This is a genomic window from Rahnella sp. BIGb0603 (genome assembly GCF_024808755.1).
Classification (GTDB): Bacteria; Pseudomonadota; Gammaproteobacteria; order Enterobacterales; family Enterobacteriaceae; genus Rahnella; species Rahnella contaminans.
Map to the genome: position 1 here is coordinate 974,806 of NZ_JANUEX010000001.1, position 57,671 is coordinate 1,032,476.

Annotated in this window: 53 protein-coding genes (2 of these 53 only partly in view); 24 read left to right on the forward strand and 29 right to left on the reverse strand. The window is 51.9% G+C overall.

Annotated elements, in window-relative coordinates:
- On the reverse strand, positions 1-16 hold the 5' end (the start) of the coding sequence (locus M2403_RS04660) for an Lrp/AsnC family transcriptional regulator (protein WP_104923057.1). 440 nt of this gene lie to the left of the window's left edge; the window shows 16 of its 456 coding nt (coding positions 1-16); its start codon is at positions 14-16; its stop codon lies beyond the left edge, outside the window.
- A 120-nt stretch (positions 17-136) separates the two neighbouring features.
- Between M2403_RS04660 and M2403_RS04665 the strand changes: the two genes are divergently transcribed.
- Positions 137-1,180, forward strand: a complete 1,044-nt coding sequence (locus M2403_RS04665) for a PLP-dependent cysteine synthase family protein (RefSeq protein ID WP_152327881.1) — start codon at positions 137-139, stop codon at positions 1,178-1,180.
- Positions 1,181-1,263: 83 nt separating this feature from the next.
- Here the strand turns inward: M2403_RS04665 and cof are convergent, their stop codons facing one another.
- The gene (gene cof / locus M2403_RS04670; RefSeq protein WP_165059303.1) at positions 1,264-2,085 is read right to left on the reverse strand and encodes an HMP-PP phosphatase; all 822 of its coding nucleotides are present in this window, start codon (positions 2,083-2,085) and stop codon (positions 1,264-1,266) included.
- Between the two features lie 192 nt (positions 2,086-2,277).
- Here cof and M2403_RS04675 point away from each other — a divergent pair, with 192 nt between their 5' ends.
- Together M2403_RS04675 and queC are read left to right on the forward strand one after the other, a co-directional pair.
- Entirely contained in the window at positions 2,278-3,990 is a 1,713-nt protein-coding gene (locus M2403_RS04675; RefSeq protein ID WP_152327879.1) for an SgrR family transcriptional regulator, read from the forward strand.
- Between the two features lie 97 nt (positions 3,991-4,087).
- On the forward strand, positions 4,088-4,786 hold the full coding sequence (gene queC, locus M2403_RS04680) for a 7-cyano-7-deazaguanine synthase QueC (protein ID WP_165059300.1): 699 nt from the start codon (positions 4,088-4,090) through the stop codon (positions 4,784-4,786).
- 72 nt (positions 4,787-4,858) lie between these two features.
- On the opposite strand, the gene M2403_RS04685 is transcribed toward queC, so the two are convergent.
- The 9 genes from M2403_RS04685 to bolA all read right to left on the reverse strand — a co-directional run bounded on the left by M2403_RS04685 (position 4,859) and on the right by bolA (position 15,572).
- Positions 4,859-5,260, reverse strand: coding sequence for a YbgC/FadM family acyl-CoA thioesterase (locus M2403_RS04685; protein WP_112287511.1), 402 nt, complete (start codon positions 5,258-5,260; stop codon positions 4,859-4,861).
- Between the two features lie 118 nt (positions 5,261-5,378).
- Complete coding sequence (locus M2403_RS04690) at positions 5,379-5,762, reverse strand: helix-hairpin-helix domain-containing protein (RefSeq protein ID WP_152327877.1); 384 nt, start codon at positions 5,760-5,762, stop codon at positions 5,379-5,381.
- Between the two features lie 138 nt (positions 5,763-5,900).
- Positions 5,901-7,781, reverse strand: a complete 1,881-nt coding sequence (ppiD, locus tag M2403_RS04695) for a peptidylprolyl isomerase (protein WP_208949889.1) — start codon at positions 7,779-7,781, stop codon at positions 5,901-5,903.
- A gap of 165 nt (positions 7,782-7,946) precedes the next feature.
- Positions 7,947-8,222 carry a nucleoid-associated protein HU-beta gene (gene hupB / locus M2403_RS04700; protein WP_013576637.1) on the reverse strand — a complete coding sequence of 92 codons (276 nt, stop codon included), beginning with the start codon at positions 8,220-8,222 and terminating at the stop codon, positions 7,947-7,949.
- Positions 8,223-8,438: 216 nt separating this feature from the next.
- Positions 8,439-10,793, reverse strand: coding sequence for an endopeptidase La (lon, locus tag M2403_RS04705; protein ID WP_152327875.1), 2,355 nt, complete (start codon positions 10,791-10,793; stop codon positions 8,439-8,441).
- Positions 10,794-10,984: 191 nt separating this feature from the next.
- Positions 10,985-12,259 carry an ATP-dependent protease ATP-binding subunit ClpX gene (gene clpX / locus M2403_RS04710; protein WP_112287508.1) on the reverse strand — a complete coding sequence of 425 codons (1,275 nt, stop codon included), beginning with the start codon at positions 12,257-12,259 and terminating at the stop codon, positions 10,985-10,987.
- Positions 12,260-12,464: 205 nt separating this feature from the next.
- A complete protein-coding gene (gene clpP / locus M2403_RS04715) occupies positions 12,465-13,088 on the reverse strand; it encodes an ATP-dependent Clp endopeptidase proteolytic subunit ClpP (RefSeq protein ID WP_152327874.1) in 624 nt (207 codons plus the stop codon).
- Between the two features lie 417 nt (positions 13,089-13,505).
- Positions 13,506-14,810: a trigger factor gene (tig, locus tag M2403_RS04720; RefSeq protein ID WP_217152431.1), complete on the reverse strand. Its 1,305-nt coding sequence runs from the start codon at positions 14,808-14,810 to the stop codon at positions 13,506-13,508.
- Positions 14,811-15,257: 447 nt separating this feature from the next.
- Positions 15,258-15,572 carry a transcriptional regulator BolA gene (bolA, locus tag M2403_RS04725; protein WP_152327873.1) on the reverse strand — a complete coding sequence of 105 codons (315 nt, stop codon included), beginning with the start codon at positions 15,570-15,572 and terminating at the stop codon, positions 15,258-15,260.
- Positions 15,573-15,903: 331 nt separating this feature from the next.
- Here bolA and M2403_RS04730 point away from each other — a divergent pair, with 331 nt between their 5' ends.
- The 9 genes from M2403_RS04730 (at position 15,904) to M2403_RS04770 (ending at position 26,340) form a co-directional block, all read left to right on the forward strand.
- Positions 15,904-16,482, forward strand: a complete 579-nt coding sequence (locus M2403_RS04730; RefSeq protein ID WP_013576643.1) for a lipoprotein — start codon at positions 15,904-15,906, stop codon at positions 16,480-16,482.
- 146 nt (positions 16,483-16,628) lie between these two features.
- Entirely contained in the window at positions 16,629-18,107 is a 1,479-nt protein-coding gene (gene ampG, locus M2403_RS04735) for a muropeptide MFS transporter AmpG (protein ID WP_152327872.1), read from the forward strand.
- Positions 18,108-18,542: 435 nt separating this feature from the next.
- Entirely contained in the window at positions 18,543-19,502 is a 960-nt protein-coding gene (cyoA, locus tag M2403_RS04740; RefSeq protein ID WP_152327871.1) for a cytochrome o ubiquinol oxidase subunit II, read from the forward strand.
- Between the two features lie 3 nt (positions 19,503-19,505).
- Positions 19,506-21,497 (forward strand): cytochrome o ubiquinol oxidase subunit I, encoded by a 1,992-nt coding sequence (cyoB, locus tag M2403_RS04745; protein WP_152327870.1) that lies wholly within the window; start codon positions 19,506-19,508, stop codon positions 21,495-21,497.
- Positions 21,487-22,101, forward strand: coding sequence for a cytochrome o ubiquinol oxidase subunit III (locus tag M2403_RS04750; RefSeq protein ID WP_152327869.1), 615 nt, complete (start codon positions 21,487-21,489; stop codon positions 22,099-22,101). Before cyoB ends, M2403_RS04750 begins: the two co-directional genes overlap by 11 nt.
- Positions 22,101-22,433, forward strand: a complete 333-nt coding sequence (locus M2403_RS04755; protein WP_013576648.1) for a cytochrome o ubiquinol oxidase subunit IV — start codon at positions 22,101-22,103, stop codon at positions 22,431-22,433. Before M2403_RS04750 ends, M2403_RS04755 begins: the two co-directional genes overlap by 1 nt.
- Positions 22,434-22,451: 18 nt before the next feature.
- Complete coding sequence (gene cyoE, locus M2403_RS04760) at positions 22,452-23,336, forward strand: heme o synthase (protein ID WP_112287502.1); 885 nt, start codon at positions 22,452-22,454, stop codon at positions 23,334-23,336.
- Positions 23,337-23,508: 172 nt separating this feature from the next.
- Positions 23,509-24,873, forward strand: a complete 1,365-nt coding sequence (locus M2403_RS04765; RefSeq protein WP_217153978.1) for an MFS transporter — start codon at positions 23,509-23,511, stop codon at positions 24,871-24,873.
- A 168-nt stretch (positions 24,874-25,041) separates the two neighbouring features.
- Complete coding sequence (locus tag M2403_RS04770) at positions 25,042-26,340, forward strand: Gfo/Idh/MocA family protein (protein ID WP_259228616.1); 1,299 nt, start codon at positions 25,042-25,044, stop codon at positions 26,338-26,340.
- An 80-nt stretch (positions 26,341-26,420) separates the two neighbouring features.
- Here M2403_RS04770 and M2403_RS04775 read toward each other — a convergent pair whose 3' ends face one another.
- Positions 26,421-26,912, reverse strand: a complete 492-nt coding sequence (locus M2403_RS04775; protein WP_132965051.1) for a YajQ family cyclic di-GMP-binding protein — start codon at positions 26,910-26,912, stop codon at positions 26,421-26,423.
- 240 nt (positions 26,913-27,152) lie between these two features.
- Here M2403_RS04775 and panE point away from each other — a divergent pair, with 240 nt between their 5' ends.
- Complete coding sequence (panE, locus tag M2403_RS04780; protein WP_152327866.1) at positions 27,153-28,064, forward strand: 2-dehydropantoate 2-reductase; 912 nt, start codon at positions 27,153-27,155, stop codon at positions 28,062-28,064.
- Entirely contained in the window at positions 28,027-28,635 is a 609-nt protein-coding gene (gene yajL / locus M2403_RS04785; protein ID WP_165059296.1) for a protein deglycase YajL, read from the forward strand. The genes panE and yajL overlap by 38 nt, the downstream gene beginning before the upstream one ends.
- 68 nt (positions 28,636-28,703) lie before the next feature.
- On the opposite strand, the gene thiI is transcribed toward yajL, so the two are convergent.
- Positions 28,704-30,152, reverse strand: a complete 1,449-nt coding sequence (gene thiI, locus M2403_RS04790) for a tRNA uracil 4-sulfurtransferase ThiI (protein WP_152327864.1) — start codon at positions 30,150-30,152, stop codon at positions 28,704-28,706.
- 275 nt (positions 30,153-30,427) lie between these two features.
- Between thiI and xseB the strand changes: the two genes are divergently transcribed.
- From xseB to M2403_RS04810, 4 genes are all read left to right on the forward strand, one after another.
- Complete coding sequence (xseB, locus tag M2403_RS04795; protein WP_013576657.1) at positions 30,428-30,670, forward strand: exodeoxyribonuclease VII small subunit; 243 nt, start codon at positions 30,428-30,430, stop codon at positions 30,668-30,670.
- A gap of 6 nt (positions 30,671-30,676) precedes the next feature.
- On the forward strand, positions 30,677-31,606 hold the full coding sequence (gene ispA / locus M2403_RS04800; RefSeq protein WP_259228617.1) for a (2E,6E)-farnesyl diphosphate synthase: 930 nt from the start codon (positions 30,677-30,679) through the stop codon (positions 31,604-31,606).
- An 18-nt stretch (positions 31,607-31,624) separates the two neighbouring features.
- The gene (gene dxs, locus M2403_RS04805) at positions 31,625-33,487 is read left to right on the forward strand and encodes a 1-deoxy-D-xylulose-5-phosphate synthase (RefSeq protein ID WP_165059293.1); all 1,863 of its coding nucleotides are present in this window, start codon (positions 31,625-31,627) and stop codon (positions 33,485-33,487) included.
- A gap of 150 nt (positions 33,488-33,637) precedes the next feature.
- Complete coding sequence (locus M2403_RS04810) at positions 33,638-34,612, forward strand: aldo/keto reductase (protein WP_259228618.1); 975 nt, start codon at positions 33,638-33,640, stop codon at positions 34,610-34,612.
- Positions 34,613-34,698: 86 nt separating this feature from the next.
- On the opposite strand, the gene pgpA is transcribed toward M2403_RS04810, so the two are convergent.
- From pgpA to nrdR, 6 genes are all read right to left on the reverse strand, one after another.
- On the reverse strand, positions 34,699-35,187 hold the full coding sequence (gene pgpA / locus M2403_RS04815; protein ID WP_101075798.1) for a phosphatidylglycerophosphatase A: 489 nt from the start codon (positions 35,185-35,187) through the stop codon (positions 34,699-34,701).
- A 62-nt stretch (positions 35,188-35,249) separates the two neighbouring features.
- The gene (thiL, locus tag M2403_RS04820; RefSeq protein ID WP_259228619.1) at positions 35,250-36,236 is read right to left on the reverse strand and encodes a thiamine-phosphate kinase; all 987 of its coding nucleotides are present in this window, start codon (positions 36,234-36,236) and stop codon (positions 35,250-35,252) included.
- 166 nt (positions 36,237-36,402) lie between these two features.
- Positions 36,403-36,816: a transcription antitermination factor NusB gene (nusB, locus tag M2403_RS04825; protein ID WP_101075473.1), complete on the reverse strand. Its 414-nt coding sequence runs from the start codon at positions 36,814-36,816 to the stop codon at positions 36,403-36,405.
- 20 nt (positions 36,817-36,836) lie between these two features.
- Positions 36,837-37,307 carry a 6,7-dimethyl-8-ribityllumazine synthase gene (gene ribE / locus M2403_RS04830; protein WP_101075472.1) on the reverse strand — a complete coding sequence of 157 codons (471 nt, stop codon included), beginning with the start codon at positions 37,305-37,307 and terminating at the stop codon, positions 36,837-36,839.
- Between the two features lie 138 nt (positions 37,308-37,445).
- Entirely contained in the window at positions 37,446-38,594 is a 1,149-nt protein-coding gene (gene ribD, locus M2403_RS04835) for a bifunctional diaminohydroxyphosphoribosylaminopyrimidine deaminase/5-amino-6-(5-phosphoribosylamino)uracil reductase RibD (RefSeq protein WP_259228620.1), read from the reverse strand.
- Between the two features lie 9 nt (positions 38,595-38,603).
- The gene (nrdR, locus tag M2403_RS04840; RefSeq protein ID WP_104923087.1) at positions 38,604-39,053 is read right to left on the reverse strand and encodes a transcriptional regulator NrdR; all 450 of its coding nucleotides are present in this window, start codon (positions 39,051-39,053) and stop codon (positions 38,604-38,606) included.
- Between the two features lie 161 nt (positions 39,054-39,214).
- Between nrdR and M2403_RS04845 the strand changes: the two genes are divergently transcribed.
- On the forward strand, positions 39,215-39,790 hold the full coding sequence (locus M2403_RS04845) for a DUF3251 domain-containing protein (protein WP_165059288.1): 576 nt from the start codon (positions 39,215-39,217) through the stop codon (positions 39,788-39,790).
- A gap of 80 nt (positions 39,791-39,870) precedes the next feature.
- Here M2403_RS04845 and secF read toward each other — a convergent pair whose 3' ends face one another.
- The 5 genes from secF to queA form a co-directional block, all read right to left on the reverse strand.
- Positions 39,871-40,842, reverse strand: a complete 972-nt coding sequence (gene secF / locus M2403_RS04850; RefSeq protein WP_165059286.1) for a protein translocase subunit SecF — start codon at positions 40,840-40,842, stop codon at positions 39,871-39,873.
- A 10-nt stretch (positions 40,843-40,852) separates the two neighbouring features.
- Positions 40,853-42,700, reverse strand: a complete 1,848-nt coding sequence (gene secD / locus M2403_RS04855) for a protein translocase subunit SecD (protein WP_152327856.1) — start codon at positions 42,698-42,700, stop codon at positions 40,853-40,855.
- A 27-nt stretch (positions 42,701-42,727) separates the two neighbouring features.
- Complete coding sequence (gene yajC, locus M2403_RS04860) at positions 42,728-43,060, reverse strand: preprotein translocase subunit YajC (RefSeq protein WP_013576670.1); 333 nt, start codon at positions 43,058-43,060, stop codon at positions 42,728-42,730.
- Between the two features lie 163 nt (positions 43,061-43,223).
- Entirely contained in the window at positions 43,224-44,348 is a 1,125-nt protein-coding gene (tgt, locus tag M2403_RS04865; protein WP_152327855.1) for a tRNA guanosine(34) transglycosylase Tgt, read from the reverse strand.
- A gap of 114 nt (positions 44,349-44,462) precedes the next feature.
- Positions 44,463-45,533 (reverse strand): tRNA preQ1(34) S-adenosylmethionine ribosyltransferase-isomerase QueA, encoded by a 1,071-nt coding sequence (gene queA / locus M2403_RS04870; protein WP_152327854.1) that lies wholly within the window; start codon positions 45,531-45,533, stop codon positions 44,463-44,465.
- A 135-nt stretch (positions 45,534-45,668) separates the two neighbouring features.
- Between queA and M2403_RS04875 the strand changes: the two genes are divergently transcribed.
- The 3 genes from M2403_RS04875 (at position 45,669) to ggt (ending at position 49,093) form a co-directional block, all read left to right on the forward strand.
- Entirely contained in the window at positions 45,669-46,250 is a 582-nt protein-coding gene (locus tag M2403_RS04875) for an ACP phosphodiesterase (protein ID WP_152327853.1), read from the forward strand.
- 221 nt (positions 46,251-46,471) lie between these two features.
- The gene (locus tag M2403_RS04880; protein WP_013576674.1) at positions 46,472-47,074 is read left to right on the forward strand and encodes a peroxiredoxin C; all 603 of its coding nucleotides are present in this window, start codon (positions 46,472-46,474) and stop codon (positions 47,072-47,074) included.
- Between the two features lie 267 nt (positions 47,075-47,341).
- Positions 47,342-49,093 (forward strand): gamma-glutamyltransferase, encoded by a 1,752-nt coding sequence (gene ggt / locus M2403_RS04885; RefSeq protein WP_152327852.1) that lies wholly within the window; start codon positions 47,342-47,344, stop codon positions 49,091-49,093.
- A gap of 79 nt (positions 49,094-49,172) precedes the next feature.
- Here ggt and proY read toward each other — a convergent pair whose 3' ends face one another.
- The 5 genes from proY to phoB all read right to left on the reverse strand — a co-directional run bounded on the left by proY (position 49,173) and on the right by phoB (position 55,918).
- The gene (gene proY / locus M2403_RS04890; protein WP_165059282.1) at positions 49,173-50,603 is read right to left on the reverse strand and encodes a proline-specific permease ProY; all 1,431 of its coding nucleotides are present in this window, start codon (positions 50,601-50,603) and stop codon (positions 49,173-49,175) included.
- Positions 50,604-50,759: 156 nt separating this feature from the next.
- Positions 50,760-52,079, reverse strand: coding sequence for a branched-chain amino acid transport system II carrier protein (brnQ, locus tag M2403_RS04895; RefSeq protein ID WP_165059281.1), 1,320 nt, complete (start codon positions 52,077-52,079; stop codon positions 50,760-50,762).
- A gap of 446 nt (positions 52,080-52,525) precedes the next feature.
- Positions 52,526-53,629 carry a cobalamin-independent methionine synthase II family protein gene (locus M2403_RS04900; protein ID WP_152327849.1) on the reverse strand — a complete coding sequence of 368 codons (1,104 nt, stop codon included), beginning with the start codon at positions 53,627-53,629 and terminating at the stop codon, positions 52,526-52,528.
- 256 nt (positions 53,630-53,885) lie between these two features.
- Complete coding sequence (gene phoR / locus M2403_RS04905) at positions 53,886-55,205, reverse strand: phosphate regulon sensor histidine kinase PhoR (protein WP_152327848.1); 1,320 nt, start codon at positions 55,203-55,205, stop codon at positions 53,886-53,888.
- A gap of 23 nt (positions 55,206-55,228) precedes the next feature.
- On the reverse strand, positions 55,229-55,918 hold the full coding sequence (gene phoB, locus M2403_RS04910; protein WP_013576682.1) for a phosphate response regulator transcription factor PhoB: 690 nt from the start codon (positions 55,916-55,918) through the stop codon (positions 55,229-55,231).
- 227 nt (positions 55,919-56,145) lie between these two features.
- On the opposite strand from phoB, the gene sbcD reads away from it, so the two are divergent.
- Positions 56,146-57,384 (forward strand): exonuclease subunit SbcD, encoded by a 1,239-nt coding sequence (gene sbcD / locus M2403_RS04915; RefSeq protein WP_259228621.1) that lies wholly within the window; start codon positions 56,146-56,148, stop codon positions 57,382-57,384.
- Positions 57,381-57,671 carry the start of an exonuclease subunit SbcC gene (sbcC, locus tag M2403_RS04920; RefSeq protein ID WP_259228622.1) on the forward strand. 2,967 nt of this gene lie beyond the right edge of the window, so only the first 291 of its 3,258 coding nucleotides appear in the window; it begins with the start codon at positions 57,381-57,383; its stop codon lies off the right edge, out of view. The genes sbcD and sbcC overlap by 4 nt, the downstream gene beginning before the upstream one ends.

Below are 57,671 nucleotides of genomic sequence, written 5' to 3' on the forward strand. Positions count from 1 at the left end.
CAATTTTATCTACCATAACGCACTCCGGGAGAATATTTTTCTACAATACACGCAGTTCATGGGGTAAAGGGTAACTTATTTCTCTGCCGCTTGCGTTATTCTTAATCCTACAAAACTTCTTCTGCGAGCTCTCATTATGCAAAACGCCTGGGTTAATCACGCTATCAAAGAAATCGACGCGGATTTTCAGCGTTCAGCCGATACACATTTAATTCGTCTCGCCCTGAATGATTTCCCCGGAATTTCGCTGTATCTGAAAGATGAAAGCACGCATCCGTCCGGCAGCCTGAAACATCGTCTGGCGCGGTCCCTGTTTTTGTATGGTCTGTGCAACGGCTGGATACGTGAAAATACGCCGATCATCGAGGCGTCGTCGGGCAGTACGGCTATTTCTGAGGCCTATTTCGCGCGCCTGCTCGGCCTGCCTTTTATTGCCGTGATGCCTGCCTGTACCGCGCCTCGAAAAATTCAGCAAATTGAATTTTATGGCGGCCGCTGCCACTTTGTTGAAAACTCCGGTCAGATTTATGCCGCTTCCGAACAGCTTGCCCGTGAACTGAACGGGCATTACATGGATCAGTTTACCTTTGCTGAGCGCGCTACCGACTGGCGGGGAAACAATAACATCGCTGACAGTATTTTCCGCCAGATGTCCCGCGAGCCGCATCCGGTACCGCGATATCTGGTAATGAGCGCCGGAACAGGCGGCACCTCAGCCACACTGGGGCGTTATATTCGTTATCAGGGGCATAATACCGAACTGGTGGTGGTCGATCCGGAAAACTCAGTATTTTATGATTACTATCAGCAACGTGATGCCAGCGTAACAGCGCAATGCAGCAGCCGTATCGAAGGGATTGGCCGCCCGCGCGCCGAGCCTTCTTTTATTCCCAGCGTCATCGACCGCATGATGCAGGTGCCTGATGCGGCCAGCGTCGCGACGCTTCACTGGCTGGAAAAAGTGCTTGGCCGTAAAGTGGGCGGTTCAACCGGAACAAATGTCTGGGGCGCGCTGCAACTGGCTAAACAAATGCGAGAAAATGGAGAGACAGGTTCAATCGTCACGTTACTTTGCGACAGTGGCGAACGTTATCTGAATACCTATTTTGACGAGAACTGGATCGCGAAGAACATCGGGGATATTTCGGTGTACGCACAGCAGCTAGAAGGCCTTAACTGAGGTTTTAGGTTAGCCAACGCACCAGCAGCTTGAAGTATGAAGGAAAAAAGCCGGGACAGATAATCCCGGCTTGCTGCAAAACCTTAATATTCGGGGGAATAGGTGAGGTTTGGTGTGTGCAGCCAGTGTTGCAAAAAGTGAGACACCGCCTGATTCCGGCAGTGCCCGATAACTTGCAGATGCGGCGATTGTTCTTTCAGCACAGGCAATGCATTGCCCATGATCAGCCCCATTCCGACGCTTTCCAGCATTTCCCTGTCATTCATCGCATCGCCAAAGGCCATGCATTCAGACATTTTGATCTCAAGCCCCCCCGTCAGAAGTGCCAGCGCGCTGCCTTTGTTACAGCCCGCAGGCTGTACATCCAGGCAATCATGCGCCGAAAAACACAGGTCCAAACGATTGCCGAAATGCGCTTTCAGCTGGGGAACCAGTTTCAGCAGGGTTTCATGCGGTGCGCAGAAACACACTTTGCTGTTGCCTGCATCGGGCAATGTGCGCAGATCCTGCAAATGATAACGGAAACCGCTGAACTGATGCGGGATCAGCAAGTCGGGGTCGTCCAGAGCGGTAAACCAGCCGTCGTCACGAAAAACATGCTGACTCGCCGGGGTATCCCAGCCCGTGTGCAGCAATTCATGCGCACAATCTTCCGGTAAATCACTGGCGTGCAGTAAATGCCCGGACAAGTCATGAATACGTGTGCCATTGCCGGTAATCAGAAAACCTTCCATGCCTATATTGGCCAGAATATCTTTCATTTCAAGATAATGACGTCCGGTAGCAAAGGTAAGTCGCATGGGTTTTTCTGCCAACTGGCGCAGGGTTGCCAGCGTTTTCTCGCCCAGGGTATGGTCGGGTAAAAGAAGTGTGCCATCCATATCGAATGCAGCTAAACGGTACATATTTCCTCTCTGGGCGGGAATGATTTTCACGTTCAAAGTATGGACTGCGATTTGCGGAACTAATAGTGAACAGTTTATGAATACTCTTCCGGGTTTAGTTCACACTTTGGTTTTCGGCCCCGCGCCATCGGCAAAAGTCTGCGATATGCTGAAGTAAATCCTGTACCAGAAAAATAAGGTTCCGTATTTTCCATGCGATTGCAAAACCGGCTTAACCAGTATCAGCGCCTGTATGTGAAAACCGGGCAGGAACCCGTTTTACTGACTGTGACTGAACTGGCCGACATTTTCTGCTGCAGCGAACGCCACACGCGGACGTTGCTGAGCCATTTTAAAGATGCGGGGTGGATAAACTGGCACTCACAGTCCGGTCGCGGAAAACGCGCGTCGTTGTGCTGCCTTAAATCCCCCGAGGATTTACGCGGTGCTTATTTGCAGGAGTTGCTCAAAAACGGCGAGCATTCGGCAGCTTTGCAACTCAGTCAGCTGGACCCGACACATCTGAATACCCTGCTTGCGCCGCACCTTGGCGGACAATGGCAGGAAGATTCGCCCACGTTGCGGATCCCGTATTACCGCCCTCTCCAGTTTCTGGATCCCTTAACGCTGACCGGCCGCGCAGAACAACACCTGGCGCATACCATTCATGCAGGTCTGACGCACTTTGTCCCCGGAAACCCAACGCCACAGCCGGATCTGGCCCATCACTGGCAAATCAGCAATGACGGCAAAACCTGGCAGTTCTTTCTGCGCAGTCAGCTTTTCTGGCACAACGGAGAACCGCTGAAAACATCGCAACTGCTGACCCGCTTTGAGCAATTGCGCCATTCAGCACGGGGACAACACAATCTGGCATCTGTGATCCAAATATCTCAGCCACACGCACAGTGCCTGCAATTTGATCTCGATATTCCTGATTACTGGCTGGCGCACCGGTTTGCCGATCTTAATTGTCTGCTCTCACATCCTGAAAATCCGCACATCGGCGCGGGTCCTTTCCGGCTGACGCATTTTTCTCCCGAACTGGTCAGGCTGGAACAGCACACGCTTTATACCCTGCAACATCCTTATCTTGCGGCGATAGAATTTTGGATCACGCCGCAGTTATTCGCGCAAAAGAATAATGTGAGCTGTCAGCATCCGGTGAGGATCATTCTGGGAGAAGAGGAAGAATTGTCGCGCGTCAAACCAGTCAGGCGCAGCACCAGCTTGGGATTTTGTTATATCGCCACCAATCTGCGGCGGGGCGTTCTGAATGAAGCTCAGGCACGGAAAATTGTCCGGCTGATCCAGCGCAGTGGCATGCTGGATAATCTTCCGATTGATCATGACCTGGTGAAAGCCAGCAAAGAAATGCTGCCCGGCTGGCCCATTCCTTTGCATGACGATACCGACGTTCCTCTGCCGGAAAAGCTGAGGCTCCTGTTTCATCCGCCGGTGGAATTTGAATTGGTCGCTCAGGCTTTGCAGCAAAAACTGGCTGATGAGGGCTGCGCGCTGGAAGTCATTTATCACGAGGGGCGTTTGTGGGAAGACGGAGAACTGTTGAAATCCGCCGATCTGCTGCTCGGCGATCGTCTGATCGGTGAATCACCTGAAGCCACGCTGGAAAACTGGTTGCAGCAGGATCCGCTCTGGCTGGAAATTTTACGCGAAGATGATCTGCACAATCAGCAACAGCGCCTCCTCCATATTCAGCAAATTCCGCTCGAAAACCGTCGCGCCGATGAATTGCGCGAACATTTCTATCAATGGATGCAAACCGGGATCGTGACGCCTTTATTTAACTATCAGTATCAGGTCAGCGCGCCGCCGCGGATCAGCGGGGTTCAGCTCACGGCGTGGGGCTGGTTTGATTTTTGTCAGGCCTGGGTTCCGCCGCCTTTGTTATCCGAAAACGCGTGAACGAGCTGTTTCGCTACACTATGACGTTAAAGGAAAGTACCATTAACCCAATTTTACTGCGCCGGACGCAGTCGGTTTCGTAATACAGGTAAACAGAATGAAAAGAGCAGTGGTGGTTTTCAGCGGCGGACAAGACTCAACAACTTGTCTGATTCAGGCATTGAAGCAATATGACGAAGTTCACTGCGTCACGTTTGATTACGGCCAGCGCCATCGTGCTGAAATTGAGATTGCACAAAAGCTGTCCGTAGAATTAGGTGCCCGCGCACACAAAGTGCTGGATGTGAATTTGCTCAATGAACTGGCGGTCAGCAGCCTGACGCGCGATAACATCCCTGTACCTAACTTTGGCGATGAAAATGACGGCGGCCTGCCGAGCACTTTTGTTCCCGGCCGTAATATTTTGTTCCTGACACTGGCAGCAATTTATGCCTATCAAATTCAGGCAGAAGCCGTGATTACCGGCGTGTGTGAAACTGACTTCTCCGGCTATCCGGATTGCCGTGACGAGTTCGTGAAGGCGCTGAATACGGCTGTCTCTCTGGGTCTTGCGCGTGATATTCGTTTCGAGACGCCGCTGATGTGGCTGAACAAAGCGGAAACCTGGGCGCTGGCGGATTATTACCAGCAACTGGATCTGGTCCGCCACAAAACGCTGACCTGCTATAACGGCATTGCCGGAGATGGCTGCGGCGAATGTGCAGCCTGTCATCTGCGCGCCAACGGCCTGCAACAATATCAGTTGGATAAAAATGGCGTTACCGCCAGCCTTAAGAAGAAAACCGGTCTGCGTTAACGGTCAGACGGCAAAGTTTTATGACGGGCGGCCTGAAGCTGCCCGTTTTTGTTTTCACTGTGCAGCCGCGAATCAGTCGTTCTCCAGTTCCAGCTCACGTAATCTTTCCAGCAGCTCACCTTCCAGCGGTAACGCTTTTTGTGTCCGCAGATCGATACACACAAACGTCAGCGTGGCATCTGCCACCACTTCGCCTTCACAAGTTACCACCTGTTCCAGCACACCGCTTCGACCGTTTAACTGCTGCATACTGCTGTCAATGCGCAGCACATCGCCGAGTACGGCCGGTTTGCGATAATTGATGTTGATATTGACCACGATGAAAGCGATTTTGTTTTCGCTCATCCACTGGAAGCCGGACTGATTATCCAGCCATTCCCAGCGTGCCGTCTCCAGAAATTCAAGATAACGCGCGTTGTTAACGTGCTGGTAAACATCGATGTGAAAACCGCGAACTTTAATAAACGTATGCATAGTGGTTAAAAAACTCCTGATAATCGCCTGAGGCATACAACCAAACTGGTCAGATGTCTTTAGAGATTAGCAGAAGAAAACGGCGGCAACCGTTCAGGAATTGCCGCCGCGACATCCGTCACAGTTTCAGACGGTCCTTGTTACGTTCGAACAGTGCAGCACCGATCCCCGGTACTTCTCGCAGCTGTTCGATGTCGGTGAATTGCCCGAGTTCTTCACGGTAGCTGATAATGGCCTGCGCCTTTTTCATCCCTACGCCATTCATCACTTTGGCAAACTCTTCCGCTGTTGCGGTATTGATGTTGACGGTACTTTCATCTGTCACCGCCACCTGTTCCTTTTTCACCTGCGGGCCTGAGACTTTGCCCGCTGCTGTCACGGGCGCAGCCGTCGTGGTTGCCACGCTACTGGCGGCATTCGGTGCCGCCTGCAACATCACCGGTAAAGTAGAAAGCCCCAAAGCCAGAGCCAACGAAAGTGAAGTAATGCCTAATTTTTTCATGCTGTATCCTCCATGTGTTTGACAGCACGGAGAGAGTGCATCAGGGCGAAACAGCGAACAATGGGCAACTTTCAAATATGGAAAAGGCCGCGAAAGCGGCCTTTGTTTGTTGCAACGCGTTGCATAACTTTGCGGCGTTTACTGGTTTTGTGCGGCTGAACCGTATTTGATTTTTGCTTCCTGACGAAGATTTGTCAGCAGCGCATCAAAGGTCACGTTCGAGGAGGTCTGTTGCATCTCCTGCGTGAAACGTGCCACATCGGCTTCAGGCACAACGCCAGGTGTCACGCCGGTCAGCTTGACCAGAACGCTGTTACCTTTGTCATCCTGAGACAGGCCATAAACCGGCTGGTCTTTTTGCGGGTGCGGTAACGCGTAGACGTTTTCTTCGAACGCAGAAGGCTGCTGGCTGCGCTGTACTTTCTGTACTGCGCCAAAGCTCAGACCTGCGGCTTTCATCGCGTCATCGCCTTTACCGTCTTTCAGAGCGGTCAGCAGTTTCTCACCATCAACACGCGCCTGATCCTGTGCTTTTTGATGTTTAAGCATCGCCGTCACCTGATCTTTCACGTCAGCGAACGGTTTCACCCCTTCAGCTTTATGCGCATCGACACGTACCACGAAGGCGCGATCGCCGTCTACGGTGATGATGTCTGAGTTGCTGCCCGGTGAACCGTCCTGACCAATCAGACCGCCTTCAAAAATCGCCTGCACAACAGGTTTAAAATTAATACCTGCAGGGATTTGATTCTGAGTGAACCAGTCAGTATGAACCGCTTTGGTTCCTGCAACCTGCTCAGCAGAAGCTAAAGACTCGTTATCATTGGTCGCGGCTTCGCTGACTTTTTGTTGCAGCGCGTAGTAAGCATCCAGTGATTTTTCCTGCTTCAGCTTGTCGGTAATCGTGTTACGGACTTCAGCGAGAGGTTTCACCTTCTCAGGCGTCACATCTTCAAGGCGCAAGATGAAGAAACCGCTGTCAGATTTAATGACGCCAGACACCTGACCTTTCGTGGTCAGATTCGCGTTTTTAAATTCTGGCAGAGTTGTTTCAGGTTCCATCCAGCCCAGATCACCGCCTTGTTTTGCACTCAGTGCATCGGTCGATTTAGTTTTCGCCAGCTCTGCGAAATCAGTGCCTTTCGCCAGCTCTGCTGCCACAGCGTCGGCATCAGCCTGAGTTTTCAGGACGATAACGCTGTAACGACGACGTTCCGGCTGACCGAATTCGTTTTTGTGCTGATCGTAGTAAGCGCTGATATCCGCGTCAGTCACGTCAGTTTTGCCCTGCATCGCCGCAGCATCCATTTCGATGTAGCTGATCTTGACTTGCTCAGGGGAAATAAACTTGTTTTTGTTCTGGTCGTAGAAAGCCTGTAACTCTGCGTCAGTGACCTGCTGCTTGGCCGCCAGAGCGTTTGTGTCCAGCGTGGCCGTCTGTACATCGCGGCTTTGCAGGATCAGTTCACCCAGCGATTTGCTTTCTGCTGGCAGAACAAAATCGGACTGACCGAAGGCTTGTTCGAGCTGCTGGCTGATCAGCTGACGTTTCATCAGCTGTGCAAAGTTATCCGCGGTGTAACCCATGCTCTGGATGCTTTGCAGATATTTAGCGTTATCGAAACGGCCATCAGTCTGGAATTGTGGGGTCGCAAAAATCGCGTCTTTGATCTGCTGATCGCTGACGGCAATGCCTAATTTTTTGGAATACTGATCCAGCAAAGTGACGTCAATCAGATTGCTCAGGGATTCCTGACGCAACTGCTGCATATAACCTTCGCTGCCTGCCAGCGCAGAGAATTGATCACCGAGCTGCTGCTGCAGACGGCTCCGCTGATTCTGCACCGCCTGCTCTAACTGAGCACGCCCGATTTCCTGACCATTCACTTTCGCTGCATAGTCGCCTGAACCGCCGACCAGGTAGTTGCCCACCCCTGTCAAAATAAAGGACAGAATAATCAGGGCCAGAATGATTTTGAGCACGACGTTATTGGAAGCCGCGCGTAAATTGTCCATCATAGTGAGGCAACACTCCGCTGTAATAAAAAAAGCGCACCGTTTTCGATGCGCCTTATATCTTACCTTACCAGCCCGATGACGTCAGGTTATTGTTTAACAACCAGACCTGAATGAAAAAGCATCGGTAATGCCCCTCACACAGTTTCGACGTCAGTCAGCAGGTAATTAACCGTTAACGGCATCTTTCAGCGCTTTACCTGCACGGAAGCCAGGTACTTTAGCCGCTGCAATACTGATTTCTTTACCGGTCTGTGGGTTACGGCCGGTACGTGCTGAACGTTCACGCACTGAGAAAGTACCGAAACCAACCAGAGCGACTTCATCCCCAGCTTTCAGGGTGTCAGTGACAGATGCAAGAACAGCATCTAAAACACGTCCCGCTGCGGCTTTAGAAATATCAGCACCGGCAGCAATTTTGTCGATCAATTGTGACTTATTCACTCTTTTCATCCCCTCTTAAAATTCGATCATCACGGCGCATTTTCCCTACGGACGTGACCGCGCTGCTGTTATATCAATCTTGTCAGGGCTATGCAAGCGACTGAAAGCAGCCTGAAACCTTCTGACAGTTGACTAACTTAACGGCACAAAAAAAAGCTGGCAAGTGAGATTTCACCTGCCAGCCTGAGTTTTATTCAACTGTGTCTGTCGCGGTCACTATTTTGCTGCAACCGGTAATGCGCCATAAGCCGGATTTTGCAGTGCGATGTTCAGAACATCATCAATGCGTTTAACCGGGTGGATCTCAAGATCTGCCAGCACGTTCGCCGGAATTTCTTCCAGATCGCGTTTGTTGTCATCTGGGATCAGAACCACTTTGATGCCACCACGATGCGCTGCCAGCAGTTTTTCTTTCAAACCGCCGATTGGCAGAACCAAACCACGCAGAGTGATTTCACCGGTCATCGCCACATCCGCACGAACCGGGTTACCTGTCAGGCAAGACACCAGCGCGGTACACATTGCGATACCGGCACTCGGGCCATCTTTCGGCGTTGCCCCTTCTGGTACGTGAACGTGAATATCACGTTTTTCGTAGAAGTCAGGGTTGATACCCAGTTTGTCCGCACGCGAACGTACAACAGTCAGCGCAGCCTGAATAGATTCCTGCATAACTTCGCCCAGAGAACCGGTGTAAGTCAGCTTTCCTTTGCCCGGAACGCAGGCCGTTTCGATGGTTAGCAATTCGCCGCCCACTTCGGTCCACGCCAGACCGGTGACCTGGCCCACACGGTTTTCGGTGTCAGCACGGCCGTAATCGACCTTCTGCACGCCGAGGAAATCTTTCAGGTTGTCGCCGTTGATTTCAATGTGCTTGAGGTCTTTATCCATCAGCAATTGTTTAACCGCTTTTCGGCAAAGTTTAGACAACTCACGTTCTAAACTACGTACACCCGCTTCACGGGTATAGAAACGGATAATGCCGATAATCGCGCTGTCATCAACAGTCAGTTCATTCTTCTTGAGCGCATTACGTTCAAGCTGTTTTGGCAACAGGTGCTGTTTGGCGATGTTCAGTTTTTCGTCTTCGGTATAACCGGAAAGACGGATCACTTCCATACGATCCAGCAAAGGTGCCGGTATGTTCATCGAGTTCGAGGTCGCCACAAACATCACGTCTGACAGATCGTAATCGACTTCCAGATAGTGATCGTTGAACGCCACGTTCTGTTCAGGATCCAACACTTCCAGCAACGCTGAAGCCGGGTCACCGCGCATGTCAGATGACATCTTGTCGATTTCATCCAGCAGGAACAGCGGGTTTTTCACCCCAACTTTCGCCATTTTCTGAATCAGTTTGCCCGGCATAGAACCGATGTAGGTACGACGGTGACCGCGGATTTCCGCTTCATCACGTACACCACCCAGCGCCATACGCACATACTGACGCCCCGTCGCACGCGCGATGGACTGACCCAGTGAGGTTTTACCCACACCCGGAGGCCCAACCAGACACAGGATTGGTCCTTTGATTTTGCTGACGCGCGTCTGCACGGCAAGATACTCAAGGATACGGTCTTTGACACGTTCGAGGCCAAAGTGATCGGTATCCAGAACTTCCTGGGCTTTGCGCAGGTCTTTTTTCACTTTGCTGCGGGCGTTCCATGGCACCTGAAGCATCCAGTCGATATAACCACGAACAACTGTGGCTTCGGCGGACATTGGTGACATCATTTTCAGCTTTTGCAGCTCAGCTTCGGTTTTTTCACGCGCTTCTTTCGGCATTTTAGCCGCTTCGATTTTGCGTTTCAGCGCCTCATGCTCATCAGGCGTGTCATCCATTTCGCCAAGTTCTTTCTGAATCGCTTTCATTTGCTCATTCAGATAGTACTCGCGCTGGCTTTTCTCCATCTGTTTTTTGACACGATTACGAATGCGTTTCTCAACCTGCAACAGGTCGATTTCCGATTCCATCATCGCCATCAGATATTCCAGACGCTCGGTGATATCAAACATTTCCAGCACGGATTGTTTGTCAGCGAGTTTCAGCGGCATATGTGCAGCGATGGTGTCAGCCAGACGTGCGGCATCTTCAATGCTGTTAAGCGAAGTCAGCACTTCCGGCGGGATCTTTTTGTTCAGTTTGATATAACCTTCAAACTGATTAATCGCTGTGCGAACCAGAACTTCCTGCTCGCGTTCGTCCACGGCCGGAGATTCAAGGTATTCCGCCTGGGCAGCAAAATGCTCGCCACTGTCAGAAAGCGTCGTAATACGCGCGCGTTGTAACCCTTCCACCAGCACTTTTACAGTGCCGTCCGGGAGCTTCAGCATTTGTAATATTGAGGCTACCGTACCCACGGAGAAGAGATCGTTAACGCCCGGCTCATCGGTTGACGCTTCTTTCTGCGCCACCAGCATGATTTTTTTGTCGTGATCCATCGCGGCTTCGAGGCACCGAATCGATTTTTCCCTGCCAACAAACAACGGGATCACCATGTGCGGATAAACCACCACATCGCGCAGAGGCAATACGGGGATTTCTATGCGTTCAGAACGCTCAGGGTTCATAGAGCTCTCTCTTAGTTTAGCTTCCGCCAGGTTAAGGAAATCTCGTGAAACACGAGTCAGACGGGTTTCAGCAAGTCGTTAACTGAGTATATGGGGATGAATGTCCGACATTCAACGATAAGAATGTGCGAAAAAAAAATGGGGGACAAAATCCCCCATTTCGTGGCTAACTCTCTGGATAGATTGGCTAATTATTCGCCAGATGCTTGTTGTGCTTCTGGTTTGCCATAAATCATCAGAGGTTCTGACTGGCCCGCAATCACGGATTCATCAATAACCACTTTCTCGACATCTTCAAGAGATGGCAGATCATACATCGTATCCAGCAATGCGGCTTCAACGATTGAACGCAGACCACGGGCACCGGTTTTACGGACCATGGCTTTTTTCGCAATCGCGACCAGCGCTTCATCGCGGAATTCCAGTTCAACGCCTTCCAGATTGAACAATGCCTGATATTGCTTAGTCAGGGCATTTTTCGGCTCTTTCAGAATTTGAATCAGAGCTTCTTCATTCAGTTCGCTCAGTGTTGCAACGACAGGCAGACGACCAATGAACTCAGGGATCAGACCAAATTTGATCAAATCTTCTGGTTCAGCCTGCGCCAGCAACTGACCTTCTGTTGCCTTCTGCTCTTTGCCTTTCACTTCTGCACCAAAACCGATACCGGTGTTGGTATTGATACGCTGACCAATCACTTTATCCAGGCCGGCAAACGCGCCACCACAGATAAACAGGATTTTAGAAGTATCAACTTGCAGGAATTCCTGCTGAGGGTGTTTGCGTCCGCCTTGCGGAGGTACGGCAGCGACAGTCCCTTCAATCAGTTTCAAAAGCGCCTGCTGAACACCTTCACCGGACACGTCACGTGTGATCGATGGGTTGTCAGACTTGCGGGAAATCTTGTCGATTTCATCAATATAAACAATACCGCGTTGCGCTTTCTGAACGTCGTAATCACATTTCTGCAGTAGTTTCTGAATGATGTTTTCGACGTCTTCACCCACATAACCGGCTTCGGTCAACGTGGTGGCATCGGCCATCGTGAATGGCACATCCAGGAAACGCGCCAGGGTTTCAGCCAGAAGCGTTTTACCGCTACCTGTCGGCCCGATCAGCAAAATGTTGCTCTTGCCTAATTCGATACCGTTGCTGGTATCGCCATTACGCAGGCGCTTGTAGTGGTTGTAAACTGCCACTGCCAGCACTTTCTTCGCAGGCTCCTGACCGATAACATAATCGTCAAGATGCTGACGAATTTCATGCGGTGTCGGTAATGCGCTGCGTTCACGATGTGGCGCGACTTCTTTGATCTCTTCGCGAATAATGTCGTTACATAAGTCGACACACTCATCGCAGATATACACTGACGGCCCGGCAATCAGCTTACGAACTTCATGCTGGCTTTTGCCGCAAAAAGAGCAGTACAGCAGCTTTCCTGAACCGTCTTTGCGCTTATCTGTCATCAGTAAACCTCTTCTTTAATATCAGTCCCGCAGCGTAACAAACACCACGGCACGACCCTATTACACAACAGCCGCATGATTGGCTGATGTCTGTTCGTTCCCGTTATCACTCAAAGTGAGCAACGTTTGTTTAATTGGCAAACGCTGCCCCTGAGACATCCGTATGAGTATAACTATAGACCATCAGCCCGGCAGAACTAAGCCGTCAGGCGCGATGGGTAAATACGGAATCGACTAACCCGTACTCTACAGCCTCGTTCGCAGACAGGAAACGATCTCGTTCAGTGTCACGCTCTATTTCTTCAAGAGTTTTGCCCGTATGTTTCGCCATCAGCTCATTCATGCGGGATTTCACTTTCAGAATTTCTTTCGCGTGGATTTCGATATCTGTGGCCTGCCCCTGGAAACCACCCAACGGCTGGTGAATCATCACACGGGAGTTTGGCAGGCAGAAACGCTTGCCTTCAGCACCGGCAGTTAACAGGAACGCCCCCATTGAACACGCCTGGCCCATACAAATGGTGCTGACGTCCGGCTTGATAAATTGCATGGTGTCGTAAATCGACATCCCCGCAGTGATCACGCCACCCGGTGAGTTGATATAAAGGTAAATGTCTTTTTCCGGGCTTTCTGCTTCCAGGAACAGCATCTGGGCAACAATCAGGTTAGCCATATGGTCTTCAACCTGCCCCGTCAGGAAGATGATTCGTTCCTTAAGCAGACGGGAGAAGATGTCGTATGAACGCTCGCCCCGTGAAGTTTGCTCAACCACCATGGGTACCAACGCCATGTTTGGTGCAAATTGCTCTCTTTCACCACTGTATGACATAACCGTCTCCTAATAGATTCTGTTTGGCGCTATTTAAAACCGATTCTACTTGAGATAGGCACACATGACTATGCTCAAGCGGCCAAGTCGCCATTTACACGTCTGACGGTCGTTATCAGTCAGATTTTAACTGCAAATTTACCTGGGTTCGTCATTATTAATTGGGGGATTTACGCCCTTTTTTCAAGCCTGACGGAAAATTTCTTTTCTCTTTCACCCCGACCGGGTGGATGAAAGGCCATATTGGTGAAATGGAATGAACAGGTCTACGTGAGCTGTGCCTTATATTGATAAATATAGTGCAAAAACAACAGCCAAAAACAAAAATATCTCATTTTCAGGAAATAAAAAGCCCGCAGTAAAAACTGCGGGCTTCAGTGTCGAACCTGTAAACAGGCTCAGCAACATGCAATCAGATTATGCAGGTTGAGTCTGGTTCATCAGCTCAGTAAAGGTGGTGGCTTTTTCAGTCACTTTCGCTTTAGACAACAGAGTTTCGACCGCTTGTTCTTCCAGCGCGACGTTACGCATGTTGTTCATCAGCTCTTTATTTTTGCTGTAGAACTCAACCACTTCCTGTGGATCTTCATACGCAGAAGCCATTTCTTCGATCAACGCTTTAACGCGATCTTCGTCAGCTTTCAGTTCGTGCTGGCTGATCACTTCGCCCAACAGCAGACCGACAACAACGCGACGTTTAGCTTGCTCTTCGAACAACTCACGTGGCAGTTCCAGCGCTTGTTTTTCGTTGCCGCCGAAACGTTGTGCAGCCTGACGACGCAGAACGTCTACTTCGCCGTCGATCAGTGCAGCAGGCACGTCGATCTCGTTAGCGCTGACCAGACCGTCGATTGCCTGAGTTTTGATGCGGTTACGAACAGCACCTTTCAGTTCGCGTTCCATGTTTTTACGCACTTCTGCACGCAGACCTTCAACAGAACCATCAGCCACGCCGAAACGTTTGATGAATTCTGGCGTCAGTTCTGGCAGTTCACGTTCTTCAACTTTCTTCAGGGTAATCGCGAATTTAGCCGCTTTACCTTTCAGGTTTTCTGCGTGGTAATCTTCAGGGAAGTTTACGTCGATGGTGAATTCTTCACCGGCTTTGTGACCCACCAGACCGTCTTCGAAGCCTGGGATCATGCGGCCCTGGCCCATAGCCAGTACGAAATCAGAGGCTTTGCCGCCTTCGAATTCTTCACCGTCGATAGAACCGGAGAAATCAACGGTAACGCGGTCTTCAGCAGTGGCTGCAGCGTCAGTTTCTTTCCAGTCAGCTTGTTGCTTGCGCAGAGTTTCCAGCATGGTATCAACATCAGCATCGTTAACTTCAACAACAGGTTTTTCAACTTCGATGTTTTCCAGATCTTTCAGCTCAACTTCCGGGTACACTTCAAATTCTACGGAGAAATTGAAGTCTTCACCCTGCTTGTACTCACCCGGGATATAGTTAGGTGCGCCAGCTGGATTGATTTTTTCTTTGATGATCGCATCAACGAAGTTGCGTTGCATCAGATCACCCAGTACGTCCTGACGTACTGACGCGCCATAACGCTGTTCGATGATGTGGCTTGGTACTTTGCCTTTACGGAAGCCGTCAATACGTACTTTTTTAGAGACGTTGATCAGTTCACTGCTCACTGCTTTTTCAATGCTTTCAGCAGGAACAGTAATCGTTACGCGGCGCCCAAGGCCTTGAGTGGTTTCAACAGAAACTTGCATCTTGTTACCTCAAAAAAAAATCACAGTGCTCGGTCAACTCCAGAAGTCGTTCTCAAGATGAGAAGCACAATCGCGCGAACTTACCTTGAAAACGACTTCTAAGAACCGGGACAGTTCTGTTATCAGAACGTAGCCCTGTATTCGAGAGCGTCCGAAACCATTCCGGAAAAATTAGACGCGACATTATAGCGACGCATGCGCACTGAGTCGAGGACGGTATCTCTACGCGCGGGAGGGAAACTCACACGGGACTCGATCCTTCGAAAAATGCGGTCGATGCAAAGGCGTAAACCACCTTGTCGTCTGCCTGTCAGAGGAAAAACAAAAACGGCCCGCGGGCCGTTTCTTGAAATTCGCCTCTACTAATACCGCATCTGATAAGGAAAGTTCCAGTTTTACCGTATCAAATGCTGATATTTGTGCCTTTTGTGAATCAGATCCTCACTATCAGGCCATTGTTCCCGCACCGCGGCAAGGCGGTGATGCGGGAACGGTGTCCTGTAAGCCTTCCCACTCTTTTTGCGTGTAAGTATGGAGAGCCAGTGCGTGCACGCTGCCCGCCAGTTCTTCGGTTAAACGCCCGTAAATGGCACGATGACGTGCTAAAAAGCGTTCGCCGACGAATTTATCGGACACCATCACGACTTTGAAATGGCTTTCTGAGCCTGCCGGTACATTATGACGATAGCTTTCGTCAGTCACTTCCAGGAACGCAGGGTCGAATGCCTCAGCTAATTTTGCTTCTATTTGCTCACGAATCATAGCAATCTCCTCACACCGCATCTGCAGAGAACCGCGCCTGTCTGGTACACCTATCTACTTAAAACTCTCTACATTTAAATAATAGGCTGCTTTACAGCTCTACGTTAATCACATTAAAAAATTTATGCAGTTGATTGATAAAAATGGCGCTCAGTCTGTCAAAGAAATCGCGGCTTCGCTACGCCGGAGTCGGTGATACTGCATACTTGCTGAAAAAAAACGCTAAATATCCGTTTTTACAGATTGACGGGACTTCCACCCGCAAATGGCGATGTTATGATGTCGGCAAATTTTTGAGCATTACTCCTTTATTAATATTGAGAAAACACACATGTTAAAAAAAATCATTTTCCCTGTGCTGGCACTGTTCATGCTGGCCGGATGCGCAACCAGCACTAACACGCTGGATGTGTCCCCGAAAATTGTTCTGCCTTCACAAGACCCAACACTTCAGGGCATCACGATCAGCATCAACGGTGCTGACCAGCGCCAGGATCAGGCTCTGGCCAAAGTTAACCGTGACGGCCAGCTGATTTCCCTCACGCCTTCACGCGATCTGCGTTTCCTGTTGCAGGAATCTCTGGAAAAACAAATGACCGCACGCGGTTACATGGTCGGTGCTGACGGCGCAGTTGATCTCCAGATTGTCGTCAATAATCTGTATGCGGATGTTCAGGAAGGTAACCTGCGCTACAACATCACCACCAAAGCAGATATTTCTATCATCGCTACAGCGAAAAATGGCAGCAAGCAGGTGAAAAATTACCGCTCAACGTACAACGTTCAGGGTGCGCTTTCCGCCACCAACGCCAAAATCACCAACGCGGTTAACACCACGCTGGGTGATGTCATCAGCGACATGGCCTCCGACACCAGCATCAGCGACTTCATCAAGGCTAACGCCCGATAAGCTCCGGCTGAAATCTGTGTGACCTATTCTGCCCGGCCAGTCCGGGCAGAATGCTTTTCAGAACAAGCATTCCTTCCTTTATTCTCCCCGCTTCCTTTATTATGCCCCTGCGTCACTCTCTCACCGGTTCGCAGGAACACATTTTCATGATCAGTCAGTACTTTAAGATTTTCACGCAACGCAATACCGTCATTTTACTGCTTCTGGGCTTTGCTTCCGGTTTACCGCTGGCGCTCACGTCCGGCACATTGCAGGCGTGGATGACCGTCGAAAATGTCGATCTGAAAACTATTGGGATTTTCTCGCTGGTCGGCCAGGCTTACGTGTTCAAATTCCTGTGGTCGCCGATGATGGACCGCTATACCCCGTCATTTCTCGGACGCCGCCGCGGCTGGCTGATCCTGACGCAATTGCTGCTGGTCGCGGCGATTTTCGCCATGGGCTTTATGGATCCCGGTAAAGATTTGTTCTGGCTGGCTGCGCTGGCAGTGCTGATTGCTTTCGCATCGGCTTCGCAAGACATCGTATTCGATGCGTATAAAACGGATTTACTGCCACCTGAAGAACGCGGAAACGGTGCCGCAGTTTCCGTGCTGGGCTATCGTCTGGCAATGCTGGTTTCCGGCGGGCTGGCGTTATGGCTTGCAGACCGATATCTCGGCTGGCAGCACATGTACTGGCTGATGGCGGTGCTGATGCTGATGGGCGTTTTCGCCACACTGATATCGCCGGAACCGCAAAATTCTCAGCCTGCACCGCGCACGATTGAAATGGCCGTTGTGGCACCTCTGAAAGACTTCTTTGGCCGCAATAACGCCTGGCTGATTTTACTTCTCATCGTGATGTACAAAATGGGCGACGCGTTTGCGGGCAGCCTGAGCACGACATTCTTAATCCGTGGTGTCGGGTTTGACGCAGGGGAAGTCGGGCTGGTGAACAAAACGCTCGGTCTGATGGCCACGATTATTGGCGCGCTTTTTGGCGGGATGCTGATGCAGCGTCTGAGCCTGTTCCGCGCGCTGATGCTGTTTGGTATTTTACAGGCAGTTTCAAATGCGGGTTACTGGCTTCTCGCCATTACCGATAAAGATCTATATACCATGGGCGCGGCAATTTTCTTCGAAAACCTGTGCGGCGGGATGGGAACAGCGGCGTTTGTGGCCCTGCTGATGACGCTTTGCAACCGTTCGTTCTCCGCAACCCAGTTCGCCCTGCTCTCTGCACTTTCTGCGGTGGGCCGTGTCTATGTGGGTCCGATTGCCGGCTGGTTCGTGGAGGCTTACGGCTGGCCGTGGTTCTATCTTTTCTCGATTGTTGCCGGTGTTCCGGGGTTGCTGTTATTAGCGGTTTGCCGCCAGACGCTCGAATACACTCAAAAAACGGACACTTTCCTGCCGCGCATTCACTTCGCCAAACCTTACAGCTGGGCGTTACGCTGCATGCTGGGCGGGAGTTTGCTGCTGGTGGTGTGGCTGGTGACGCTGATTGTGAACAGTTTAGGCTGGGCGTCGTGGCACGGGTTTACCGGATTTTTGCTGGAGGCGGGCGTTTTCGTTTGTCTTATCGGTATTATTTTAGGCAGTTTGCTCGATTTTCTCTCACTGCGCAGGACTGCACGTTCCTGATTTACCGCCATTCATTATCAAAATGAATGGCGCGTTTCATTTAACAAATGATCTATAAATATCACCCAATAAATTAAATTCAGGAAAAATTATATTTGTTGGGATAATTTTTCTCCGGTTCTTTTTGTGTGTTTTATTTCACTTGGTTTCTACATTAATTTAACATTAATTAAACCTATTGCCGGGATTATGGACGGCCATAAATATTTGAAAATGTATCACCCCTTGTTTTTCATCACTATAGAAAAAAATCTATACGCAACATATTGTTGCCCACTGTAAATTGTCACGATCCGTGACATGTGTGACTGCGTTAACATAAAGTGTCAACAGCGCTTTGACACTTGTTTAAGCGTGTTTACAGTCCTGCAACCTTCCCGTAAAATGCCCGCACACCTGAAGCGACAATAGAGCCCTAGTTATTGAGGTCGTTAGATGAGACTTAAGAAATACAATAAAAGTATTGGGATGTTGTCCTTATTTGCCTCCGCGTTAATGTTGAGCGGTTGCAATACGGCATTGATGGATCCCAAGGGAGCAATTGGACTTGAGCAGAGAACGCTGATTTTAACAGCGATTGGTTTAATGCTGATCGTCGTTATACCAGTTATTATCATGGCGTTTGCCTTTGCGTGGAAGTATCGTGCTTCCAACACAAAAGCAAAATACAGTCCTGATTGGTCCCACTCCAACAAAATTGAAGCCGTCGTCTGGACAGTTCCAATTATAATCATTGCCATTCTGGCAACGATTACCTGGAAAACCACCCACTCGCTTGATCCGTTCAAGCCTATCGTGACTGACGAAAAACCGATGACGGTTGAAGTCGTTTCTCTGGACTGGAAATGGTTGTTCATTTATCCGGAACAGGGCATCGCTACCGTTAACGAGCTCGTCATTCCTAAAGATGTGCCGGTTCAGTTCAAAGTCACTTCTGACTCTGTGATGAACTCGTTCTTTATTCCTCAGTTAGGCGGGCAGATTTATGCGATGGCCGGTATGCAGACTCAGTTGCACTTGATTGCAAATGAGGCGGGTACCTATAAGGGCATCTCAGCAAGCTTCAGCGGCCGCGGCTTCTCTGGCATGAAGTTCAACACAATTGCGACTCCAACCCGTGCCGATTTCGACACCTGGGTAGCAAAAGTGAAAAGCGCACCGAACCAGCTGGCAACCACTGATGACTTCAACAAACTGGCTGCACAGAGTATCGACAACCCGGTCGAATACTTCTCTGTAGCAAAACCTGGTTTGTTCAAAGAAATCATTGGCAAATACTCCATGCATGACATGAAGGCAGCGCCAGAAGGTCATACCATGCCAATGCCAGCCGGCAGTGACATGAAAGGCATGGATATGGGTGGACAGTCTCACGCAGCCGGAGCCGAGGAATAAACGATGTTCGGAAAATTAACGCTTGATTCGGTTCCGTATCATGAACCGATTATCATGGTCACAGTTGCCGCGATTATCATTGGTGGCCTGGCAGTTCTTGCCGGCATCACCTATTTCGGTAAGTGGAAGTATCTGTGGACCGAGTGGCTGACGTCTGTCGACCACAAAAAATTAGGTATCATGTACATCATTCTGGCCTTCGTCATGCTGCTGCGTGGCTTTGCCGATGCGATCATGATGCGTAGCCAGCAGGTTCTTGCTTCTGCAGGTGAACCGGGCTTCCTGCCGCCTCATCACTATGACCAAATCTTTACCGCGCACGGCGTTATCATGATCTTCTTCATGGCGATGCCTTTCGTAATCGGTCTGATGAACGTGGTGGTTCCTTTGCAAATCGGTGCGCGCGACGTTGCGTTCCCGTTCCTGAACAACGTGAGCTTCTGGTTCACCGCCGCGGCTGTTGTGCTTATCAACATCTCTCTGGGTGTTGGCGAGTTCGCACAGACCGGCTGGCTGGCTTATCCGCCACTGTCAGGTAAGGAATACAGTCCGGGGGTCGGGGTAGATTACTGGATCTGGAGTCTCCAGATATCCGGTGTCGGGACCTTGCTGACCGGTGTTAACTTCTTTGCGACCATCCTGAAGATGCGCGCACCAGGCATGCCGCTGATGAAAATGCCGGTATTTACCTGGGCCGCACTGTGCACCAACGTGTTGATTATCGTGTCCTTCCCGATTCTGACCGTGACTGTTGCACTGCTGACATTAGACCGTTATCTGGGCACCCATTTCTTCACGAATGATATGGGCGGCAACATGATGATGTACATCAACCTGATTTGGGCCTGGGGCCATCCGGAAGTGTACATTTTGGTTCTGCCAGTATTTGGTGTGTTCTCGGAAGTTACTGCAACTTTCTCCAAAAAACGTCTGTTCGGTTACACCTCGCTGGTATGGGCAACCATCGCCATCACCGTGTTGTCGTTCATCGTTTGGCTGCACCACTTCTTTACCATGGGTTCAGGCGCCAACGTCAATGCCTTCTTCGGCATCATGACGATGATCATTTCTATCCCGACTGGGGTAAAAATCTTCAACTGGCTGTTCACCATGTATCAGGGCCGTATCACGCTTAACGCGGCGATGCTTTGGACCGTTGGCTTCATCATCACCTTCTCTGTTGGTGGTATGACTGGCGTTCTGCTGGCGGTTCCGGGTGCTGACTTCGTGCTGCACAACAGTCTGTTCCTGATTGCCCACTTCCATAACGTTATCATCGGTGGTGTGGTCTTCGGTTGCTTCGCTGGTCTGACTTACTGGTTCCCTAAATCCTTCGGCTTCACGCTGAACGAAAAATGGGGTGTGCGTTCATTCTGGTTCTGGATCATCGGTTTCTTCGTCGCGTTCATGCCTCTGTATGCACTGGGCTTCATGGGGATGACCCGTCGCGTCAGCCAGAATATCGATCCTGAGTTCCACCCGCTGCTGGTTGTTGCGGCATGTGGTGCTGCACTGATTGCTATCGGTATCCTCTGCCAGCTGATCATGATCTTCGTCTCTGTTCGCGACCGCGACCAGAACCGTGATCTGACCGGTGACCCGTGGGGCGCACGTACTCTGGAGTGGTCAACCTCTTCTCCTCCTCCGTTCTACAACTTCGCTATCGTGCCGCAAATTCACGACCGTGATGAGTTCTGGGACATGAAAGAGAAAGGTACCGCTTACAAGCAGCCTGCTAAATATGAACCGATTCATATGCCACGTAACAGCGGCGCCGGTTTCATCATCGCTATGCTGAGCCTGGTTTGTGGTTTCGCATTAATCTGGGATATCTGGTGGCTGGCAGCAGTGAGCTTCATTGCCCTGGCTGCGACCTGGATTGCGAAAAGCTTCGACGAAGATGTTGATTACTACGTGCCAGTTGAAGAAGTGGAACGTATTGAAAACCAGCATTTTGAACAAATCCGTAAAGCAGGTGTGAAACATGGCAACTGATACTCTGACTCACCACGATGAAGCCCATGCTGAGCATGGGCACCACGACGCAGGTGCAACCAAAGTCTTCGGCTTCTGGATCTACCTGATGAGTGACTGCATCTTGTTTGCGAGCCTGTTCGCAACGTATGCAGTACTGGTAAACGGGACCGCTGGCGGTCCCACTGGTAAAGACATTTTTGAACTGCCGTTCGTGCTGGTAGAAACCTTCTGCCTGCTGTTCAGTAGTATCACTTACGGCTTTGCAATGCTTGCCATGAACAAGGGTAACAAAGCAGGCGTTAACGGCTGGTTGTTCCTGACATTCCTGTTCGGTTTAGGCTTCATCGGGATGGAACTCTATGAATTCCATCACCTGATTGCTGAAGGCTATGGCCCGCAGCGCAGTGGTTTCTTGTCTGGCTTCTTTGCACTGGTCGCCACCCACGGTCTGCACGTGACCTGTGGCCTGATTTGGATCCTGACCATGATGGTTCAGGTTTCACGTCGCGGTCTGACTGAAGTTAACAAAACCCGTCTGATGTGTCTGAGCCTGTTCTGGCACTTCCTGGACGTAGTATGGATCTGCGTGTTTACCGTTGTTTATCTGATGGGAGCGATGTAATGAGTCATTCTGCTACTTCCCATGGTGGCGCAAGCCACGGCAGCCTGAAGTCATATGCGATTGGCTTCATCTTGTCGGTTATCCTGACGGTGATCCCGTTTGCCATGGTCATGACCGACACGGCATCACATTCACTGATCCTGGGTACCGTGGTTGCGTCCGCAATCATCCAGATCGTTGTCCATCTGGTGTTCTTCCTGCACATGAATACGTCGTCGGAAGAGCGCTGGAACCTGGTGGCACTTCTGTTCACCGCTGTGATTATCTTTATCGTCGTTGTGGGCTCATTGTGGATTATGTATAACCTCAACCTCAATATGATGGTCAGTTAAAGAGCCGAGCTGCACGTGATGATTAAGCAATACCTGCAAGTAACGAAACCAGGAATTATTTTCGGCAACTTAATTTCTGTCATCGGGGGATTCCTCCTTGCTGCCAAAGGCAGCATCGACTTCCCACTCTTTCTCGCCACTTTGGTGGGTGTTTCGCTGGTTGTCGCATCGGGTTGTGTATTTAACAACTTTATCGACCGCGACATCGACCGGATCATGGAAAGAACGAAGAACCGGGTCCTGGTGAAAGGGCTTATTCCGCCGAAAACAAGCCTGGTTTACGCGACCATTCTGGGTATTGCGGGCTTTGCGTTGTTGTATATCGGAGCAAATCCGCTGGCGATGTGGCTGGCAGTGATGGGCTTTGTGGTTTATGTCGGCGTTTACAGCCTGTACATGAAACGCAACTCGGTATACGGCACGTTGATCGGCAGCTTGTCTGGCGCAGCGCCACCGGTTATCGGTTACTGCGCCGTTTCAGGCCAGTTCGATACCGGTGCCCTGATCCTGCTTCTGATCTTCAGCCTGTGGCAGATGCCGCATTCGTACGCGATTGCCATCTTCCGCTTCAAAGATTATCAGGCAGCAGGCATCCCGGTACTGCCAGTGGTGAAAGGCATCTCTGTCGCCAAGCATCATATTATCGTCTACATTCTGGCGTTTATGATTGCGACGCTGATGCTGACCCTGAGCGGTTACGCAGGGTATAAATACCTGGTCGTTGCCGCCGCTGTCAGTATCTGGTGGCTGGGCATGGCACTGAAGGGTTACAAAACGGAAAACGACGTGGTGTGGGCGAGAAAACTGTTTGGTTTCTCCATCATCACTATCATGTCGCTGAGCTTCATGATGTCCGTGGATTTTAATTCTGCGCCAACATCGTTGCTGACCTACGTTTGGTAACACACAATTTCAGTGTAACGCTCTGAAATCATAGCGAAAGGCCAGTAGCAATACTGGCCTTTTCTTTTGCTTTGAGCATCAGGCAAATCCCGTAATATCTGCTAAAGATCCATCGTTTTACCCAGGCCGGCTTAATCATTAAAATGTCGGATTGTTATTTTGAGGTAGTAATGTGAACGATAACCAGATGACCCCGCAGGAAAGTCGGGCTACATGGGGACTAGGGACAGTATTTTCTTTGCGCATGCTTGGCATGTTCATGGTTCTGCCAGTACTGACCACTTATGGCATGAAACTCTCCGGCGCCAGCGAAGCACTGATCGGCATCGCCATAGGCATTTACGGACTGGCACAGGCCGTTTTCCAGATCCCGTTTGGACTGCTTTCTGACCGCGTGGGCCGCAAACCCCTGATCGTCTTTGGTCTGGTCATCTTCTGCATCGGCAGCATTGTGGCTGCTTCAACCGAATCTATCTGGGGCGTGATCATTGGTCGTGCCCTGCAAGGCTCCGGCGCGATTGCCGCCGCCGTCATGGCCCTGCTGTCTGACCTGACCCGCGAACAGAACCGCACCAAAGCAATGGCGTTTATCGGCATCAGCTTCGGCATTACCTTTGCAATTGCGATGGTCCTCGGCCCGATTATTACGCACGCCTGGGGCTTACACGCCCTGTTCTGGGCCATCGCAGTACTGACTATTCTCGGCATCATTATTACCGTTGCCGTGGTGCCCTCCCCTGCCACGCACATTCTTAATCGTGAATCGAGCATGGTGAAAGGCAGCTTCGGTAAAGTGCTGAGCAACGCCAAATTGCTGAAACTCAATTTCGGAATTTTGTGTCTGCATATCCTGCTGATGTCGAGTTTTGTGGTGTTACCGCAAGTGATGGAACACGCAGGTTTCCCGCCAAGCGAACACTGGCGCGTTTACCTGATCACCATGCTTACGTCTTTCGTTGCCGTCATTCCGGTCATTATCTACGCCGAGAAAAAACGCCACATGAAACAGGTATTCATGGGTTGTGTCGCAGTACTGTTGCTGGCGGAAATCGTGCTGTGGTCGGCGGGTCTGCATTTATGGGCCGTGATTGCCGGTATCCAGCTGTTCTTCCTGGCGTTTAACGTCATGGAAGCTATTCTGCCCTCGCTTATCAGCAAAGAATCTCCGGCAGGATACAAAGGCACCGCGATGGGCTTGTATTCCACCAGCCAGTTTATCGGCGTGGCGATCGGCGGCAGCTTAGGCGGTTACGTATACGGAAACTCAGGTGCTGGCGCAGTGTTCCTGGTTTGCGCAGCGATCGCCATTGTCTGGTTGCTGGTCAGTTCTACTATGACCGAACCGCCGTACGTCAGCAGCCTGCGCATTACGCTGTCTGAACTGGCGGTAAAAGATTCCGCCCTTCAGGCGCGCATTCTGGCCCAGCCGGGCGTGGCAGAAGCGGTAGTCGTACCGGAAGAATTCAGTGCTTACGTGAAGGTCGATACCAAACAGACCAACCGCCAGGCTCTCGAACAACTGGTCAGCGCTGCCTGACGCCCTCTGACGTTAATAAATGCTGTGCCTGCAAACTGGCACAGCGTTTCAATTTTATCCCCACCGCGTGACTCTCCTCACTTAAAAAAACCCAGTAATCATTATCCTCAAGAATTCCTTAACAAAATTTTGTCAGTGATGACGGCTTTCGGGCCTATTGAGGATCTCATGAAAACATATGCTCTCGTTGGCACCGGTGGTCGCTCAGGTTTGTACATTGAAGCGATCACCGGCAAATACCGCCACAACGCAAAATTTGTGGCCTTCTGCGATACAAACCAGACGCGAATGGATTATGCAAACCGCCAGCTTGAGCAGAGTGGCATCGCCCGTGTATCAACATGGAAAGCTGCCGATTTCTCTGCAATGCTCGACGAAACTAAACCGGACATCGTGATTGTCACCAGCATGGATCGCACCCACGACGACTACATCGTCCGCGCCCTGCACGCCGGTTGTGACGTCATCACTGAAAAGCCAATGACCATTGATGAACAGCGCGCGCTGCGCATTCTGGATGCTGTCGATGCCACGGGCTATCAGGTTCGCGTCGCGTTCAATTACCGCTACGCCCCGCATCACAGCAAAATACGTGAACTGCTGATGCAGGAAACCATCGGCGAAGTGCTTTCTGTGCACTTTGAATGGCTGCTCAATACCGAACACGGCGCAGATTATTTCCGTCGCTGGCACCGTGAAAAACGCAATTCCGGCGGCCTGCTGGTGCATAAATCCACCCACCACTTCGACCTGATGAACTTCTGGCTGAACAGCACACCGGAAAAAGTGTATGCCCAGGGTGATTTGCGTTTTTATGGAAAAGAGAATGCCGAGAAGCGCGGCGTGACTCAATTTTATCCGCGTGCACATGGCTATCCGCAGGCGCAGAACGATCCGTTTGCTCTGCACATGGAAGATAATGCGCAGCTCAAAGCGCTGTACCTGGATGCCGAGCATGAGGATAACTATTTCCGCGACCAGAGCGTATTCAGCGACGGCATTAATATTGAAGATACGCTATCGGTGCTGGTGAAATACCACAACAAAGTGCAGCTGACTTATTCGCTGAATGCGTATCTGCCGTGGGAAGGACTGAACGTGGTGTTCAACGGCACCAAAGGCCGCATTGAAATGAAAATCGTCGAAATGTCTTACGTGAATGCCGGTGGTAAACGTGAGAATGAAGGCAGTATCGAAACAGCAGAAATCACGGTTTACCCGTTATTTGCACAACCGTGGAAAGCCCAATTCCAGCTGGGAGAAGGCGGTCATGGCGGCGGCGATAATGCCATGCTGGAAGACCTGTTCGGCGAGCGCAAAGATGATCCGTTAAAACGCGCGGCCGATCATCGGGCCGGAGCGATGTCGATCCTGACCGGGGTCGCCGGAAATCTTTCAATGCAGCACGATAAACCGATCTACTTTAAAGACTTCGAACTGGTGAAAAGGCTACGCCAGCCGAAGTGACCACCATAAAAAAGGGACGCACAGCGCCCCTTTAATATTCCCGCCAGTCAACGCATCTGCAGCGCGAAGGTCGAAGGCTATTAGTCGCGGAAGTTTTTAAACTGGAAGGGCTGGCCTAAATCGCCGTTACGGATTAACGCCATCACGGCCTGCAAATCATCACGCGCTTTGCCGGTGACGCGAACTTCGTCGCCCTGTACCTGCGCCTGCACTTTGATTTTACTGTCTTTGATCAGCTTGACGATTTTCTTCGCCAGCGCGGATTCAATCCCAGAATGCAGTTTAGCTTCAACGCTGTACGTTTTACCGCTGTGATCCATCTGCTCAGGAATTTCCAGTGCCCCGCCTTCAATGCCGCGTTTAGCTAACTTCTCACGCAGAATATCAACCAGCTGATTGACCTGAAAATCAGATTCACTGGCCACTTTGATACTCTCGTTTTTCTCGTTGAGATCGAAGCTGGCCGGAATATTGCGGAAATCCCAGCGGGTTTGCAGTTCACGGCTGGCATTTTCCACGGCGTTGCGCACTTCCTGCATGTCGATTTCGGAAACAATGTCAAAAGACGGCATAATCGCTTCTCCCTGTAGTTTTTGTATTGCACGTTATATGGCGTGCATAATACCGCCTTCAACCGTCGATGCCAAACAACAGCAAACCACCGAACATAAAATGCTCCAATGGTCAAAAAGTACAGGTGGAAATGTGATGTACAGCACAAATGTCTATACTAATAAGATAACCGGACAGCAGAATATTCTTTCTACAACCGGCTTTAACGGCGGTTTTCGCCGCATTCCCGGGGAGGCACAATGAAAATAACAGTTCTTGGTTGTGGTGCGCTGGGGCAACTTTGGCTTTCAGCACTTTATCAGCAAGGCCACGACGTTCAGGGCTGGATACGTATTCCGCAGCCATTTTGTGCCGTCAACGTGATTTCCCCCGAAGGCATCGCCTTTAACCGTAACCTGCCCACCAACGATCCTGAGCATCTGGCGCAAAGCGAATTACTGCTCGTAACCCTCAAAGCCTGGCAGGTTTCCGGAGCCGTCAGTGCGCTGATGCCGATGCTGAACGATAATTGCGCGATATTACTGCTGCACAACGGCATGGGAACCGTCGATGAATTGCCGCCAAACCGGCTGGCGATTTTGCAGGGCGCAACCACGCACGCGGCGCGTCACGAAGGCAATGCCATTCTCCACGTTGCCACTGGTGCCACACATATCGGGCCAGTTTCGCCACGCGCTGCGGCGCTGAGTTCGCTGGCAGATGTGCTGCATCACGCACTGCCGGACGTCGCGTGGCACGACAACATCAAGCCGTCGCTGTGGAATAAACTGGCGGTGAACTGCGTGATTAATCCTCTGACCGCCACCTACGAATGTACCAACGGGGATTTGCTGGCGTATGCCGACCAGATTGAACAAATCTGTCAGGAAGTCGCGCAGGTCATGGCGATTGAAGGCGTGGAAATTCACAGTGAATCGCTGCTGAGCTTTATTTATCAGGTGATTGATTCCACCGCCGCCAATCACTCTTCCATGTTGCAGGATATCCGCAACCAGCGTCACACTGAGATTGATTACATTACTGGCTATCTGCTGCGTCGCGGACGCAAATACGGACTCAACCTGCCGGTTAATACCCGATTATTTGAACAAATTAAAAGAAAGGAAAACGACTATGAGCGCATCGGTACTGGTCTGCCTGGCACCTGGTAGCGAGGAAATTGAAGCCGTCACCGTGATTGATTTGCTGGTTCGCGCCGGTATTCACGTCACCACCGCCAGCGTCGCGGGGGATGGCAATCTTGAAATCCGCTGTTCACGCGGTGTGCGTATTCTGGCAGACGCCGCGCTGGTGGATGTCGCCGATGACGACCACGACGTCGTTGTTCTGCCCGGCGGCCTTGGCGGCGCGACCTGTTTTAGCGAAAGCCCGCTGTTGGTGGAGAAAGTCCGTCAGATGCACGTCAGCGGTAAAATCGTGGCGGCGATCTGCGCCGCACCCGCGCTGGTGCTGGAATATCACGATTTATTCCCTGTCGGTAACATGACCGGTTTTCCGGGCCTGAAAGACAAAATCGATCCGAACAAATGGTCCGATCGCCGGGTGATTTTCGATCCGCGCGTAAACCTGCTCACCAGCCAGGGGCCGGGAACGTCCATGGAGTTCGCACTTAAAATTATCGACCTGCTTCTGGGCAAAACCAAAGCCGCAGAAATTGCCGCACAACTGGTTCTGGCGCCAGGTATTTATAACTACACCGACGAAGGCGCACGCGAATCCTAATCCGGATGCTGCAAAGCAAAAGGGGCTCAGCATGGCTGAACCCCTTTATTTTGGCTAACGCTTAATGACTATGGGCGATAGACTTTTACATTATCAAAGCCCTGTTCTTTCAGATACAGCGCCTGCAAACGGCTCATTACGCCACGGTCACAATACAACAGATAGGTTTTGGTCTGGTCGAGATCGCCAAACTGAGTCGCAAGTTTGTAGAACGCCAGAGGTTTAACCTCAACGTTTTCCAGTGTCAGCGGCTGCGCGTCGGCTTCATCCGGCGCACGGACATCCAGCACGATATCGGTTGACGTAAATTCAGCGACCGTTTCAATTTCCGGCACGACCTCTGCGGCTTGCGCTGCAATTTCGCGGATATCGACATTTCGCGCTTCGCTGACGACTTTATCCAGCACGCTGAAATCGAACATCGCTTCTTCGGCTTCGATTTTCGCTTTCACGGCTTTCACGGTCGGGCTTTTGGAAATCACGCCACAATATTCAGGCATAGTTTTCGCAAAATCTTCCGTGCCGATTTCACGGGCAATCTTGATGATGTGTTCTTTATCGTGGGAAATCAGCGGACGCAGGATAAGCGTGTCAGACACGTTGTCGATCAGGCGTAAGTTGGTCAGTGTCTGGCTGGACACCTGACCGAGCGCTTCACCAGTGACCAGCGCCTGAACGCCGTAGCGCTCGGCAATGGAAGAGGCGGCACGAATCATCATACGTTTCAGGACAACGCCCATCTGACCGTCTTCGACTTTTTCGAGGATTTCACCCACCACCGGTTCGAAATCGACAGAGATGAAACGCACGCGGTGTGAGCTGCCAAAACGGTTCCACAGATAATGTGCTACCTGTTTCACGCCGATTTCATGCGCCGCGCCGCCCAGATTGAAGAAGCAATAATGCACACGACAGCCGCGACGCATCAGCATATAACTGGACACGCCGGAATCGAAACCGCCGGAAATCAGCGAAAGCACATCTTCCTGCGTGCCAATCGGGTAACCGCCCTGACCTTCGAGCCGGCTTTTCACCAACACCAGCTGATCGTCGTTGATTTCGAGTTTCACCGTCACTTGCGGATCTTTCAGGCTGACCTTCGCAGATTCGACGTGCTGATTCAGGCCGCCGCCGATGTAGCGTTCCGCTTCGGTTGAAGAAAAATCATGTTTACCGCGACGCTTAACGCGTACGCAGAACGTTTTTCCTTCTACTTCAGCACGATAGGCTTCCAGCGTTTGTTCGAAAATATGGTGAAGATCCGTGTAAGGACGGTCTTCCACTTCTTCAACATAACGGATACCTGGAATACGGCAGAGTAATTCCTGAATCAGATCGTGTTTGCTTTCGTCTTTGCTGCGAACTTCGATATGATCCCAATGGCGGACTACTGCCAGCGTCTCATCATGCGGCCGCACAACGTTGCGGATGCTGCTTGAGAGGATCTTAATGAAGCGCAAACGCACAGATTGGCTCTTGATGGTGATTTCAGGGAACAATTTAATGATAAACTTCATGGCAGTCTTTTGTTAGCGGGTGAAAAAACGGGGTAGTAAGTCGCTGAATAAGGATCTAGGATCCTATTATTGCTAAGCCAGATGTATGTTATGTGCCACATTGGGCTTAGCAATAATATCTGCGGCGCAGAGTATATCACTTAAAATGCGTACTCTGTGCACAAAACCCGACAGCAGATGTCATGCTGAACAGGAATGTCTCTCGAGGCTGAAAACCGGCTCTGCGGCTCAGACCTCTGATCATCAATTCTGATCAACGATATCAAAAGAGAATTATGCCAAAAAAATCTGCACCACCTGCCAATTTTGAAACGGCCCTGGCCGAACTGGAACAGATCGTTTCCCGCCTTGAGTCTGGCGAGCTGCCTCTGGAAGATGCGCTGAACGAATTTGAACAAGGCGTCCAGCTGGCACGTCAGGGGCAGCAAAAGCTGCAACAGGCAGAACAGCGTGTTCAGATCCTGCTCGACAGCGACAACGATGCTCCGCTGACTCCGTTCACCCCGGAAGCAGAGTAACTGGTCATGTCTGAAGCGATCTCCTTATCTTCTTCTGACAGCTTTACTGGCGAACTTCGTGCCATGCAAAAGCGTGTCGATGGCGTTCTGACGGCCTACGTCAGCGCACAACCTTTGGCGGATTTACCGCTGGTGGACGCGATGCGTTACGGTTCGCTGCTGGGCGGTAAACGCCTGCGCCCGTATCTGGTTTACGCCAGCGGACAACTGTTCAACCTTGATTTGAAGAATCTGGATGCGCCAGCCGCCGCCGTGGAATGTATTCACGCGTATTCGCTGATCCACGATGATTTACCTGCGATGGACGACGACGATTTGCGCCGTGGCCAGCCGACCTGCCACATTAAATTTGGCGAAGCCAATGCTGTTCTTGCCGGTGACGCACTACAGACACTGGCATTTTCGATTCTCGCCGATGGTGATATGCCGGACGTGGCCGTGAAAGACCGCCTGTCGATGATTTCCGAACTGGCCAGCGCCAGCGGAGCCAGCGGCATGTGTGGCGGTCAGGCACTGGATTTAGCCGCAGAAGGCCAGCAGGTGGGTCTTGAAGCGTTAGAAAAAATCCACCGCCATAAAACCGGTGCGCTGATCCGCGCCGCCGTGCGCATGGGTGCGCTGGCTGCCGGTGAAACCGGCCGTGCCGTTTTGCCTATACTGGATAACTACGCACAAGCTATCGGCTTAGCTTTTCAGGTTCAGGACGATATTCTGGATGTGATTGGCGACACCGCTACGCTCGGCAAACGTCAGGGCGCTGATCAGCAGCTCGGGAAGAGTACCTACCCGGCCCTGCTGGGGCTGGACGGCGCAAAAGCCAAAGCGATGGTTCTGTATCAGGAAGCCGTTTCCGCACTGGATCAGCTGGCTGCACTTTCTTACAACACAGCGCCACTTCTCGCGTTAGCCAGCTTTATCATTGAACGCGATAATTAAACTTACTATGAGCAACTGATGAGTCTTGAATTAGCCAAATACCCGACACTGGCGCTGGCGGAGAATCCCGAAGATCTCCGCTCACTCCCTAAAGAGAGTCTGCCCAAGCTCTGTGACGAACTGCGTCAATATTTATTGGCCAGCGTCAGCCAGTCCAGCGGACACTTTGCGTCCGGTCTGGGAACGGTAGAACTGACCGTTGCGATGCACTATGTCTACAACACGCCATTCGACCACGTTGTCTGGGATGTCGGCCATCAGGCCTATCCGCACAAGATTCTGACCGGCCGTCGCGAACGCATTTCCACCATCCGCCAGAAAGGCGGGCTGCATCCGTTCCCCTGGCGCGGCGAAAGCGAATATGACACGTTGTCCGTGGGCCACTCCTCGACATCTATCAGTGCGGGTCTCGGCATGGCCGTTGCCGCCGAGCGTGAAGGCAAAGGCCGGCGCACCGTTTGCGTGATTGGCGATGGCGCAATCACCGCCGGGATGGCTTTCGAGGCGATGAACCATGCGGGCGATATCAAACCCGACATGCTGGTTATCCTCAACGACAACGAAATGTCGATTTCCGAAAACGTCGGTGCGCTGAACAATCATCTGGCGCAACTTTTGTCCGGAAAACTTTACTCGCACCTGCGTGAAGGCGGTAAAAAAGTGTTGTCCGGTCTGCCACCGATTAGAGAACTGGTGCGCCGTACCGAAGAACATCTGAAAGGCATGATGGTGCCGGGTACCTTGTTTGAAGAGCTGGGCTTTAACTATATCGGGCCGGTTGACGGGCACGATGTCGTTGCGCTGGCGCAAACGCTGAAAAACATGCGCGAGCTGAAAGGCCCGCAATTGCTGCACATCATGACTAAAAAAGGCAAAGGTTACGCACCAGCGGAAAAGGATCCAATCAGTTTCCACGCAGTGCCGAAATTCGATCCGGCTTCCGGCACGCTGCCAAAAAGCAAAGAAGGTCTGCCAACTTACTCGAAAATTTTCGGTGACTGGTTGTGCGAGACCGCAGCCAAAGACAGCAAACTGATGGCGGTTACGCCTGCGATGCGTGAAGGCTCCGGCATGGTGCGCTTCTCGCGTGAATATCCGCAGCAGTATTTCGATGTGGCGATAGCCGAGCAGCACGCGGTGACGTTCGCCGCCGGTCTGGCTATTGGCGGCTACAAGCCGATTGTCGCGATTTACTCGACGTTCCTGCAACGCGCGTACGATCAGGTGATCCACGATGTGGCGATCCAGAATCTGCCCGTGCTGTTTGCCATTGACCGTGGCGGCATCGTCGGGGCAGATGGTCAGACGCATCAGGGGGCTTTCGACCTGTCTTTCCTGCGCTGCATTCCGAACATGACCATCATGACGCCAAGCGATGAAAACGAATGTCGCCAGATGCTGCATACCGGTTATCACCATAACAGCGGCCCGGTTGCCGTGCGTTATCCGCGCGGCAACGGCACGGGCGCAACCTGTGAACCGCTGGCGTCGCTGCCAATTGGCAAAGGCGTTGTGCGTCGTGAAGGCGAGAAAGTTGCCATCCTGAACTTCGGTACTTTACTGCCGGACGCGCTGGCAGCGGCTGAAAAACGTAATGCCACCGTCGTGGATATGCGTTTTGTGAAACCGCTGGATGAGGCTCTGATTCAGGAACTGGCGGCCAGCCATGAAGTGCTGGTGACGCTGGAAGAAAACGCCATTATGGGTGGTGCGGGCAGCGGCGTGAATGAGTTGCTGATGTCCAAACGCATTCTGGTGCCGGTGCTCAATATCGGCCTGGCGGACAACTTTGTTCCGCAAGGCACACAGGACGAAATCCGTCACGATCTGGGGCTGGACGCTGAAGGCATCGACCGTCAGATCACCGACTGGCTGGCCTAGCCTTTTCCCCTCTTTCAGCCTGAAAGAGGGGATTTTCCTTTCTAACTTTTTCCCCCGTCACCCAATCCTGGCGTTCAGTAAGCTACAGTTATAGCGTGCTAATCATTTTCACGACTTTCTGATTTCAATTCATCCTGACCAGGAGATGTCATGCAATACACTATTCTCGGAAAAACCGGCCTGAACGTCTCACGCCTGTGCCTTGGCTGTATGACGTTCGGTGAACCGGATCGCGGAACCCACGCATGGACACTGCCCGAAGAAAGCAGCCGCCCGATCATTAAACAGGCTCTTGAGGCGGGAATAAATTTCTTTGATACCGCCAACAGCTATTCCGACGGCAGCAGCGAAGAAATCGTCGGCCGCGCGCTGAAGGACTTTGCAAAGCGTGATGAGATTGTCGTGGCGACCAAGGTTTACAACGCCGTCACCGGTCTGAAGCCGGGGCTGTCACGCGCTTCGATTATGCAATCCATTGATGACAGCCTGCGCCGTCTCGGCATGGAGTATGTCGATCTGCTGCAAATCCACCGCTGGGATTACGAAACGCCCATTGAAGAAACGCTGGAAGCGCTGAATGACGTCGTCAAAGCCGGTAAGGCACGTTTTATCGGCGCATCTTCCATGCACGCCCATCAGTTTAAACAGGCGCTGGATGTCTCGGCACAAAACGGCTGGGCGAGCTTTGTATCGATGCAGGATCAATACAATCTTATCCAGCGTGAAGAAGAAAATGAAATGTATCCGCTGTGCCTGGAAAGGAATATTGCGGTGCTGCCATGGAGTCCGCTGGCACGCGGCAAACTGACCCGTCCGTGGGGAGAAACCACGGCGCGTTCTGTTTCCGATAATTTTGCCAAAACGCTATATGACGCCACCGATGAGGCCGACGGTAAAATTGCTGAACGCGTGGGTAAAATCGCTGAAGATCACGGGGTGGCGCGTGCGCAGATCGCGCTGGCGTGGATCCTGAGTAAGCGCGTCGTGACCGCACCGATTATCGGTGCATCCCGCCCTGCGCATCTGACGGATGCTATTGGCGCGCTAGACGTTACGTTGTCAGCAGAAGAAATTGCAGAGCTGGAAATGGCGTATGTACCGCACGAGGCCACTGGTTTTAAATAATCACAGCGGCTGATACGTGGTTGAAAGGTAAAAAGGCGCTGCGCGAAACCGGCAGCGCCTTTGACATCACGTCACAGCAAATCAGTTCAGAACAACGGCCAGTGATGTCCCACCAGATAGATAATTGCGGCAGCCAGAACACCGGCGACCACATCATCGATCATGATCCCCATCCCGCCCTGAACGTTGCGATCAAACCAGCGGATCGGCCACGGTTTCCAGATATCCAGCACGCGGAAAACGATAAATCCGATCAGCACCCAGCGCCAGTCGTTTACCGGGATCGCCATCAGCGTGATCCACATGCCAACAAACTCATCCCACACGATACTGCCGTGGTCATGAACCCGCATGTCACGCGCAGTCTGGCGACACAAATATACGCCGATACAGATACTGAACATGACGATCATGGAATATACCTGCCACGGCAGATATGTCATGACAATCCAGAATGGGATCGCGGCGATGGAGCCTGCGGTGCCCGGTCCGACAGGGAATAATCCGCTGCCAAAACCGGTTGCCAGTAAGTGCCACGGATTACGCAGGTTCAGACGCTTTTTCGCGGCCGCCATGTCCTGCACCGGATCACCGGTTTTTCCTTTGTACCCTGCCGGGCGTTTTTTACGGCTTATATTCACAACAACTCCCTACCGGCAAAATGATCGAACCCCTGCCATTCAAGTTCAACGGCAGCCCCGGAACGCATAAATTTGAGGCCTTCGGAATGCGGAGCAATTTGCCCGACACAGGTAAAATCAACGCCCAGATGGCTGAGCGCAACATCCAGCGCGCCACGGTTGATTTCCGGTACGGTAAAGCACAGCTCGTAATCTTCGCCGCCCGTCAGCGCCCATTTCAGCGCCTGTTCATGGTCAGCAACCGACTTCATGGCATCGGAGAACGGGATCGCATCGAGATCCAGACGCGCGCCACATTCGCTGGCATTCAGTATATGTTTAAGATCAGAAATCAGCCCGTCGGACAGGTCGATCGCTGAGGTCGCTAAATCGCGCAATCCCTGCCCGTGCAAAACGCGGGGTGACGGACGCAGATGGCGTTTCAGCAGGAAATCGCGGGTTGGAATATCAGTGACATTCAGCTCCTGGAGAAGGATTGCCAGACCCGCCGCGCTGTCGCCCAGCGTGCCGGTGACGAAAATCCAGTCTCCGACACCAGCGCCACCGCGTGTTAATGCGCGACCAGCGGGCACTAACCCCTGAATAGTCAGGGTCATGCTCAGCGGACCGCGGGTGGTATCACCGCCAATCAGCTGCATACCGTAATAATTGAGCTGGTCGAAGAGGCTGTCACTGAATGCCTGCAACCAGTCAGGGTTCACTTCAGGAAGCGTCAGCGCCAGAGAAACCCAGGCAGGATCGGCGCCCATAGCAGCCAGATCGCTGAGGTTAACGGCCAGCGCTTTGTAGCCAAGATCAGCCGGTGAAATCGTTTTGAGAAAATGGATGCCTTCGACCAGAGTATCGGTACTGACTGCTAAAAGTTGCTTCTCGCCCACCGTCAGCAAGGCACAATCATCACCAATGCCTAACTGAACATCCTGTCGGGCGGTTCTGAACCTGTTGAAGTAGCGAGTGATTACATCAAATTCGCCGCATGCCATAGTACAATTCCAAATCGTTAGAATGACTTAAGGCCGGAAGCCCGGCCTTAAAAAGGGGTGTCACACAGAGGATAAGCGAGGTGACATCACCAGATTATCAACAGACTCAGTATTGCACCGAAAATGACTGTCGCCATTTATGAATGCCACTGACCCTGGCTGACGATCATTTTTTACGAATGTGCGGGCCCGCTTTATCCAGCACACCATTGACAAACTTATGACTGTCTTCAGCACCGAAGGTTTTAGCCAGTTCGATAGCTTCGTTGATCGCCACTTTGTAAGGGACGTCCTGGCGTTTGCTCAGCTCAAACAGAGCCAGACGCAAAATCGCTCTTTCCACCTGGCCCAATTCGTCCAACTGGCGGGACAGGTATGGCGCCATCAATGCATCGAGTTTCTCTGCACTGTTTGCCACACCAGACAGCAGTTCGCGGAAATAGGCAATGTCTACGTCTTTGACATCCTGCTCGGTCAGGAATTCTAATTCAACATCGGCGATGTCATTTTTCGACAACTGCCAGGAGTAAAGCGCCTGGACGGCACATTCACGGGCGCGGCGACGAGCAGCAGGTTTCACGGATTTCCCCTTAACTAGATTCAGGCCTTAATAGCCTTGATAACATTAATCATTTCAAGCGCGGTCAGTGCAGCTTCTGCACCTTTGTTACCGGCTTTTGTCCCTGCGCGTTCGATGGCTTGTTCGATGCTTTCTGTCGTCAACACACCAAAGGCAACCGGGATTTCGCTGTTCATTGCAACGCTGGACAGGCCAGAGCTGCATTCGCCCGCTACGAATTCAAAATGGGCAGTGCCCCCGCGGATCACAGTTCCGAGCGCAACAACGGCGTCGTACTTACCGCTTTCAGCCAGTGCACGGGTTGCCAGAGGCAATTCGTATGCGCCAGGGACCCAGACTACGGTGATGTTGTCATCGCTGACCTGACCGATACGTTTCAACGCATCAACAGCACCTGACAGCAGGCTGTCGTTGATGAAATTATTAAAACGAGCAATCGCGATCGCTACGCGCGCGTTCGGCGTGGCTACAGCACCTTCGATAACGTTCATAGTTTTCCTTAAAGTGGGTTCAGGAGTTTCTAACCCCCGCCGCAGGGGGGCGGATTCTATCATAAAATTACCCTGTCTGGACATGCGCTTTTCAAACCCATTCAGACAGAGAGGCGTAAAATTCTCAGTACGTGTTGTTTAGTACACTGGTTTCAGGCGCAAACGTAAATCCGGGCCAATTTGCCTGACATCGCTGAAAGCAAATTCAGGGGCATCGGCCAGGTACGTTAAGCCGGGCAGTTCACACAGCGCCAGGCCATTATTACCTAATAGTTTCGGTGCCATATAAACGATTAATTCATCCACCAGACCTGCCTGTAATAAGGCACCCGCCAGTTGCGGCCCCGCTTCTACCCAGATGGAATTTATCTGGCGTTTTGCCAGTTGCATCATCAGCAGAACCAGATCTATACGATTATCGCGTCCGGCCACACGCCATTGTTCGACGGATTCAGGCCAGATTTGCGTATCAGTGTCCAGACGCGCCAGCAACACGTCGCCGGGTAAATTCACCAGCTGATGCTCTAGCGTGACGCGGTTCTGACTGTCGAGAATAATGCGCAGCGGCTGACGCAGATTTTCCTGCGGATAAACCGCCTGCACATCGCTGCCCAGTTCGCTCCAGCGAACATTCAGCGAAGGATTATCGGCCAGGACGGTGGCACTGGTGCTCAGAATCGCCGAGCTTTCAGCACGAAAACGCTGAACATCCGCACGGGCTGCCGGGGAAGTTATCCACTGACTTTCTCCGGAGGCCATCGCGGTTCTGCCATCCACCGACGCGCCCATTTTGAGCTGCACGTAAGGAAAACCGGTACGCATACGTTTGAGGAAACCGAGATTCACGGCTTCCGCCTGGGAATGCATCAGCCCGTGGCTGACGTCAATGCCGTTCTGTTTGAGGCGATACAAACCGCGCCCGGCAACTTCCGGATTGGGATCCTGCATCGCGGCGACTACGCGGGTCACACCGGCAGCCAGCAGGGCATCGGCACAAGGCGGCGTACGCCCGTGATGGCTGCACGGCTCGAGCGTGACATACGCGGTCGCGCCCCGGGCTTTCTCACCGGCCATGCGTAATGCATGAACTTCCGCATGCGGTTCACCGGCACGCAAATGATAGCCTTCACCGACGATTTCGCCATTAAGGACGATCACGCAGCCGACGTTCGGATTGGGTGTGGTGGTGAAACGTCCGCGACGCGCCAGCTCAAAAGCACGCGCCATAAAGCGTTCATCACGGTGTAATTCGTCAGACGATGTTCCGGCAGGCTGTTCGGGGAGCATTAACGTTCCTTAGTCCTGAAGACGGGCAATCTCTTCGCCAAATTCACGGATATCTTCAAAGCTGCGATAAACCGATGCGAAGCGGATGTAGGCGACTTTATCCAGCCCTTTCAGGGCATCCATCACCAGATTACCAATCATTTTGGCAGGAATTTCACGTTCACCGGTAGCCCGTAACTGCGATTTAATGTGGCTGATGGCCGTTTCGACGTCGTCGGAGCTGACTGGTCTTTTTTCCAGCGCTTTCAGAAAGCCGCTGCGAAGCTTGTCTTCGTTGAAAGGTTCGCGAACTTCATTGCTTTTAATGACGCGCGGCATCACCAGTTCCGCCACTTCAAAAGTCGTGAAGCGTTCATGGCAGTCCAGACACTGGCGGCGTCGGCGGACCTGAGATCCATCACCTACCAGGCGGGAATCGATGACTTTAGTATCAACAGCGGCACAAAATGGGCAATGCATAGCACTTCCTGACAGCGAGCATAATTGGACACCAGTTTACCCCGAAGTGTGCCGACAACAAAGGCTGTCGCTACTTTCATAGACATCAGGTTAAACTTACTCATCTTATATTGGTGCCCGGAACGAATGTTTCAACGGGCAGATGAAAGGAAGTCTCTGATATGACAAAACCTCCCCGCCTCTTACTGGCCTTTGCCGCATTGTTCAGCCTTGCGGGCTGCGCACAGCAAGATCCCAAGTTACCGGAACTGAAAGCCGAAGTAGGCCAACTGAACCAAAAACTCTCCCGCCTGACCGATCTGGCGACAGCGCTGGAACAGCAAACTACGCTGAACCGCCAGTCCACTAACGGGGTCTATTTGCTTCCTGCGGCGAAAAGCGCTGCACTGGTGAAGAGTGAAATTGGCGAACTGAGCCTTGCACTGACCCGCGTTGCCCCGGATGCCAGCGGTGTTCAGGCCGTATTAGAGATTAAAAATAATGCCGGCCAGCCGCTGCCTGCATTTACCGCCACACTGAACTGGGGCCAGTTGGATCCAGTGACAGGCAAGCCGCTGACTGTAGATATGCAAACGCAGACCATCACGGTTGAACCGGATTTATTACCGGGTCCGGTGAAAACGATAGAGGTGAAATTCGATCAGGTGACCGTTGAAACGCTGGGCTTTGTTCATCTGCATAATATTGTCGCCACGCAGAAACCCGCTCAGGCCGCAGAACCGGTTCCGGCGAAGTAAAAATTGGGCTTTCAGTTTTAGGAATCAGACATAAAAAAACCCCGCATTGCGGGGTTTTTACTTTCTACGCTACCGGCAGATTACGGCAGAATCGAAGGCTGATCTGCACCTTCTTTTTCCACTTTCTGCTGCAACATATGTTCACGCTTCATGCCCAGTTTCAGAGCCAGCGCGGACGCAACGTAGATTGATGAAGCCGTACCGATTGAAACACCAATCAACATGGTCAGTGAGAAACCACTGAGCAATGCACCGCCAAACAGATACAACATCAGGATCACGACTAACGTGGTACCGGATGTGATTAATGTACGGTGCAGCGTCTGGGTCAGCGACACGTTAAAGATTTCGTAAGGTGTCCCGCGACGGATCTTGCGGAAGTTCTCACGAATACGGTCCGATACCACGATGCTGTCGTTAAGTGAGTAACCAATAACCGACATCAGTGAAGCGACGATGGTCAAGTCAACTTCGATATGGAACAACGAGAGTACACCCATGGTGATCACAACGTCGTGAGCAAGCGCGATAACAACACCTGCGGCAAGACGCCACTCGAAGCGGAAACCGACGTAAATCAGGATAGCGATCAGCGCCACTAACAGCGCCATAGCACCATTCTGCGCCAGATCGGCCCCTACGCTCGGCCCGACGAACTCGATACGTTTCACCTGAGCATTCTGGCTGGTCGTTTCGTTAATCACGCTAAGAACTTTGGTACCCAGAACCTGGCCGCCGGTTTCACCCTGAGTCGGTGGCATGCGTACCATGATGTCACGGCTGCTACCAAAGTTCTGTACCAGCGGATCGGCAAAGCCTGATTTCTCAAGCGCTGCGCGCATCACGTCCAAATCCGCAGGTTTCTCCAGCGAGATTTCAATGACCGTACCGCCGGTGAAATCCAGACCCCAGTTGAAACCTTTCACACCGATAATGGCGATAGAAAGGATCAAAAGGAAACCAGAGATACCGAAAGCCCAGTAATCCCATCGCATAAAGTCATAGACTTTACGACCATGGTTTAATTGTTCAACAGTATATTCCTGTGCCACAACGCACTCCTCAGATAGACAGCTTTTTGATGCGCTTGCCGCCGTACAACAGGTTTACGATGGCACGGGTACCGATGATTGCGGTAAACATTGACGTCGCTACACCAATACCGGTTGTAATCGCAAAGCCTTTAATTGCCCCGGTGCCGACGGCATACAGGATGATAACCTTGATGAGCGTCGTAACGTTGGCATCAAAGATGGAGCTGAACGCGCCTTTGTAACCTTCTTCGATAGCCTGCTGTACTGAACGTCCGTTACTAAGCTCTTCCTTAATACGTTCGTTAATCAGTACGTTGGCATCAACCGCTACGGCAAGGGTTAATACGATACCCGCAATCCCCGGCATGGTCAGTGTTGCACCCGGTATCAGGGACATGATCCCCACAATAAGCACCAGGTTAGCAATCAGCGCAGTGGTCGCAATCAGGCCAAACTTCTTATAGAAGAACAGCATGAAGATAATTGAAACCACAAGTCCTGCCAGACAGGCTTCCAGACCTTGCTTGATATTTTCCATACCCAGGGTCGGGCCGATGGTACGTTCTTCAACGATCTGAATTGGCGCAATCAACGCACCGGCGCGCAGCAGCAGAGAAAGCTGGCGGGCTTCATTCGGATCGTTCACACCGGTAATACGGAAGCTGTTACCCAGACGTGACTGAATCGTCGCGACGTTAATCACTTCTTCCTGTTTCGCCAGAATCGAACGGCCATTGGCATCTTTCTTACCGCTGTCTTTGTACTCCACGAACAAGGTTGCCATCGGTTTGCCAATGTTATCCTTGGTGAAGTTAGACATGGCGTTACCGCCAGCGCTGTCGAGAGAAATGTTAACCTGTGGCTGATTGTATTCATCCATGCTGGATGTGGAGTCAGTGATATGGTCACCGGTCAGAATCACACGTTTGTACAGGACAACCGGGCGACCATCACGGGTATTTTTCACTTCGCTGTCACCCGGAACACGGCCTGTTGCCGCTGCAGAGGCGTCCACATTGGTGTTAACCAGACGGAATTCCAGCGTTGCCGTTGCGCCTAAGATTTCTTTAGCGCGGGCAGTATCCTGAATACCTGGCAACTCAACCACAATACGGTCTGCGCCCTGACGCTGTACCAGCGGCTCGGCCACACCCAATTGGTTTACACGGTTACGCAGGATAGTGATGTTTTGCTGAACCGCATACTCGCGCGCCTCATTCAGACGGGCATCCGTCATCACCACATTAACAGCAGTATCGCCGCTGTTGGTGATGACTAAATCGCGGTGACGTGGGGTCAGATAGCTGACGGCCGCATCGCGGGTCGCAGCATCACGGAAACGCACCTCAACGCCATAGTTGTCGAGCTTACGCACCGTGGCATAAGGGATATTCTTGTCGCGCAAATCGCTGCGCATGTTGTCCATCGTTTGTTCTTGCAGCTTGCTTAACGCGGTATCCATATCCACTTCCATCAGGAAGTGAACACCACCACGCAAGTCGAGGCCCAGCTTCATCGGCTCAGCACCCAGCATGCTCAACCAGCGCGGCGTTGCCGGAGCCAGGTTAAGTGCAATCACAAATTTGTCGCCCAGAACGCCGTTCAGCACTTCACGAGCGCGAAGCTGAACATCCGTATCTTTAAAACGGGCAAGAATAGCGCCATTCTCCAGAGCAATAGATTTGCTCTGAATGTTATTTTGATCTAAAGCGTTACGGACTTGGTCCAGCGTTACTGCACTGGCGTCGGAACCCCGAGCACCAGTGATTTGAACAGCCGGATCCTCACCATAAAGGTTGGGAAGTGCATAAAGCAGCCCGACGATGATCACAACGACCAGCATCAGATACTTCCACGCAGGATAACGGTTTAACACGGCAGTTCCCTTCGGGAAAATCGAAAATTAGATAGACTTCATCGTGCCTTTTGGCAGAACTGCTGCCACGAAGTCACGCTTGATCATCACTTCGTTAGTGTCGTTCAGTGCGATAACCACATAGCCAGTTTCGGCTACTTTCGTTACGCGACCGATCAAACCACCCGTGGTCATGACTTCGTCACCTTTACCGATGGAATCCATCAGTTTTTTGTGTTCTTTAGAACGCTTTTGCTGCGGGCGCAGGATCATGAAATAGAAAATCAGACCAAATACCACCAGCATAATAACCAGAGAGTAAGGACTTCCCTGTGATGGTGCGCCAGTCGCTGCGACAGCATCGGAAATGAAAAGACTCATTTAAATTCCCTCATTGTTGTTGTGAAGCAAAATTGTTTTAGAAAATAACAGTGATCCAAGCCGGAGTCTGGCGATGAAACGTCTCGCACAATACCCCATAATGCCGGTTCAACAAATGATAAAATCGGCACCACCTTGTGGAGATGCCGACACGGCAAAGAAATCAGAAGTTTAAAGGCGGAACTGGCTTGCCTTTGCGCTCGTAGAAGTCTGTCACAAACTGCTCTAATTTACCTTCTTCGATAGCCTGGCGTAAACCGGCCATCAGACGCTGGTAATAGCGCAGGTTATGGATGGTATTCAACCGCGCACCGAGAATTTCGTTGCAACGGTCGAGATGATGCAAGTAGGCGCGGCTATAATTGCGACATGTGTAACAATCACAGTGTTCGTCGAGCGTCGAGGTGTCATCTTTATGCTTGGCGTTACGGATTTTTACGATACCGTCGGTGACAAACAGGTGGCCGTTACGCGCATTACGCGTTGGCATGACGCAGTCAAACATATCGATACCGCGACGTACGCCTTCAACCAAATCTTCCGGTTTACCCACGCCCATCAGATAACGTGGTTTGTCTTCCGGGATTTGCGGGCAAACGTGCTCAAGGATACGGTGCATGTCTTCTTTCGGCTCGCCTACTGCCAAACCGCCCACAGCGTAACCATCAAAGCCGATATCTACCAGCCCTTTTAATGATACATCTCGTAAATCTTCGTAAACGCTTCCCTGAATAATCCCGAACAAAGCATTCTTATTATTCAACTCGTTGAAGCGATCGCGGCTACGTTTTGCCCAGCGTAAAGACATTTCCATCGAACGTTTTGCGTAATCCCAGTCAGCAGGATATGGCGTACATTCATCGAAGATCATCACAATGTCAGAACCCAGATCGTTTTGGATCTCCATGGATTTTTCCGGGCTCAGGAACACCGGATCACCGTTGATCGGATTGCGGAAATGCACACCTTCTTCTTTAATCTTACGCATCGCGCCCAGGCTGAAAACCTGGAAGCCGCCGGAGTCGGTGAGGATCGGGCCATGCCAGTTCATGAAATCATGCAGATCGCCGTGCAGTTTCATGATCTCCTGCCCCGGACGCAGCCACAGGTGGAACGTGTTGCCCAGTAAAATCTGTGCGCCGGTTTCTTTGACTTCTTCCGGAGTCATGCCTTTTACGGTGCCGTAAGTGCCCACAGGCATAAATGCCGGAGTTTCAACCACGCCACGTTCAAAGACCAGACGTCCGCGACGCGCACGGCCATCGGTAGTGCTTAATTCGTATTTCACATTGCCTCCAGCATCAGAGAAACAGTCTGATGAGGTTAAGTCCGTGGCATGACGCCCGGAAAAGAAAGCCTGAATACACCGAGTGCGTCCAGGCCGTTAACTGCTGATTCAGGTTTACTGACCCACCACTTCCTGCGGCGCCAGTGGGTTACGGTTGATGAACATCGCATCGCCATAACTGAAGAAACGGTACTGCTCTGCCACCGCCTGGTGGTAGGCATTCATGGTATTTTTGTATCCGGCAAACGCCGACACCAGCATGATCAGCGTGGATTCAGGCAGATGGAAATTGGTAATCAGGCAATCAATCACCTGATAATGGTATCCCGGATAAATGAAGATTTTAGTATCGCCGAAGAATGGCGCGATCAGCGCGCTTTCACTGGCTTTCGCCGCGCTTTCCAGAGAACGAACTGACGTAGTGCCCACAGCCACCACTTTATTGCCGCGCGCTTTACACGCCAGAACCGCATCGACTACTTCCTGAGGCACTTCGGCGTACTCAGCGTGCATGATGTGGTCTTCAATGGTGTCAACGCGCACCGGCTGGAAAGTCCCCGCGCCGACGTGCAGCGTGACAAACGCCAGCTCAACGCCTTTTTCTTTCAGCGCATCCAGCAGCGGCTGGTCAAAGTGCAGACCGGCGGTCGGTGCGGCAACGGCGCCCGGGCGTTCGCTGTAAACCGTCTGATACAGCTCGCGGTCAGCATCTTCATCCGGACGATCAATATAAGGCGGCAACGGCATATGGCCGATTTCATTGAGCAGCGTAAAGACATCGCGGTCTTCATTAAATTGCAGCTCAAACAGGGTGTCGTGACGCGCCACCATCGTGGCTTTAATATCTTCGTTATCACCCAGCAGCAGTTCAGCGCCCGGCTTTGGCGATTTCGACGCGCGAACGTGCGCCAGAACGCGGTGCGAATCGAGCACGCGCTCAACCAGCACTTCAATTTTACCACCGCTGACTTTACGGCCAAAAACGCGGGCCGGGATCACGCGGGTATTATTGAAGACCAGCAGATCGCCGGGCAGGATTTTATCGAGAATATCGGTGAACACGCCGTGCGTTAACTCACCGCTCGGCCCGTCAAGAGACAACAAACGACAGCCGCTGCGCTGGGTCTGCGGATAGCGGGCAATCAGGGATTCCGGGAGTTCAAAAGAAAAATCGGCAACACGCATGGCTTTTCACTTCACTTTAACGACAAAAACAGGCGGCTTAGTCTAGTGGGACGGGGCATCCCCTGCAAGCTTATGAACGAAGAAAGGCACCCGCTGCCCTGTCAGGGATCAACTTTCCTGCGTTATACTCGCCCGATGAATTTTTTAGCGCACCTCCATCTGGCCTCTCTGGCCGACAGTTCCCTGCTGGGCAATCTGCTGGCGGATTTTGTTCGGGGTAATCCTGACGGGCAATACAGCCCGGAAATTGTCAGTGGGATCCGCATGCATCGTCGCGTCGATGTCATGACGGATTCCCTGCCCGAAGTGAAAATTGCCCGCAGCTATTTTCGGGATGATTTCCGCCGCGTCTCGCCGATTACGCTCGACGTGGTGTGGGATCACTTCCTGTCGCGCCACTGGAATTCCCTGCATCCGCAACAGCCGCTGGAAGATTTTATCGCCGCCTGTCAGCAGGAAATCGAGCCGCAGCTTCCGGGCATGCCGGAACGTTTTCAGAACCTGAATAACTTTATCTGGCCACAGCGCTGGCTGGAGCGTTATGCCGTTCTGCCGTTCATCGGCGAAGTCTTGCAGGGCATGGCGAACCGCCGCCCAAAACTCAGCGCACTGAGCGGCTCTTTCCACGATATAGAGCTCAATTACGACGCACTTGAGCAACTCTTCTGGCAATTTTATCCGGTCATGATGCAGCAGGCGAAAGACCGCGAACTCTGAATAACTCCATAAAGTTGTGAGTGACGGCACGATCCCCTGCAAAACAGCGGGTTGTTGTTAAAGAAGATTGAGACTTACGTCAAAGACTGATAGCCGAGTGCTATCTGATTGATTGGTCTGAAGGGGTTTATTCACCTGAGGGTTGCCCCTATACTGGCAGTCGTTTTGTTCACCCTTTCCACTCACCTACGACACCCTCAAGGGTCTTAAAGGAGTAATTTATGGTTCTGGTAACTCGCCCAGCCCCTGACTTTACCGCAGCAGCAGTACTTGGTAGCGGCGAAGTAGTTGAAAACTTCAACTTCAAAAAACACACAGCAGGCAAACCAACTGTTATCTTCTTCTGGCCAATGGACTTCACTTTTGTGTGTCCTTCTGAGCTGATCGCTTTCGATCACCGTTACGAAGAATTCCAGAATCGTGGCGTAGAAGTTGTTGGTGTTTCCTTCGACTCCGAGTTCGTTCACAACGCATGGCGTAACACGCCGGTTGAGAAAGGCGGTATCGGTCCTGTTAAATACGCAATGGTTGCTGATATCAAACGCGAAATTCAGAAAGCCTACGGTATCGAACATCCGGACGCTGGCGTTGCACTGCGCGGCTCTTTCCTGATTGACAAAGAAGGCGTTGTTCGTCACCAGGTAGTGAACGATCTGCCACTGGGCCGTAACATCGACGAAATGCTGCGTATGGTTGACGCACTGCAATTCCACGAAGAGCACGGCGAAGTGTGCCCGGCTCAGTGGGAAAAAGGCAAAAAAGGCATGGGCGCATCTCCGGATGGCGTGGCTAAATACCTGTCTGAAAACGCTTCAAACCTGTAATCCCTTCACGGATTTAACGGTTATCAACGGTCAGCTTAGCTGGCCGTTTTTTTTTGGCTGCCGTCCGGCACGATCACAATTTCCTCTTCCTGCTCCCCGTTATTCCTGTTTTGCGTCTACGCTGAAAACGTCCCGGTCGCGTCATTATGGCGTGCAGTTTGCATAGTTATTTGTCGAAATACTGCCGGATTAAAAAACAAAAAAGCGTTATCACACAATAACCTGAAGGTTATGACTCATAAGACAGGGTAATAAACAGGAGCCCCTATGTTACGGAAATCACTCATCGCGCTGGCTTTACTGACCAGCTTCCCGTTGTACGCCGCATCCGGTCCTGCGGTTGAAGCCAAAAATGGCATGGTTGTCACCTCGCAACATCTGGCGTCGCAGGTTGGCGTCGATATTCTCAAAATGGGCGGTAATGCCATTGATGCCGCCGTAGCAGTCGGTTATGCGCAGGCCGTCGTCAACCCGTGTTGTGGCAATATCGGCGGCGGTGGCTTCATGACGGTGCATCTTGCCAATGGTAAAGACACCTTTATTAACTTTCGCGAAACGGCACCAGCTGCCGCCAGCGCCAATATGTATCTCGACGCCGACGGTAACGTAAAAAAAGGCGCCAGCCTCTACGGCTATCTTGCCGCCGGTGTACCGGGTACGGTTTTAGGATTAGATACGGTGCAGAAGGAATACGGCAAACTGACCCGCCAGCAAGTCATGGCGCCGGCGATTAAACTGGCGCGCGAAGGTTTTGTGCTCACCCGTGGCGATACCGATATTCTCGATACCAAGGTCGACCGCTTCAAAGAAGATCCTGAAGCGGCGCGTATCTTCCTGCATAAAGACGGCAGCGCATTCCAGCCCGGCGATACACTGGTGCAAACCGATTTAGCCAATACGCTGGAATCTATATCAAAAAACGGGCCGGATGCTTTCTATAAAGGCAAAATCCCGGCAGCTGTCGAAGCGGCATCAAAAAAAGGGGGCGGCATCCTGACAGCGGCGGATTTCGCAAACTATAAAGTCACTGAAGACGCGCCGATCACTTGCAGCTATCGCGGCTATAAATTTGTGTCCGCCCCTCCTCCGAGTTCCGGCGGTGTGACGATGTGTGAAATTCTCAACATCGTCGAAGGTTATGACCTGAAAAGTATGGGCTTCAACTCGGCGGCTTCAATTCACGTCCTCACCGAAGCCATGCGCCATGCCTACATGGACCGCAATACCTATCTCGGCGATCCGGAATTTGTAAAAAACCCGATCGATCGTCTGGTCAGCAAAAGTTACGCGGAGGAAATCCGTAAGAAAATAGAAGCGGATAAAGCCACGCCTTCTACACAGGTTCAGCCCGGTATGGAACCCCACGAGAAACCGGAAACCACCCATTATTCTATCGTCGATAAAATGGGTAATGCGGTCTCCACCACTTACACTATCAATGGTCTGTTTGGTTCTGTGGTCATTGCACCGGGCACCGGTTTCTTCCTTAACGACGAAATGGATGATTTCACCACCAAAATTGGTGAGAAAAATCTGTTCGGTCTGGTGCAGGGGCCGAAAAATTCAATCGCCCCCGGTAAGCGCCCACTATCGTCAATGAGCCCGAGCCTGGTGACTAAGGACGGTAAAACCTTCATGGTTCTGGGTTCACCGGGCGGTTCACGCATCATCACCATTACCCTGCAGACGGCGCTGAATGTAATCGATCACGGAATGCCACCGCAGGAAGCCGTGAATGCGCCGCGTATTCACCATCAGTGGTTGCCGGATGAAGTCTATTACGAGCAGCGTGGCGTTTCTCAGGACAGCCTGAACATCCTGCAAAAGATGGGCTATAAAATGGTTGAACAAACACCGTGGGGCGCAGCAGAACTGATTATGGTGGGATTGCCGGGTGCTGCTGGCGTGACACCGGCCACTTCAGGTAACGACTCTGCAGTATCGGGTAAAGTGCGCGAAGGCTATCTGTACGGCGCGAATGATGTGCGCCGGCCGGCAGGTGCAGCAATAGGTTATTAATCTTCCTGCGTAGAAAAAAAACGCCCCCGCTATCTCGATGATATCGGGGGCGTTTCTTTACCGGAAGGTAAGTGCTTGCTTACGCTTTGTTGCTGAGCGCCAGTGCTGCTTTCTTACGGTCGTTACGCAATTTGAAGCGGTAACCGACCAGCAGCGCCACAACCCAAACCAGACCGACATACAGCGACACGCGGGTATCCGGGAAGTAACCAATCAGCCCGATAATAAACACCAGGAAAATGATCCCGAAGACCGAGGTATAAACGCCGCCGCGTAGCGGGAATTCCAGCTCTTTAATCTGCTGTTTGCTGAGCTTGCGACGGAAACCGATCTGGGAGAACAGGATCATAATCCACACCCAAACGGTCGCGAATGTCGCCAGAGACGCAATCACCAGGAATACGCTGGACGGCATGATGTAGTTCAGATAAACCGCCACCAGCAGCGCCGCCATCATCACCAGAACTGTGACCCACGGCGTGCCAAGACGCGAAACTTTGCTGAACATTTTAGGCGCCTGCCCCTGCTCTGCCATACCGTGCAGCATACGGCCCACGCCGAACACGTCACTGTTAATCGCAGAAAGAGACGCGGTGATCACCACGAAGTTCAGAATGGTTGCCGCCGCCGCAATCCCCATGTGCTGGAACGTCAGCACGAACGGGCTGCCCTGCGTCCCCACCTGATTCCATGGGAAAATCGACATAATCACAAACAGCGTACCCACGTAGAACACCAGAATACGCAGTGGAACGGAGTTGATGGCTTTCGGAATAGATTTCTTCGGGTCTTCCGCTTCACCGGCGGTAATACCGATGATCTCGATACCGCCATAGGCAAACATCACCAGTTGCAACGACAGGATCGTGCCCATGATGCCCTGGCTGAAGAAGCCGCCGTTCGTCCACAGATTGTGGATACCGGTCGCCTGCCCACCGTTGCCAATGCCCCAGAAGATAATACCGAAACCGGCAATGATCATGATGATGATGGTGAAAACTTTGAAGAAGGAGAACCAGAACTCCAGTTCACCAAACACCTTCACGCTCACCAGATTGATAGCGCCGATAATCAGCACCACACTCAGCACCCAGGTCCATTGTGGTACATCCGGGAACCACACGCCCATGTAAATACCGAACGCCGTAACATCGGCAATCGCGACAATCAGAATCTCAAAACAATACGTCCAGCCGGTGATGTAGCCGGCCATCGGCCCGAGATAATCCTGCGCGTAACGGGAGAACGACCCGCTCTGCGGATTATTAACGGACATCTCACCCAATGCACGCATGATGATAAATGCGATGATCCCGCCGACCAGATAGGCAAGCAGCACGCTTGGTCCGGCCATTTTGATGGCATCGGCAGATCCGTAAAATAACCCGGTACCGATGGCTGATCCCAGTGCCATAAAGCGAATATGGCGCGTTGTCAGGCCACGTTTTAGCTTCGTGCCTGGCGCTTCTTTTTGCTCTGTTGGTTGTTCAGCTTCTTGCTGCATGTGCATTAACCCGTATGTTTTTTAAATATCAAAAGTGCGTATTTTAAGAAATTAACTTTTTTACCTGCCAATGAAAAAGCCACGGAAGATTCTCCGTGGCCCGATTGGCGAAACATTCAGCAGACTAATTATATTTTATGCCGTTGAACATTCACCAAATGATCATTGGTGCGCAGTGACGCTACGCGGACCGCTGATTTTGTCATAAATACCGGCCAGCACCAGCATTAATAATGACGGTGGTAACCAGGCCAGACCTTGCGCCGCCAGCGGCAGGTTCGCAGTCCAGGCTGGCATCAGATCTGCAAAAGCAGAAGCTTTGATGCCGTCAACAATACCGAAGACCAGGCTGACAACCATCACAGGTGCGACGATACGCGTAGTGCTGTTCCACCAGCGCAGGGTAAAGCTCAGTACAACCAGCGCAATACACGGCGGATAAATCGCAGTCAGAACCGGTACGGAAATCTGAATCAGATGGCTCAGGCCCAGGTTGGACACCAGCATTGAGAACAGACCCAGAATGAAGACCAGCGTTTTATATGACAACGGCAGATACTGAGCGAAGAACTCAGCACAGGCGCAGGTCAGACCAACCGCGGTGACCATACAGGCGATGAAAATCAGCGCACCGAGGAAGAAACTACCCACGCTGCCAAAAGTATGTGCCACGTAAGCATGCAGGATCACCGCGCCGTTTGTTGCATTTGGCACCAGCGAGGCACTGTTTTCGCCCAGTTTGAACAGACTCAGATAGACCAGCATCAGGCCCAGACCGGCAATCAGCCCTGCCAGAACCGTATAACGGGTCAGCAGTTTGGCATCGGTCACGCCACGCGAACGTGCGGCGTTAACGATAACAATCCCGAAGACCAGCGCGCCCAGCGTATCCATCGTCAGATAGCCGTTAACAAAACCGCTGGAGAACGGCACCGTCTGGTAAGCGTCAACCGCAGGCATGGACTGACCGGCAGGCCATAGCAGTGCAGCGATACCCAGCGCGCCCAGCGCCACCATTTTCAGCGGTGCAAGGAAATGCCCGACGGTATCGAGCAGACGGCCCGGATACAGGGAGATACCAATCACCAGAGCGAAATAAATCACGCTGTAAATCAGCAGAGGCAGCGGGCCGTCACCGGTCATCGGTGCGATACCGACTTCAAAGGAAACCGTCGCCGTACGTGGTGTGGCAAACAGCGGGCCCACAGCCAGATAACAGACAGTCGCCAGAAGAATACCGGCACCACGACCAATAGGCGTACTCAGGGCGTCAACACCGCCACCGACGCGCGCAAGCGCAATCACGGTCATCACAGGAAGCCCTACCGCCGTGATCATAAACCCGGCAGCTGCCCACCAGACTTCATGACCGGCCTGCAAGCCTACCATCGGCGGGAAAATGATGTTTCCTGCCCCGACGAATAAGGCGAAGGTCATGAAACCCAGCGCCAGAATATCTTTATTTGTTAAACGAGTACTCATGATTGGTGTCGTGTTGCCTGTTCAAATGAATAAAGTGTCCGATGCTGTCGTCGTGCTACTCCGTCAGAAGGATGAATGGCGTTGTCATAGCCAGAGAACACCAATGTGAGGATCGGAGTGAGCTAAAAACGCCTGATGATATGCAGATGATTACGTTGTTATGCAGGGAGTATCGAGCGACAGCGGGGCTTAAGGTAAACGTTTATAGCGTAGAAAGGCAAGCCGTGATCGAAAAAGCAGAGTGTTCAACCAGATTAATACGGCAAAGCAGTAACAATCACTAAATACCTTCCAAAACACGCAATATGATATGTATGATTTTTGAACGAACAAAGCACAAGATATGCTCCGATAAGATTAAAAATGCGTGAAATCACCATCCACAGGTCATTTCACGCACAATATCCAGCATTTTTACGAGGGCAAAATTTAGCCGCTTTCCGGATTTACCAGACGCGGGCGGCGATATCCACCACCAGTTTAAGTTTTTCCCACTGCTGCGCTTCGGTCAGGCTATTGCCTTCTTCCGTAGACGCGAAGCCACACTGCGGGCTCAGGCAAATCTGGTTAATGTCCAGATATTCAGCCGCCTCTGCGATCCGTGCTTCCACGGTTTTCGCCAGCTCAAGTTCACCGGATTTGGTGGTGATCAGCCCCAGAACCGCCTGCTGATGACCTTTTTTGATGAAACGCAGTGGCTCAAAACCGCCTGAACGTTCATTGTCATATTCCAGGAAGAAGGCGTCGATATTCACACCGCCAAACAGAATCTCTGCCACCGGCTCATAGCCACCTTCAGAAATCCAGGTTGAACGGAAGTTACCGCGGCAAACATGCAGGCCAATCACCAGATCGTCAGGTTTACCGGCGATGGCTTTGTTGAGCACGTCAGCGTAAGTACGTGCTAACTCTTCCGGAGAGTCACCCCGTTCGCGGATTTGTTTCTTCTGATCTTCAGAACACAGATACGCCCAGACGGTATCGTCGAGTTGCAGATAACGACAGCCGGCATCGTAAAAAGCTTTGATCGCGTCCCGGTAAACCTGTGCCAGATCGTCAAAATAGTCTTTCAGATCAGGATAAACGTCTTTGCTGATAGCATTTCGGCCACCGCGAAAATGCATCACGCTCGGGCTGGGAATAGTCATTTTCGGCACAGCCGTTCCGCTGATACTTTTCAGGAAACGGAAATCTTCCAGCATCGGGTGCGAACCAAAACCGAGTTTGCTCACCACTTTGATACTGCGCGCTTTCGTCTGTACGCCGTTGAACTGGATCCCCTGAACCGCATCATAACCTTCCACCCCTTCCAGGCCTTCGAAGAAGTCAAAGTGCCACCACGCACGGCGGAACTCGCCATCCGTCACCACCTGCAGACCGGCTTCACGCTGCAAATCCACCACACGGCGGATTTCAGTGTCTTCCACCGCGCGCAGCTGTACTGCATTAATTTCACCGGCCTGAAACTGTTTGCGGGCTTCTTTGATCGCGGCCGGACGCAGGAAACTGCCAACGACGTCAGCGCGGAACGGAGGGGTAGTACGTTGCATGAAAACTCCTTATGGCATCACGCCCCTGGCGGAATGCGAATGATTTACAAAGTAAATAATTACGTTGCGTTATTTATAGACATCTGGATGTCTAAACGGCTTTAAGGCCATACTGTCATGCAGCCTCTTCACTCACAACAGAGGAATTTTCATGGGACGTGAAATAAATTCATGATCATCAGGCAGAATCGCGCCATAAATAGAAATGAAAAAGCCTGCTATCGGCTGATAACAGACTTTATGTAAATTGCTGAAATTAAGGTTTTACGGTGACCGGGGAGTCTGAACCCTGAGGAACAATCAATTTTGGTGCCAGCGTGAACATAAACCGCGTGCCGACGCCGACTTCGCTGAGAACTTCGAGTTTCGAATTATGGTGGCTGAGCGCATGTTTTACGATGGCGAGCCCCAGTCCGCTGCCGCCGGTCTGGCGTGAGCGCGCCTTATCCACACGGTAAAAACGTTCGGTCAGACGCGGTAAGTGCTGCGGCGCAATGCCCGGCCCGTTGTCACTTATCTGAAACTGCGCGCCATGTTGAATTTGCTGCCAGCTGACTTCAATCCGCGTGCCCGGCGGGGTGTGATTCACGGCGTTATACACCAGATTCGATACCGCACTGCGCAGCTGATCTTCATTGCCAAAGACTTTCAGCTTTTCGTTTACGCGAAACACCACTTCATGTTTCCCGCCGCTTAACGTCTGCACTTCCCGCTCAAGCATGCTGAGCATCACCGGAATATCGACCTTCTCGTGCATATCGATATTGGCGGATGCTTCGATTTTCGACAGGGTCAGAAGCTGCTTCACCAGCCCGTCCATACGCCTCGTCTGCTCCTGCATCGTATCCAGCGCTTTGGTGCGGAACGGCTCTTCCAGCTTGGCGTCTTCCATCATTTCCAGATACCCCTGCAACACAGTGAGCGGCGTGCGAAGTTCATGGCTGACGTTGGCAAAGAAGTTACGTCGCGCGCCTTCGAGCTGACGCATCTGCGTGACGTCACGCGCCACCATCAGAAGCTGCCCCTCGGAATACGGCATCACGCGAAACTCGACGTAATGTTCATTATTGAGTTGCAGATTCAGGGCACGGCTGAAGTCACGGGTCTGGATCCAGGTGCGGAATTCCGGATAACGCAGCAGGTTAAAAATATGCTGGCCGTTATCTTCCGGCCAGCGGAAACCGAGCAGATCCTGCGCCAGTCCGTTACACCAGAAGATATTGCCTTCTTCCGTCGCCAGAACCACCGCATCCGGCAGCGATTCGGCACCGCTGCGGAAACGTTTGATCAACTGACCTAATTCACGACGACGTCGCCGGTTACGCATCTGCATCTGGTTCAGCCCGTAAAACAGCGGTTCCCAGCTCCAGCGCCCGTTCGGCGGGGTGATGCTGCGGTCAAGCCACAGCCAGTGAGAGAGTTTAAGCTGATTGTAATAATTCCAGCCCAGCGCCGCGACCAGCGACGCAAAGAGGAGCCAGCCGAAATGGCCGACGAAAATTCCGAGGATCAGGGCTGGCAGACAAAAGAGAAAAAATTCGCCGGCCAGACGTTTCCATGACAAACGTTCTAACACACAGGTTCTCCGCTGTGGGGGACTCAATAACGCGTTGAGAAACGATATCCGGTACCACGAACAGTCTGGATCATTCTGTCATGTCCACTGGTTTCCAGCGCTTTACGCAAACGACGAATATGCACGTCTACCGTGCGATCTTCCACATAAACGTTAGTGCCCCACACGTTATTGAGCAACTGTTCTCTGCTGTAAACGCGTTCGGAATGGGTCATAAAGAAGTGTAACAACTTAAATTCGGTCGGCCCCATATCGAGCGCCTGCTCGTTGGCCATCACCCGGTGAGACGACGGATCCAGACTGAGCCCCTGCATGTCGATCACTTCTTCGACCGCCATTGGCGAAATCCGGCGCATCACCGCTTTAATACGGGCAACCAGTTCTTTTGGTGAAAACGGTTTAGTGATGTAATCATCGGCACCGACTTCCAGGCCGCGCACCCGATCTTCTTCTTCACCGCGAGCGGTCAGCATCATCACCGGAATTTCGCGGGTCAGTGCTTCACGTTTAAGGTGCTTAATAAACTGAATACCGGAACCGCCGGGTAGCATCCAGTCGAGCAGGATCAGTTCTGGGTAAGGTTCCACTAACTGGCCAATCGCTGAATCAAAATCTTCAGCTTCTACTGCCTGATATCCATTCTGTTCCAGTACAAAACACACCATTTCACGGATTGGAGCTTCGTCTTCAACCACCAATATACGTCTAGCCATCGTAGGTCCTGCCAATAGGTTAGCGATCTTTTATTTGATTGCGGGCGCCATTATGCGTCAGTTTTGTGACAGATTTATGAATGAAAATGATGGTTCATTTAAGGCAAATATGACAGATAAATTCCCGCCATCCTGCTGAAATTGGTCTGATTTATCGGGGACAGGTTCCCCCGCCGACGTTTATACTTTGCACCATTGTCGTCATACAGGGTTCACACGGGAGTCTCATGCGCCTGATCCACACCTCCGACTGGCACCTCGGCCAGTACTTTTTTACCAAAAGCCGCGCCGCTGAACATCAGGCATTTTTGCGCTGGCTGACCGGTCAGGTGCAGCAGCATCAGGTGGACGCCGTCATTGTCGCCGGGGACATCTTTGATACCGGTTCGCCGCCCAGTTACGCCCGCGAGTTGTACAACCGCTTCGTGGTGGAATTACAACAAACCGGCTGTCAGCTGGTGGTGCTGGCCGGGAATCACGATTCCGTCGCCACCCTCAATGAATCCCGCGAACTGCTTTCGTGCCTGAATACACGGGTGATCGCCACCGTAGGCGAAAATCTGGAGGAACAGGTTTTAGTGCTGAACACGCGTGAAGGCCAGCCCGGCGCGGTGTTGTGTGCCATTCCGTTTTTGCGTCCGCGCGATTTACTCGCCAGCCAGGCCGGACAGTCCGGCAGCGACAAACAGCTCGCGTTGCAGGAAGCCATTGCGGCGCATTATGACGCGCTATATCAGGCCGCACTGGCGAAGCGTCAGAAACTTGGTATGCCGTTGCCCATTATCGCTACCGGCCATCTGACCACCGTCGGCGTCAGCACGTCTGACTCCGTGCGCGACATCTATATAGGCACGCTCGACGCCTTCCCGGCCCAGGCATTTCCGCCGGTAGATTACGTGGCGCTCGGGCATATTCACCGCGCCCAGTGCGTCGCAAAAACCGAACATATCCGTTACAGCGGCTCGCCGATTGCCCTGAGTTTTGACGAACTGAGCAAAGCCAAAAGTGTGTACTTACTCGATTTCGACGGCGCTACGCTTAACGCCATCGACACGCTGGAAATCCCGGTTTTCCAGCCTATGCAGATCATCAAAGGTTCGCTGGCTGAAATCGAAAAACAGCTGGCGCAGTTTGCAGGCGGCGATATGCAAAAGCCGGTCTGGCTGGATATCGAAGTCGCCACGCAGGATTATCTCAGCGATATTCAGCGACGCATTCAGACGCTGACCGCAGATTTGCCGGTGGAAGTCGTTCTGCTGCGCCGCAGTAAAGAACAGCGCATCAGCAGCATCGAACAACAGGAAAAAGAAACGCTCAGCGAGCTGAGCGTCAGTGACGTGTTTGAACGACGTCTGGCGCTGGAACCGGATCCTGATGAGCCGCGTCAGGCGCGGATGCGCACGCTGTTTGCGCAGGTCGTTGAACAGATCACCAGCGGTCAGAATGCGGAGGACGGCGCACAATGAAAATTCTCAGCCTGCGATTAAAAAACCTGAACTCGCTGGAAGGCGAATGGAAAATTGATTTCACCGCTGAGCCGTTTGCCAGCAACGGTTTATTTGCCATCACCGGCCCGACCGGCGCGGGGAAAACCACCCTGCTCGACGCCATTTGTCTGGCGCTTTATCACCAGACACCGCGTCTGAACGTCACGCCGAGTCAGAATGAACTGATGACCCGCCACACCGCCGAATCGCTGGCGGAAGTCGAGTTTGAGGTCAAAGGCATTGGCTACCGCGCGTTCTGGAGCCAG

What these genes read in the sequence shown, in the direction of transcription:
- M2403_RS04845 (WP_165059288.1), top strand. Translation starts at nt 39,215, where the DNA reads ATGACAAAACCTCCCCGCCTCTTACTGGCCTTTGCCGCATTGTTCAGC.
- M2403_RS04810 (WP_259228618.1), top strand. Translation starts at nt 33,638, where the DNA reads ATGCAATACACTATTCTCGGAAAAACCGGCCTGAACGTCTCACGCCTG.
- M2403_RS04750 (WP_152327869.1), top strand. Translation starts at nt 21,487, where the DNA reads ATGGCAACTGATACTCTGACTCACCACGATGAAGCCCATGCTGAGCAT.
- M2403_RS04755 (WP_013576648.1), top strand. Translation starts at nt 22,101, where the DNA reads ATGAGTCATTCTGCTACTTCCCATGGTGGCGCAAGCCACGGCAGCCTG.
- M2403_RS04875 (WP_152327853.1), top strand. Translation starts at nt 45,669, where the DNA reads ATGAATTTTTTAGCGCACCTCCATCTGGCCTCTCTGGCCGACAGTTCC.
- ispA (WP_259228617.1), top strand. Translation starts at nt 30,677, where the DNA reads ATGTCTGAAGCGATCTCCTTATCTTCTTCTGACAGCTTTACTGGCGAA.
- queA (WP_152327854.1), bottom strand. Translation starts at nt 45,533, where the DNA reads ATGCGTGTTGCCGATTTTTCTTTTGAACTCCCGGAATCCCTGATTGCC.
- queC (WP_165059300.1), top strand. Translation starts at nt 4,088, where the DNA reads ATGAAAAGAGCAGTGGTGGTTTTCAGCGGCGGACAAGACTCAACAACT.
- M2403_RS04775 (WP_132965051.1), bottom strand. Translation starts at nt 26,912, where the DNA reads ATGCCGTCTTTTGACATTGTTTCCGAAATCGACATGCAGGAAGTGCGC.
- cyoA (WP_152327871.1), top strand. Translation starts at nt 18,543, where the DNA reads ATGAGACTTAAGAAATACAATAAAAGTATTGGGATGTTGTCCTTATTT.
- M2403_RS04665 (WP_152327881.1), top strand. Translation starts at nt 137, where the DNA reads ATGCAAAACGCCTGGGTTAATCACGCTATCAAAGAAATCGACGCGGAT.
- ribD (WP_259228620.1), bottom strand. Translation starts at nt 38,594, where the DNA reads ATGCTCCCCGAACAGCCTGCCGGAACATCGTCTGACGAATTACACCGT.
- M2403_RS04730 (WP_013576643.1), top strand. Translation starts at nt 15,904, where the DNA reads ATGTTAAAAAAAATCATTTTCCCTGTGCTGGCACTGTTCATGCTGGCC.
- nrdR (WP_104923087.1), bottom strand. Translation starts at nt 39,053, where the DNA reads ATGCATTGCCCATTTTGTGCCGCTGTTGATACTAAAGTCATCGATTCC.
- clpX (WP_112287508.1), bottom strand. Translation starts at nt 12,259, where the DNA reads ATGACAGATAAGCGCAAAGACGGTTCAGGAAAGCTGCTGTACTGCTCT.
- ppiD (WP_208949889.1), bottom strand. Translation starts at nt 7,781, where the DNA reads ATGATGGACAATTTACGCGCGGCTTCCAATAACGTCGTGCTCAAAATC.
- M2403_RS04690 (WP_152327877.1), bottom strand. Translation starts at nt 5,762, where the DNA reads ATGAAAAAATTAGGCATTACTTCACTTTCGTTGGCTCTGGCTTTGGGG.
- cof (WP_165059303.1), bottom strand. Translation starts at nt 2,085, where the DNA reads ATGTACCGTTTAGCTGCATTCGATATGGATGGCACACTTCTTTTACCC.
- M2403_RS04880 (WP_013576674.1), top strand. Translation starts at nt 46,472, where the DNA reads ATGGTTCTGGTAACTCGCCCAGCCCCTGACTTTACCGCAGCAGCAGTA.
- bolA (WP_152327873.1), bottom strand. Translation starts at nt 15,572, where the DNA reads ATGATTCGTGAGCAAATAGAAGCAAAATTAGCTGAGGCATTCGACCCT.
- yajC (WP_013576670.1), bottom strand. Translation starts at nt 43,060, where the DNA reads ATGAGTCTTTTCATTTCCGATGCTGTCGCAGCGACTGGCGCACCATCA.
- ggt (WP_152327852.1), top strand. Translation starts at nt 47,342, where the DNA reads ATGTTACGGAAATCACTCATCGCGCTGGCTTTACTGACCAGCTTCCCG.
- ribE (WP_101075472.1), bottom strand. Translation starts at nt 37,307, where the DNA reads ATGAACGTTATCGAAGGTGCTGTAGCCACGCCGAACGCGCGCGTAGCG.
- sbcD (WP_259228621.1), top strand. Translation starts at nt 56,146, where the DNA reads ATGCGCCTGATCCACACCTCCGACTGGCACCTCGGCCAGTACTTTTTT.
- xseB (WP_013576657.1), top strand. Translation starts at nt 30,428, where the DNA reads ATGCCAAAAAAATCTGCACCACCTGCCAATTTTGAAACGGCCCTGGCC.
- tig (WP_217152431.1), bottom strand. Translation starts at nt 14,810, where the DNA reads ATGCAAGTTTCTGTTGAAACCACTCAAGGCCTTGGGCGCCGCGTAACG.
- dxs (WP_165059293.1), top strand. Translation starts at nt 31,625, where the DNA reads ATGAGTCTTGAATTAGCCAAATACCCGACACTGGCGCTGGCGGAGAAT.
- clpP (WP_152327874.1), bottom strand. Translation starts at nt 13,088, where the DNA reads ATGTCATACAGTGGTGAAAGAGAGCAATTTGCACCAAACATGGCGTTG.
- M2403_RS04900 (WP_152327849.1), bottom strand. Translation starts at nt 53,629, where the DNA reads ATGCAACGTACTACCCCTCCGTTCCGCGCTGACGTCGTTGGCAGTTTC.
- proY (WP_165059282.1), bottom strand. Translation starts at nt 50,603, where the DNA reads ATGCACATGCAGCAAGAAGCTGAACAACCAACAGAGCAAAAAGAAGCG.
- pgpA (WP_101075798.1), bottom strand. Translation starts at nt 35,187, where the DNA reads ATGGCGGCCGCGAAAAAGCGTCTGAACCTGCGTAATCCGTGGCACTTA.
- phoB (WP_013576682.1), bottom strand. Translation starts at nt 55,918, where the DNA reads ATGGCTAGACGTATATTGGTGGTTGAAGACGAAGCTCCAATCCGTGAA.
- M2403_RS04770 (WP_259228616.1), top strand. Translation starts at nt 25,042, where the DNA reads ATGAAAACATATGCTCTCGTTGGCACCGGTGGTCGCTCAGGTTTGTAC.
- panE (WP_152327866.1), top strand. Translation starts at nt 27,153, where the DNA reads ATGAAAATAACAGTTCTTGGTTGTGGTGCGCTGGGGCAACTTTGGCTT.
- cyoE (WP_112287502.1), top strand. Translation starts at nt 22,452, where the DNA reads ATGATTAAGCAATACCTGCAAGTAACGAAACCAGGAATTATTTTCGGC.
- lon (WP_152327875.1), bottom strand. Translation starts at nt 10,793, where the DNA reads ATGAACCCTGAGCGTTCTGAACGCATAGAAATCCCCGTATTGCCTCTG.
- brnQ (WP_165059281.1), bottom strand. Translation starts at nt 52,079, where the DNA reads ATGAGTACTCGTTTAACAAATAAAGATATTCTGGCGCTGGGTTTCATG.
- ampG (WP_152327872.1), top strand. Translation starts at nt 16,629, where the DNA reads ATGATCAGTCAGTACTTTAAGATTTTCACGCAACGCAATACCGTCATT.
- cyoB (WP_152327870.1), top strand. Translation starts at nt 19,506, where the DNA reads ATGTTCGGAAAATTAACGCTTGATTCGGTTCCGTATCATGAACCGATT.
- thiI (WP_152327864.1), bottom strand. Translation starts at nt 30,152, where the DNA reads ATGAAGTTTATCATTAAATTGTTCCCTGAAATCACCATCAAGAGCCAA.
- yajL (WP_165059296.1), top strand. Translation starts at nt 28,027, where the DNA reads ATGAGCGCATCGGTACTGGTCTGCCTGGCACCTGGTAGCGAGGAAATT.
- thiL (WP_259228619.1), bottom strand. Translation starts at nt 36,236, where the DNA reads ATGGCATGCGGCGAATTTGATGTAATCACTCGCTACTTCAACAGGTTC.
- M2403_RS04685 (WP_112287511.1), bottom strand. Translation starts at nt 5,260, where the DNA reads ATGCATACGTTTATTAAAGTTCGCGGTTTTCACATCGATGTTTACCAG.
- M2403_RS04675 (WP_152327879.1), top strand. Translation starts at nt 2,278, where the DNA reads ATGCGATTGCAAAACCGGCTTAACCAGTATCAGCGCCTGTATGTGAAA.